The sequence below is a fragment of the Francisella salina genome, assembly GCF_000219045.1.
GTDB classification, from domain to species: domain Bacteria; phylum Pseudomonadota; class Gammaproteobacteria; order Francisellales; family Francisellaceae; genus Francisella; species Francisella salimarina.
Map to the genome: position 1 here is coordinate 1,384,117 of NC_015696.1, position 57,671 is coordinate 1,441,787.

The following is a 57,671-nucleotide window of genomic DNA, read 5'->3' on the forward strand; positions in this document are numbered from 1 at the left end:
ATATCTACCTGGGTTAGAAACGCTTTGATTGTTGTGTATGAGAAATTATGAGGAGAAATTGAGATATCTATAAGTTTCAAATCTCTAGTTATATCATAGTATTCAGAGCTATTTACAGTAGCAACTGTTTTTTGAGCACCAAGTTTTTTTGCCAAAATTGACGACATAATATTTATCTCATCGGAGTTAGTTAACGCGAAAAACATATCTGCTTCATCAATACCCTCAGCAACTAATAAATTATTATTTACAGGGTTGTAATGTAAAATTGTAGACTTTGATAACTCATTCAGAGCAAATTCACACTTTTCAGCATTAGGATCAATCATTTTTATTATATAGCCTTTATTTTCCAATGATTTTGCAAGGGTGATACTTGCATAGTTAATCCCAGCAATGAAAATCTTTCTAATGTTTGCTTTTTTGGGCTGAAAAATTGATAGAATTTGAGAAGAGTATGCTTTTTCTGACAAATACATAACCCTATCACCTGGTTCGACTAGAATATCAGTGTCGTCTATGTCTAACTTTTTACCATTTCTATGTACTGAAATTATGTCAACTTTAATATCACCTAAACCTAAATATATATCTTTAACAGACAAGCCTATTAGTGGTGAGTCTTGTGAAACCTCAACTCCAACCAGTTGGATACGCTTATCAAAAAATGATGAAATAAAATACGCCCCTGATAAAAAAATTAGCTGTTCTAGTCTCTTAGTTGTTTCAAAAAATGATTTTATAACTAAGTCGATATTATTAAGCAGTTTTGGGAATCTATTATATTCTGTATCACGGATTCGAGCTATTTTGTATGGAGTCTTATAAAGTTTATAAGCCATATCACATACAGCTATATTGGTTGTATCATTAGATGTTACCGCTATGATCATATCTGTATCTTTAAAATTAGCTTCCATCATTATGTTAGGTTTTGTAACATCTCCAATAATTGTTTGGACATCAAAAGCAGAAGATATAAACCCAAGTTTTTCTTCATCTAGATCAATTATAGAAACCTGATGATCCAGACTTAATCTCTGTGTTAAATATATTCCAAGTTGTCCTGCGCCTAAAATAGCTATTCTCATAATTAGTTGTTATAATAACAAATGTAGTATTTAACTATTTACAAATACTAGTCTAAGGTTTAAAAATAATCAATTTTTTAATTTACTTTAAGCATTATAAATATTATTATATTCACAATATGATACTAAATTAGTATAGATTAGAGTTAATTATGCTAAAAATAAGTAAATTACTCGACTACGGGTTGCTAGTAGTTGTAACAATTGCTGAAAATAACTCAAATCCTTATAGTGCTGCAAAAATTGCAGAAACCACGGGACTGAATATTCCTACAGTAAGAAAGTTGTTAAATCAGCTTTCAATATCAAATATTGTAGTCTCAAAGCGCGGTATAGAAGGTGGATACACTCTTGTTGATGATCCTCAAAATATTACTGTATTAGATGTGGTTAGATCTGTAGAAAAGGATGTAAATCTTACAGAGTGTTGTGATTTACAAAAAAAGTGTAGTATAGGAAACTGTACTGTAAGTAGTTATTGGAAAGTGTTGAATAACCAACTGTTAGATTTACTTTCAAAAACATCAATCTATGATATTGTCAACAAGAAGGGCAAAAGTTAAGATATGAGCGAAAATTTAGATAAAATCATTGAACAAGATTATGAGCATGGTTTTGTAACTGAAGTAGAAGCTGAGACTATCGATGCAGGTCTTAATGAAGATGTAATTCGTCTGATATCTGCGCGAAAAAATGAACCTGAATTTCTACTAGAGTGGCGCCTCAAAGCGTATCAAAAATGGTTGGAAATGAAATCACCGAAATGGGCAGATTTGAACTATCCTCCGATTGATTTTCAAGCCATAAGCTATTATTCATCGCCAAAATCATTAAAAGATCATCCTAAAAGTTTAGATGAGGTAGATCCAGAAATTATTGATACATATAACAAGCTTGGTATTCCTTTGCATGAGCAAGAGATGCTAGCTGGAGTTAAAAACATAGCTGTTGACGCTGTATTTGATTCAGTTTCAGTTGTAACAACATTCAAAGAAAAATTAGCTGAAGCAGGGGTAATATTTTGTCCTATTTCAGAAGCTGTACAAAAGCACCCTGAACTGGTGCAAAAATACCTAGGTTCTGTAGTACCTCAAGGTGATAACTTTTTTGCAGCTCTAAATTCTGCGGTTTTTAGTGATGGCTCATTTGTATATATTCCTAAAGGTGTGACTTGTCCTATGGAACTGTCAACATACTTCAGAATAAATGCAATGAATACAGGACAGTTTGAAAGAACATTAATTGTTGCAGATGAAGGCAGTTATGTTAGTTATTTAGAAGGATGTACTGCACCAATGCGTGATGAAAATCAGCTTCATGCAGCAGTGGTTGAGTTAGTAGCCTTAGATGGGGCTGAAATTAAGTATTCTACAGTACAAAATTGGTATCCAGGAGATAAAGAAGGTAAAGGTGGTATATACAACTTTGTTACTAAGAGAGGTGTTTGTCATAAGAACGCAAAAATCTCTTGGACACAAGTTGAAACCGGTTCTGCTATTACATGGAAATATCCTTCAGTAGTATTACGTGGAGATAACTCAATTGGTGAATTCTATTCTGTAGCTTTAACTCGTCATGCTCAACAAGCTGATACTGGTACGAAAATGATTCATCTTGGCAAAAATACTAAGAGTACGATTATCTCAAAAGGTATTTCTGCGGGTAAAGCTTCTCAAGCCTATAGAGGGCTTGTGAGAATATCACCTAATGCCTCTAATGCTAGAAACTTTTCTCAATGCGACTCATTACTTATAGGGCATAATTGTGGTGCGCATACATACCCCTATATAGAAAATAAGAGTAATTCATCTCAAATTGAACATGAAGCTACAACTTCAAAGATCTCTGATGATCAGCTTTTCTACTGTAAGCAAAGAGGTCTTTCGGAAGAAGATGCAATTGCTATGATTGTTAATGGTTTTTGTAAAGAAGTATTTAAAAAGTTACCACTTGAGTTTGCAGTTGAAGCTCAAAAACTAATGGAAGTTAGTTTAGAAGGTGCTGTTGGTTAAACTTTAGAATTATATAAGTTAAAAGGTTAATAAAATGTTATTAGAAATTAAAGATTTACATGTAAGTGTTGGCGAACAAAAGAAACAGATTCTAAAAGGCTTAAATCTAAAAGTTAACAAAGGTGAAGTCCATGCAATTATGGGACCTAATGGAGCTGGTAAAAGTACACTAAGCAATGTTTTAGCTGGTAAAGATGGCTATGAGATTACTCAAGGGTCGATAACATTTAACGGTAAAGATTTAGATGATCTATCTATATCCGAAAGAGCCGCAGCAGGTATCTTTTTAAGCTTACAGTATCCTATTGAGATTCCTGGTGTTAGTAATGTTCAATTTTTAAAGACAGCTGTAAATAGCATTAGAAAGCAAAACGGCGAAGAAGAAATCAATGCTATAGATTTTATGAAAAAGCTAAAAGCAAATATGCAAGTTCTAAAAATAGATCAGAAATACATGTCGCGTGGAGTTAATGAAGGCTTCTCAGGTGGAGAGAAAAAACGTAATGAAATGCTACAACTAATGATGCTTGAACCTAAGCTTGCTATCTTAGATGAAACTGATTCTGGACTAGATATTGATGCTCTTCAGGTAGTATCTCAAGGTGCAAATAATATGAGATCTGATGATAGAAGCTTTTTGGTAATTACTCACTATCAAAGACTCTTAGATCATATACAACCTGATTTTGTTCATGTTTTAGCTGATGGTAAAATTGTCAAAACAGGTGGTAAAGAGCTAGCTCTTGAGCTAGAAGAAAAAGGATATTCTTGGTTAAATAGCTAAAGGTTGATAATAATGTTAATAGATAATAAATCTCTACCAACTACTAGACAAGAAAGCTGGAAATATACTAACTTAGCTACTATATATAGCAAAAGTGGCATATCTGAAATGCTTAAAGATTCTCCTAAATCTAAAGATTATTTAGAAGGTTTTAAATTTGATACGGAAGAAAATGTTGTAATAATACTAGATGGTGTTTTAGCTATTGATTACAACAAAAAACTGAATCACATTAGTGCTTTAGAGCTACATAGAGATGAAAGAACTATGTCTAAGTTAGCAATAGAAAATTCTAAACACTTGGCTATAAGTATACCTAAAGATACTAAAGATTCTTTAAGTCTAATCTTTATAAATACTGATATGGCTAAAGATAAGCTAACAAATATATCTCTAAAATTAGACGTTGATATGTTTGCAAATCTAGATTTAGATATCGACTTTGTAAGTCTTACAGAAAATTCAGCCATAAACCTGTTTTTAGACATAAATATTGCAGAATCAGCAAAAGTAAACTTCACAAACAATGCTGATAATCCAAATAATACTCAGTTAATTACTACAGCTAATTATTTAATCAATTTAGATCGCGCTGCTGAATTTAATGGATTTAACTTATTGAATAAGGATGCACTTCTTAGAAATGATTTTGTAGTAAATCTAAATAAGCCGTACTCTAGATTTGATATCAGAGGATTATATTTAGTAAATGATAATGCTATTGCTAATGCATGTTTTTTAGTTAATCATAATGCATCTCATACATATAGTAATGTAAACTTCCGAGGTGTAGCTAATGGTAGCTCTAAAGCATGGTTTAATGCAAAAGCAGTCGTAAATAAAGGTATAGAGCAAATTCAAGCTTTTCAGAACAATAAAAATATTCAATTAAGTAATAAAGCTGAGATTAATACAAAACCAGAATTAGAGATTTTCTCTGATGATGTAGTGTGTACACATGGTGCAACAATAGGGGAGCTTGATAAAGATGCTCTTTTTTATTTACAGTCAAGAGGACTGACTTTAGAAAGTGCTCAGCATTTACTTTTAGAGAGTTTTGTTAAATCTCAATTAACATCAGATGATTTCCCATTTGAAAATGAAATGAAAGAGCAAATCTTAGAAGCATTAGATGATATTCTTCACGATATAATATAATTCTTAGCAACAATTGCTACATTTGAACCTGATTAATATCTCATTATCTGCTAGACTAAATTTATATAAGTGTTTTCTTAAAGGACGTATACATGAAAAAGTTAGTTCCATTTTGTTTGGTTGGGTTTGTTAGCTCTGTCTCTCTTGCCATAGCAGCATCAGATAACTGTGCCGAGTACAACACCATTAAGTATACAACTCAAGGTGAAACCACGATGAAGAGTGATAGCATACTTGTCGAAGTGACTGGTTATGCAACAACTTCATTAGATAAACAAAATAGTATAGAAAACCAAATTACAGATAGTATCAACAACATTGTAAAGTCTGACTGGAAAGTCAAAAACATTGAACAAAATACTAACAATAGCGGTGCTATCAATATTACGATACAACTTCAATCTAGAATTTCTCAAAGTGATTTGAATAAGTTACAACAAGCAATTGAAAATCAAGACAGATCTTCTGGAAAAAGATTAGCTGTAAAAGTATTAGATTATAATCCTCCTGCTAAAGAAATCGAGGCTGCAAAACAAAAACTTATGATACAACTTTTTAAGGATACAAAGGATTATCTTACTAATTTTAATAAACAGACTAATAGTAACTATATTATTCAATCAGTACAGTATATTGATACAGACGGATATAAGCCTAGAAATACAGTTATGTTAATGAAAACAGCAGCTTATAATGAAAATGATGCAAATAGCTATAATCCAGTAGCTGTATCTCAGGATATTAATATAAGAGCAAATGTAACATTTATGGAGAGATAGTATGGCATTAAGCAAAGTAATAAAGACTGATGAAGCTGACTTTGATAAATTAATAAGTAGTTCTGCAAAACCTATATTAGTAGACTTTTATGCAGATTGGTGCGGTCCTTGTAAGACTTTATCGCCGATACTTGATCAGCTATCAAAAGATTATACAGGAGCTATGATTGTCAAAGTCAATGTCGATGATAATCAAAGTCTAGCAGCTAAATTTGGCATAAGAAGTATACCAACTATGATAATTTTCAAAGCAGGTCAGCCTGTAGAAACGCTTACTGGTGTCCATACAGGTAGCCAATTAGAGCAAAAGCTAAAGGCTTAAGAATAATAGTTCTAATTTAGATCTTTGTGAATGGTATTTTACAACTAAATTTGAAGTTCCTATATTACCTAGCAGGTATCCTAACCAATTTGCGATTATTACAGCATACAATCCATTTAATCAGCTTCTTGAAGATCAAGAAAATTTAGCTAGAAATCAAATATTAAGAAATCAATTAGAAAAGTCATATAGAAATTAATGGTTTTGATAAGTCATCTAAGCACAAAGAAAATGGTTTTATGTTTGATGCTAAATCGCTTCATGAAGCTTGTAATTTAGGTGCGGAATTTTCGCAGGATGCGATCTATTATGTAATTAATGATATTTTGTATGTTTCAAAATGTGAAAAATCAAAAAGATATCTCACGAAAGTAGGGGACTTTCAAAGCAGAATTTATTCATTTTTATAAAATAGCTTATAACATAATGAAAATAAAATAATTAAACTAATCCCTGAATAAATAACCATGCGTTGATCAGGGTCCCAAAACATTCCTAATATTACACAAAAATTAAACAATATGCTCAAATATGGGATTAGTGGAAAAGCCCATGCTTTGAATTTAAGATTTTTAGTTTGTTCTGAAGAAAGAGATTTTCTAAAGTAGATATGACATAAACTAATAATTATCCAAATCATACATCCAACCATACCTGAAGATGAAACTACGAGTATAAATATTTTCTCAGCACCAACAAATTTTGTAATCAAACAAAGACAAGAAAGTATAGCTACAAATATGACGCCATATATCGGAACTTGTTTTTTGCTAAGTTTTGTAAATATTTTTGGTGCTTGTTTATCTGAAGCCATAGACCACATAAGCCTTGCACAAGTATAAAAACATGAGTTTACAGCTGATAAACTTGCTGTAAGAATCACAAGTTGCATAATGGTATCAACATATTTGATATTGACTAGTTGCAACACTGTAATAAAAGGGGTATTAGCTACGCTAGAGTCTTTATATGGAATAATATAGGCTATTATGAATGATGATAATACAAAAAAGAGTAATATTCTAATAGCTACACTTTTTATTGCTTTACGAATATTTCTTTCGGGATTACTTGTCTCTCCCGCAGCAATACCAACTAGTTCGGCTCCTTGGAATGTACATACTATAATAACTAGACCAAATAAAAATGCTTTGTATCCATTTGGAAATAAACCATCTGCATAGAAATTTACTAAGCCTGAAATTGGCCTATTAGTATTTAAATATCCTGTTATAATCCCAATACCAATTAATATGAATACTATAATAGTTATGATTTTTATTGCAGATAACCAAAACTCAATTTCTGCGAAGACTTTTACGGCACATAAATTTAATAAACTTATGATAAATATAGTAACTATACAAAACTGCCAAACGCTAATAGCAGGGTAAAAGTTATGACATATAATTCCAGCAGCAACAAGACCTCCAGCCGCTGCTGTAAGCCAATTTATTAGGTATAACCAGCCAGTCAAAAAGCCCGAGTATGGCGAAATAAATCTGGTAGCATAATTTTGAAAGGATCCACTTACCGGCATCTCTATAGCCATTTCTGCTAGACTTATCATTACTAGCATCATAATTATCCCACCAATTAAAAACCCTAATACAGTACCAAATGCACCAACTGAGTTTAGAATACTACCTATACCAAGAAAAAAACTTGCTGAGATAGTACCTCCAAGAGATATCATAACTATATGGCGTGATAATATATCTCTTTTTAAATTACTCTTGTCGTCCATATTAAAAACTTCAGAAATATTTCAACTATATGAATTATTCCATAACCTAAGTCTTTAACAAAATATTTAAACATCAAAATAATAAGAAATATTAATTAGCAAAACTAACTGTATGATTTACTGATACTTAATTATTATATAAAATAATCAACATGCTTAATTATACATTTAGTCCAAAATGATAAACTCTATATCTCCAGAAACAATGATGCTCATTATACAAATATGTGCAGTAGTTTTAATAATTACATCTTTGATTGTTTCAGTTTTATTTATTTTATCGCAACAAAAATTAGCAAAAGCTTTAGTTACTGTAAACAGTGGTGAACAAATACATCCAGCATGGTTATGGACTCAACTAATACCAATATGGTCATATATAGCATTAGTGGTAACAGCTGTAAAGTTAGATGAGCAAACTAAATTATATAATCAAACGCACGAAAAAAAATTAAAATTTAAAGCTTCACTTGTATATTGGTATGTGGGATTGACTTTATTAAATGTAGTTCCTGTAATCAATATAATAGTAGGCATAGCAACAATAGTTATATTTATAATAATTTGGGCAAATATATCTAAATCAACTAAGATTATTATTGCGAAATAAGAAAATATATAAATTCGCATAATATATATTATGTTAAATTACATACTTATCTTCTAGATCATTAATTTATATTCTAACCTTTTCACAAAATGCTTAATTATTGACTGATACTAACTATCGTATGAGTAATCTTGTTGTAACATCGTTATTACTTCTAAACTTGCAGGAAGAAACTTATAATTATTAAGCTCAAGGATGTTTATACATTTTAATTGCTGGTTTTCCTTAGCATAAGGTTTACCTTCATAATCCTTAATTATAAAAAACTCTAGATTAACTTCATCGTTATATTTATTTATATGCTTTTTGCGAAAATAAAAACTTACTGATTTGGCTATTATGCCAACTTCTTCATAAACCTCTCTTCTTATACATTGTTCAAAAGTTTCATTTTTTTCTACCTTACCACCAGGAAATTCCCAGTAGTCACTATAGCTTTGAAACTTTTGTCTTAGACTTATATAGACTTTAGCACTTTGTTCATCTAAAATTATCGCCACTGCGGCATTTATTTTTGCCATTTTTTACAAAAAATTTTTATACTTAAGAAATATAATATGTTCCAAAACCATAAAAGTGAAATTTTATTAGCAACTCCACTTATCAAAGATGATGCTATATTTACTAAATCTGTAATTTATCTATGCCAAAATGATCGTCATGGTGCTATGGGTTTGATTATCAATAAACCTTTAAGTGATACACTAAAAGATGTCTTTGAAGAATTAGAGATTCCTCATAACAATACATTTAATGAGATTTTAGATTACCCTCTTTATATGGGTGGTCCTATTAGCCCCCATAAAATTATGATTTTGCATACTACAAATGGTAGAAACTATAGCTCTACAATTAAACTAGATGAAGGTCTTGCTATAACTGCTTCTATGGATATTCTGGAAGATTTAGCAAATAATATTTTACCGGAGTATTTTCTGCCAGTAGTTGGCTATAGTTGCTGGACTGCTGATCAACTTACGGATGAAATAAAATCCAATGATTGGATTGTAACAAGTAAATTAAGCAAAAAAATATTATTTAATCATGAGAATAAAGTAAAATGGCAAAACCATATTGAACATGCTGGCTATACTTTACAAAGCCTAGATAGTTTATTCAAAAACATAGGGAATTGCTAATGTTTCAATCTTTAATAGCAATAGATTATGGTAAAGCTAGAATTGGATTAGCTAGTGGGCAAATGATTACCAAAACAGCTACTCCTATAGGTACAGTTGAAGCCTATGATGGAGTGCCTAACTGGATTGAGCTTGATAAGATTGTTAAACGCTGGAATCCTTCTGATATTATTATAGGATTACCATTAGATACTCAAGATTTTGAAACAGATATTACAAAGGCAGCTAAAGATTTTGCTAAAGAAGTTAAAGAACGCTATAAAAGAAATATTCATCTTATCAATGAAGCATATTCAACTCGTGAAGCAAGATGGCGTTTAGAAGAAGTAAAAAGTAAAAAAGTATCACATATAAAAGTAGATGCCTTGGCAGCTTGTGTAATCTTAGAAACTTGGATGGCGGCAGAGAATTAAGCTTATTTTAGATAAATACTGTTAAATATTTCTTTTTGGCTAACTAAATACTATATCATAATAAACTTCCTAGATATTTTACTAATTTTCAAATAAAATTAAGCAATTATATTTTCAATAAATTATTAACTGGAATTAATATCTAAATGAGCGAATATAACTTTACTCAGATTGAGCAACAAGCTCAAGAATATTGGCGTGAAAATGATTCATTTGAAGCTACAGAAGATAAGAATAAAGAAAAATTCTATTGCTTGTCAATGTTACCATATCCAAGTGGTACCCTACATATGGGACATGTGCGTAATTATACGATTGGAGATGTAATTGCAAGATATCAAAAGATGCAAGGTAAGAATGTCCTTCATCCTATGGGTTGGGATGCATTTGGATTACCTGCAGAAAATGCTGCAATAAAACACAAAAAATCTCCTTATAAATGGACAAAAAGCAATATTGCATATATGAGATCACAGCTAGATTCTCTAGGGTTTAGCTTTGATTGGTCTAGAGAAATAGCGACTTGTGATGAAAATTATTATAAATGGGAACAATGGTTCTTTATTCAACTATACAAAAAAGGCTTAGCATACCGTAAAAATTCAGTAGTTAATTGGGATCCTGTTGATCAAACAGTACTTGCAAATGAGCAAGTGGTTGATGGCAGAGGTTGGAGATCTGGAGCTTTGGTAGAGAAGAAAGAAATTCCTCAATGGTTCTTGAAAATCACAGATTATGCAGATGAACTTCTAAAAGATATTAACCAGTTAGATGGTTGGCCAGAAGCTGTGAAGACTATGCAGACTAACTGGATTGGCAAATCAAAAGGTCTGACTGTTAAGTTTAAAATTCAAAATTCTGATCAAGAAATTGAGGTATTTACAACTCGTCCAGATACTCTTATGGGAGTTAGCTATCTGGGTATAGCACCTGAGCATCCTCTTGCTCTTGAACAAGCAGAAACTAATGTTGAGTTAGCCTCTTTTATAGAGGAATGTAAGAAATTATCAACTATGGAAGCTGATTTGGCTACTCAAGAAAAGAAAGGTTTCAAAACTTCTATAAAAGTAATCCACCCTATTTCTGGTGAAACTGTAGATGTATGGGTAGCAAACTTTGTTCTTATGGGATATGGCTCTGGAGCTGTAATGTCAGTCCCAGCACATGATCAAAGAGATTGGGAATTTGCACAAAAATATAATATTGCTCTAAAACAAGTTATTAAGCCTAGTGATAATAAGTCAAAATTAGACTTAGATAAAGAAGCCTTTACAGAAAAAGGTATTTTGACTAACTCTGGAGAGTTTGATGGCTTGAATTTCAAAAAAGCATATCAAGCAATGAAAAAATACCTTTTTGATAACAATAAAGGCTATGAAACTACAAACTTTAGAATTCATGATTGGGGTATCTCACGTCAAAGATTCTGGGGATGTCCTATTCCTATGATACATTGTAATGACTGTGGTGTTGTTCCTGAAAAAGAAGAAAACTTACCAGTTAAATTACCAACAAATGTAACTCTTACAGAAGCTGGGTCTCCACTAAAAGATATGCCTGAGTTTCTAGATGTTGCTTGTCCAAAATGTGGAAAACCTGCCAAAAGAGAGACCGATACGTTTGATACGTTCTTTGAATCATCTTGGTATTATGCACGATATACATGCCCTACTGCTAATGAAATGCTAATTGAAGAAGCTAATTATTGGTTACCAGTTGATAAATATATTGGCGGTATTGAACATGCTATTATGCACCTACTTTATGCAAGATTTTTCCATAAATTAATGCGTGATGAAGGTTTAATAACTTCTGATGAGCCATTTAAAAACCTACTAACACAAGGTATGGTGCTAAAAGATGGCGCTAAAATGTCTAAATCTAAAGGAAATACTGTTGATCCTCAAGAGCTTATTGATAAATATGGTGCTGATACTGTTAGGTTATTTAGTATGTTTGCAGCGCCTCCTGAGCAATCACTTGAATGGTCAGAAACTGGTGTTGATGGAGCTAATAAGTTCTTACGTAAAGTATATAATTATGCTTATACAAATAAAGAGATATTAGCAAAAAATGTCACTATAGATACTGGAGTATTATCAAAAAATGATAAAAAAGCTCGTTATGAGATCTATGCTAATTTGAAACAAGCTATTTTTGATTTTGAAAAGAGTCAATTTAATACAGTTGTTTCAGCATGTATGAAAATCTTAAATACGCTTAACAATTATGATAATTTATCAGATAGTGTTAAGTCAGAAGGCTTTAGTATTTTATTAAGAATACTATCACCCTTCACACCACATATTTGTCATTATTTATGGCAAGAGATCGATCTAGGAGATGATATTCTACACACTATATTTCCAATAGTTGATGAGAAAGCTCTTGAAAAAGATGAGTTTCTTTTAGTTGTACAGATTAATGGTAAGGTTAAAGCAAAACTTGAATTAGAGACCTCATTAACAAAAGATCAAGTCGAAGAAGTGGTATTAGCGGATGAGCATGTTAAGAATAATATTGAGGATAAGCAAATTATTAAAGTTATATATATTCCTCAAAAATTGATTAATATTGTTATTAGATAAGGCACACATAATGATAAAAAACTATACTAAGACCTTATATTTATTAATAATTGCTACATTGTTATCAGGTTGTGGATTCCACCTTCGTGGTGACCTTGCTGATGGTAATGCTGGAAATTTTAGTAGCCTTATTGATACTAAGTTCTATATCTATAATGCAGGTGGGGCACCTCAAAGCTTAGTTAACGAGTTAAGACGTAGGCTTATAGGATATGGTGCTGTTGTTATAAGAAGTAAAAAACAAGAAAAAGATGCCGATTATATAATAAATATCCAGGGTGCAACCAAGAATACTCAAATGACTAGTATTGTCGGTGGTGCATCAAATAATACTTTCCTTGCGATATATACGATAACATATAATGTTGTTAAACCTAAGGTCAAAACACCAGTTGTTCCTGATAGTACCGTTAATGCACAAATGTTCTGGCAATCAAACGCAAGTACCCAATTAGCTCAGAATAATGAATTAGAGAGGATCTGGAGTTATTTACAATCAGACCTTATGACAAGAATAGTCCTTCAGATAGCAGAATTATTACCTAGTAAAGAGACAAAATAGAAAACTAAGGAAGTTTGATATAATGAATATTTTAAAGGAATATTATATAGAGTTGACAAACGATTCTACGTTAACGGTAGTCTTGACTTTTATAGTAATATTGTTAGCTGTTCTATTCTTCTCATGGCTCATAAATAAGATAATTAGCAAATATATATTAACCCTTGCTGAAAAGATTTTTTTTAAGGCTAACTCATCATTAGGCAAATCACTTATTAGAAACAAAATCTTTGATAAGTTGGCTCATATTGCTCCTGCTGTTTTTATATATATTGTAATTGGATTTATAAGTAGTAATGAGTATCAGTGGGTTACACAATTAGTTTCCTTTATCCAGTTAATAGCTGAGGTATACATTACAATATCAATAATTTCTTTTTTTATATCCTTGATTGATGCTATTTTTAGCTACTTTCAATCCTTGCATGAATTTAAATATTACTCTCTAAAAAGCTATGCACAAGTAGTAAAGATTTTATTATATTTAGTTGGAGTAATATTAGTAATATCTTTGTTACTAAATAAATCACCTATTGCATTCTTAACTGGCTTAGGCGCACTATCAGCAGTGTTGATGCTAGTTTTTAAAGATACAATTTTAGGCTTTGCTACTAATATTCAAGTAGCAGCTTTAGATATGGTTAGAGTTGGTGATTGGATAAGTATACAGTCATTAGGTGTAGAAGGAACTGTCCAAGAAATATCAATTAATACTGTAAAAATTAGAGGTTTTGATAAGACAATCTATAACATTCCTACTTACTCATTAATCACAAGTAGCGTTAAAAATTGGCGTGGTATGTTTGAAATGGGTGGCAGACAGATCAAAAGATCTTTCAATATTGATGTTGATAGTATTAAGTTTTGTGATGTCGAAACTCTTGATAATTTAAGAAAGCTAAATTATATGGATAGCATTATAAACTCTTGTAATAAAGATGAGTTAATTAATACAACATTGTTCAGGAAATATTTAGAACACTATTTAAAAGATCATCCAAAAATTCATACAGAGCCCGGTTGGTTATTTATTGTAAGAGAATTACAACCTACAGAGAAAGGTTTACCAATCCAACTGTATATGTATACAACAGATACAGTTTGGGCTAATTATGAAGCTATACAAGCTGGAATCTTTGATTATATTTATGCAAGTATGCATTTATTTGGTTTAAAAGCATTCCAAGATATTAGAGGTAGAATAGATAGTAAAAACTAACACTTAGGTAATGTAACACCAACCTGGCCTTGGTATTTGCCACCCTTGTCTGCATAAGAAGTTTCACACTCTTCGTCTGATTGGAAAAATAGCATCTGAGCTACACCTTCATTAGCATATATCTTTGCAGGAAGTGGCGTAGTATTTGAGAACTCTAAAGTTACATACCCTTCCCATTCTGGTTCAAGAGGAGTGACATTAACAATAATTCCACATCTAGCATATGTGGATTTACCTAAGCAGACTACTAGAGTATCTCTTGGGATTTTGAATTTCTCAACTGTACGAGCTAAGGCAAAAGAATTAGGAGGAATAATACAAACATCTCCTTTAAAATCTACAAAGTTTTTATCATCAAAGCTTTTGGGATCGACTATTGAAGAGTTTATATTTGTAAATATTTTAAACTCATCTGCACAACGTACATCATACCCATAACTTGAAGTTCCATAAGAAACAATTTTTTGGTTATTAGAAACTTTAATTTGTCCTGCCTCAAAAGGTTCTATCATATTATGCTCTTGAGACATTTTTTTGATCCATTTATCTGATTTTATAGTCATTACTATTATTTCTCTCTTAATTTTCTAATTTAACACCAATAGAATCTAAACTACTTGCTTTAGGTAGTTTTTTAATTTCATTCACAATATTTTCAGCAACTGTCATATAACTAGTATTGATAGCATCATCTTTATCTAAACTGACATATGGTTTTCCATTATCAGCATTTTCACGGATAGATTTATGTAGTGGTAAATTTCCTAAAAATTCAATGTTATTTTTACCACACAATAGATGAGCACCATCTTCACCAAAGATGTGATCATTATTACCACATTTCGGACAAATATAGTAACTCATATTCTCAATGACACCAAGAGTTTTTATATCAACTTTTTGGAACATTGCAAGTGCTCTTCTTGCATCAATCAGTGATAAGTCTTGTGGTGTCGTAACGATTACAGCTCCTGTTACAGGCATATTTTTAGAGATAGTAAGCTGAATATCTCCTGTTCCAGGTGGCAAGTCTAAAAATAAATAATCAAGATCTCCCCAGTCAGTATCATTCAAAAGTTGCATCAACGCTCTAGATACAATAGGACCACGCCAAATTACTGCTGATTCAGAGTCTATTAGATTTCCTATAGAAATCATCTTAACTCCGTATTTTTCCAACGGAATAATCTTTTTCTTATGTGTTGTATTAGGGTTCTGTTTCAGATCAAATAATGTTGGTTGGCTAGGACCATAGATATCAGCATCTAATATACCAACACCAGCCCCCATCTTTGCGAAACTAACTGCAAGATTAGCCGTAACAGTTGATTTACCAACACCACCCTTACCAGATGCAACCAAGATTATATTTTTTATATTAGGCAAAAGCTTCTGTCCTTTTTGGACTTTCCTTTTAGCGACATTTTCAATTTTCATGATTTTAAATTACTAGCGTTTTCGCTATCATAGATACAATTTGACTGTAATTATACTTAATTAAATATGCTTAAAAAAGATGATTTTAAAACGATTTTGCTAACAAGCATTGGTGGAATGTTAGAATTTTATGACTTTGTCATATTCGGTATGTTTACAATCGTCTTAGGCAAGACATTTTTTCCACCAGAAGGATCTGCTGCATTACAAGCGCTCTCTGCATTTACAGTTTTTGCAGTAGGTTATTTTGCTAGACCATTTGGTGGAATATTATTTGGACATATTGGCGATAGATACGGACGTAAAAAATCATTTATTCTTACAATACTATTTATGGGTCTAGCATCTTTTTTGATAGCACTACTACCTTCATATCAGAATGCAGGTATATTGGCCACATTACTATTTGTAGTACTACGAATTATCCAAGGAGCAGCAATTGGTGGCGAAATCCCAAGTGCTGTAGTTTTTGTGAAGGAATCTTTAGTTAAAAATGGCGGTCTTGCTTGTGGAATTATTTTTTGCTTTATTAACTTTGGTATTTTCTTTGCAGAGATTACAAAGATTATAACAACTCATTTTCTTACTGATGATTATGCCTGGCGCGTAGCTTTTATATTTGGTGGTCTTGCTGCTATTATTAGTTATTTTTTTAGAAAAGAGATACATGAAACCAACACTTTTTTAAATAAGAAAGATCATCACAAAGTTCCATTAATTGATTTATTTAAAAGAGAAAAGCTCGCAATCGTAAGAGCAACAGCTGCAGTCTCAATATTTGCTATGGTAGTTGGTTTTTTCTCATTATATTTACCAACTTACTTTCAGCTAAATCATATAGAAAATGGACCTAGTTTAATACTTATTAATCTTTTTGTTTTTTCAGTAGTTTCTATACCTGCAGGATATCTTGCTGATAAATTTACACCTTTACGTATACTTTTGATTGGTGCTTTAGGCTTAATGATATTTGGAAGCTTTTTCTACTATAGTGTTATAACTAATTCAACATATCTTTTAGAAATAATGCTTATTAACAATATCTTTATGGGACTTGTTGTTGGAGTGGCATCTAATTATGCGAGCACCCTATTTACGCCAGGAGTACGAGCTAGTGGGTTAGGTTTTAGTTATAATATTAGTTTTGCAGTGTTTAATGGTGCTTTTTTGGCTCTAGCGAGCTTAGGGATCGCTAAGGGATATATATTAACGCCTCTATATCTAATATTAACCGTAGTTGCCATTTCTATTATAATTTTACTTATCACTAAAAAATTTGGTCAACATAACATAGCTATATAGATTGCTATCATTATGATAAAATTTTTCTTATATTTCTTTTATTTAGTTTTACCATGGAAAACTTCCTAAATAGTCTGGTATATATTTTAGAGGCAAATACAATTTTGTTTATATGCCAAGCTTTTACCATTTTTGTAGTCTTAAAACTAATTGTTGACAAAAAATCACCATCAAATATATTAGCTTGGCTATTAGCTATACTTTTTATTCCTTACGTTGCGATCCCATTCTTTTTTATTTTTCAGCGTAAGGATAAGCGTAAATTTTGGCAAAAAAATGCTATGAGTATGGATGATACCGAATCATTTGATAAATCATGTATATATCAAAATAGTTGTCAGGACTTACCTGTTAGTGTTATTAGAACATTCTCAAATCTTGAGTTGCCTACTCTAACTATGAAAAACTCGTTTGATATTTATACTGATGGAACAAAGTCATTTGAAGTATTTATAGAGGCTATAAAATCAGCCAAACATAGTATTTATATTCAAACATATATTATCAAAAATGATACAACATCAAAGCTTGTAGTAAGAGCATTAGAACAAAAAGCTGCTGAGGGTTTAGATATTAAAATATTAATAGATTCATTAGGATCATTTTATGTTTATCGTCATAACAAAAGAGTATTTAAGAATCTAAGAAAGCTAGGCGCTAAAGTAGTGTTTTTTATGCCTATAATATCTAATCCTTTGCGTAATTATATAAATTATCGTAATCATCGTAAAATATTCATTTTTGATAATAAAACAGCTTTTAGTGGTGGAATAAATATAGGTGATGAATATATGTCACCGACTAAGCATAATGGAATGTGGAGTGATTTATTGTTCAAAATTGAAGGAGAATCTGTAGTCCACTTTCTAAAAGTTTTTTGTTCAGACTGGCACTTTGCAACATCAGAAGAACTAAACTTCAAAATTGAAAGTCAAATCACAACTGAGTGTTTCGCTCAGGTAATACCTTCTGGTCCAGATATGCATAAAAATCAGCTTTATGCTGGATTAATTACTGCCATAAACTCTGCTCAACATAGGTTATGGATTATAACACCATACCTAATCCCATCACTTGATTTATTACAATCAATACTATTAGCAAAATGTCGTGGAATAGATGTAAAAGTAATCACACCTAAAAACTCTGACCATAAAATAATTAATCGAGCTAGATCTAGTTATATTAGAGATTTACTCGAATGTAACATAGACGTATATTTTACTGAAAACATGCTACATGCAAAGGCTGTACTTGTTGACTCTAACATAGCTATCTTAGGTTCAGTAAATTTAGATAATCGTAGTCTATTTTTGAACTATGAAATAGCAACTTTTATATACTCACCTAAGCAAGTTAAGAAATTATATACATGGGCAGAAACTGTAATAGAGGGCTCAACACAGGATGCATCTCACCTACCAACGAAACGCACAAGTTTAATCGTTGAAAGTATAATGAAGATATTGACACCATTAATGTAAGCTACCCAGAAAATCAGGGCTGTGTTACAATCTAGCTTAATAATTTGTTATCACCATATAAATAAATGGAAAATTTCTTACTACATTTACTATACATCCTTGAAGCAAACATCATTTTATTTGTATGTCAGGCATTTACAATATTAATTGTTCTAAAATTAATAGTCGATAAGAAGTCTGCTTCTAATATAATAGCCTGGTTATTAGCTATACTTTTTATTCCGTATGTAGCTATACCTTTTTTCTTTATATTCCAACGCAAAGATAAGCGTAGCTTTTGGCAAAAGGAAAATATGGATATTAACGAATCAGGCTTACAATCATTTTGTATTAATGATAGTGATAGTTGCAAAAATTTGCCGATAGAAACAATAAATGTTTTTACAAATATGGATCTACCAACCTTAACAAGTAGAAACTCTTTTGAGATGTATACTAACGGGGTTGAGTCATTCGAAGCTTTTATGGAAGCGATTGAAGCTGCTAAGAAAAATATCTACATTCAAACATATGTATTTAAAAATGACACAACATCTAAACTTGTAATCAGTGCCCTAGAAAAAAAAGCTACTGAAGGTGTTGAAGTTAAAATGATGATAGATTCTTTAGGATCATTCTATATATATCGTCACAATAGAAAAATCTTTAAAAACTTACGTAAATTAGGTGCTCAAGTTGTATTTTTTATGCCGGTAATATCAAATCCACTTCGTAACTATATTAACTATAGAAATCATCGTAAAATATATATTTTTGATAATCAAACTGTATTTAGTGGCGGTATGAATATAGGTGATGAATATATGTCGCCAATTGAGCATGAAGGAATGTGGGATGATATTTTATTTAAAATCCAAGGAGATTCATTAGCATATTTTCTTAAAGTTTTTTGCTCAGACTGGCACTTTGCTACAAGTGAAGAGCTTGAATTTAAAATTGAAAACACTATTTCTCAGGAAGGTTTTGTTCAAGTAATACCTTCAGGACCAGACTTACAGGAAGATCAACTATATTCTGGTCTTATTACAGCTATTAATTCAGCCAAAGAAAAGCTCTGGATAATAACTCCATATCTAATACCATCTGCTGAACTATACCACTCAATTATACTAGCAAAAAAGAAAGGCATAGATGTCAAAATTATTACACCTAAAAAATCTAATCATCAATTAGCTGATCGTGCTAGAGCTAGTTATATAAGAGATTTTCTAGCAAATGATATTGATGTTCATTTTACAAAGAATATGATCCATGCAAAAGCCGTGTTAATAGATAATAATATCGCTATGCTTGGTTCTGTTAATTTAGATAATCGTAGCTTATTTTTGAATTATGAAATTGCTACTTTTTTGTATAGTAAGAACGATGTAGAAAAAATATATCAGTGGGCTGATAAAATATTAGCTGATTCTACTCAAAGCACACAGCATATGGCCACAAGTAGAGGTAGCCTGATCGCAGAAAGTATTCTTAAAATACTCACTCCGTTAATGTAACCGTAAATCATAACACTTATTTGCTATCTTTAAAATAGACTTTTGTTGATATTTTTTTATTTGATAAAAACTAGTTAATCTCTTGAATTTGTAAATTATTATATCCTTGTTTTTGATTTATTTTAGTTAAACCAAGGAGATATACTATTATGCAAAAACTTAAAGCCACATCGAAAGCATTGTTAATACTAGGATTAGGTACAACAGTATTGACATCATGTTCAAATGATGATGACAAAAGCAATGTTGATCCATTAGAACTTTATACAAAAGTTACTCAGCTTGAAGCAGCTTTTGATGAGCAGTATGGCGATACATTCAAATTACCCCAAAATGCTAAACAATGTACTACAAACATTACCAAAAATTCGGATGTATTTAAGTATATGGATAGCAAAACAGGTTATGATTATACAGATAACTCTCAATATGCCCAAACCGCAAAAAAATTAGTAGATAGTTTAAATAATCTAATGTACGAATTTAAAGATATTGGCTTTATTAAGGCTATAGAGAAAAGTGGTAAACACCCTGCTATTATGTTCGATATTGATAATACTCTTGAATTAACGTCTTTTAATGATGATTACGATAGCAAAGGTACCAAACCAACTCCATATATTACTGAATTTGTAAAAAAACAATGTTCTAAAAATGGGGTTGATTGCTATTTTATAACTGCTAGATATTGTAATACTGCCTCAGCAACTATTACTGCAAAATGGCTAAAAAATAATCTCAATCTTACAGATGATCAGATTAATAAATATGTATTTTTGTCAGGTTCAATTGAAAATAGCCTTTGTGCGTCTGGTGCAAATGATAAAGTCGCTTATAAAGATTCATTTAGACAAGCCCTATCAGAACAAAGAAATGTATATTGGTTGATGTCTATTGGTGATCAAATGACTGATTGGTACGGCTCTCATAGTGGTTTAAAAGTCAAATTCCCAAATCAACTATTCCAAAGTAATATAGTACCTAATAACTATGATAACCCTAGCAACTGTATGTTGATGACTGTTACTGCTCCTACTCAAAGTTGCTATAATAAAATTAAATCAGGAATATTAGAGCATGGTACAATTAATTATTGTAAGAATTTCAAAGATAATAAATATTATAGTGGTAATTAGAGTCTAAATTATTGTTAATTTCTAAGTCCAAATAGCGACTATTGCCATAATTGCAAAGCCAATAATTACAAAACTATATTGCTTTGTATTACAACAGTCTTTAACAAGTACAGATCTATCTAAACCATGTAAAGTTCCCATATATATAAAAGTACCTGCTGCTATAGCAGTAAATGTAGGCTCAACAAATGGATTTGAAACGTAGTTATGTGCAGCTTGTCCAAATAATATTCCTAATGGTGTCATAAAAACAAATATTATAAATAGGATTATCCTTGCTAAAAATCTTAGGCTTGTCTTATTAATACTTATAGCTAAAGCAAAACTTGCTGCCCATTTATGAGTAATAATTGCTAGAAATATTACTAATGCGACACTTAACTGTTCTAATAAACCTAATGCTGCACCTTCAAAGAAACTATGAATAGATAACATTATTGTTGCCATTATAGCCATAAAAGATAGATTGCCTTTATTGCTCTTTGATAGTGCTCCACCTATATGTTCTAACAACAAAAAGAGTAAAATAGTTATCCCTGCTATCAAAAATGGAAATGGGTAGTCTATATTTAGTTCTGAAAAATCCCCAGCTGAATCACTTAGCATATGAATTAGACCAGCACCTAAAAATACACCACTTGCCAAAGCATCACCTATTGGGAAGTGAAATCCCTCAGGATTATTTGCTTTCTTTACAAAAGGAAATATACCAGAAATTGCCGTTACGAATAAAATCACAAGCAGAATTGTTAATTGAAAGTTACTCATTTTTAAGCCTCTTCATCATCTGATTCAAACCAAGCAGGAAATGGATCTGCTAAATCGGTATATTTTTCTGGATTATCCCAGTAGTCATTTATTAAGCAATCATCTAGAGCCGCTTTTATTTGCTCATCTTTCATCTTATCTTTTAGACCAATAAATACTATCTCTTGTCTTCTATCACCACTGATATCATTCCATCTATCTTTCAGCATCTGTTGAAATTCTGGAGTATTTGGCCATTGTTCTTTATCCATACTAGCCCACCACATGCCCATACCTTGATGCCTTACTAAAGCACCAGCTTGAGAAATTTCACCAACATAATCTGGTCTTGTAGCTAGCCAAAAGAATCCCTTTGCTCTAACTACGCCTGGCCACTCTACATTGTCAAAAAAGTTTTTTATCTTAACCGGATCAAAAGGGTTTATTGAATGATAAACAAATGATCTAATACCATACTCTTCTGTTTCTGGTACATGCTCTTTGAAGTTATAAAGTTCTTTGCTCCACAATGGATGATTTTCAGCTTCTTCTAGATCAAATTTATTAGTGTTTACAACCTTATTAATATCAACTTTTGAGAAGTCAGTTTCTATAATCTCAGCATCAACATTTAGTCCTTTAATTATAGATTTGATAGTATCTTTGTCTTTAGCTGAACAATTATCAACTTTGTTTAAAATGATTACATTTGCAAATTCTATTTGCTCAACCATAAGGTCAACTATTGCTCGGTCATCTTCTTCCCCTAAGCTTTCATCAGTATTTTTTAGATACTCTGAAGAGCTATAGTGATTCATAAAATTAACACTATCAACTACTGTAACCATTGTATCTATATAAGCAACATCTGCAAGACTCATGCCCTCTTCATCTCTAAACTCAAAAGTTGTCGCAACAGGTAGTGGTTCTGAGATACCAGTACTTTCAATAATTAAATAATCATATTTTTGTGATTTTGCTAACTGCTCTACTTCTATTAGCAAATCTTCACGTAGTGTACAGCAAATACAGCCATTACTAAGCTCAACCATCTTTGCTTCAGTTTTTGAGATATGTGAATCATGATTTTTGATTAGCTCAGCATCAATATTTATTTCATTCATGTCATTAACAATCATAGCAATTTTTAAATCATTACTATTATTGAGAATATTACTTAATAAAGTAGTCTTACCAGCCCCTAGAAAGCCAGATAAAACAGTAACAGGTAATTTTTTCATATAGAGTTTTCATGTAGTTAAAGTTTGATTGATATAATACATAACTACATAATATGTTACAATATAACAGTTTATTAAATAATAAGATGAGTTATACTTTGTCGAGTAAATTAAATAAAATTTGACTTCTATTAATGAGTAAAAGTATACAAATAGCTAAAAATTTCTGTGAAAAGAATAAATACAGATTTACTAAACCTCGAGAACAAGTGCTCCAAACTATTTATAATCAAAACACTCCGCTAAGTGCTTATGATATTTTAGAGATTCTTTCAGCAAAAAAACAAACAAATCCCCCTACTGTATATAGAGCAATAGATTTTTGGTTAAAACATGGTTTTATCCATAGGATAGAAAGTCAAAATTGTTATGTAAAATGTAAAGAAAATCACAAGCATCAAGGTTTTGAAGTATTTGTTTGCCAAAATTGTGGTTTTGTTGATGAATCACATTTTTGTAATCTAGACATATTTAAAGAGTTTCAAAAACTTACCCCTTATCAAGTTGATAGTTGGAATCTTGAGTTAAGAGGATTATGCGATAAATGTCTCAATAAAGGTTAGTGTAATATTAGTTTTATAGAACTAAATTAATTATAATTTCAACTTGCTCTAAGATTATTGATACATCTAAAATTTTAGCAGTAAAAAGGAATTATCATGAAATTTCTATATTATAAGTATAATAATGATATTTATCCATGTATCTTATCAAAAGACATTTTATACAATGTTAAAGATTTCGTATCAGATATTTCACCCCAAAATATTGTCAAACTTACCTCTATAATAAGCAATATTAATATAAATACTTTACCTGTATTAACAAAAAACATAAACGAAAATAATATAACTAACTGCATTAAACAGTTGCTATAGGAATGAATTATTTAGATTATTTAGAGCGAGTCAATTTTCTTGGTGGACCTAAAATTAAACCAACTAATTTTATATTTTTTCAGAAACCTTCAAATAGTATTACAGGACCTTACGATCCTATATATCCCCAAAAACTGTAATAAACTAGATTATGAAAACGAACTTGCTGTTATTATTAGTAAACCCGCGAAGAATATCAAAGTATCTGATGCCTATGAATACATATTTGGATATTGTATAGCTAATGATGCTTCTGAAAGAGGACTACAATTTCAACAACCTGGGCAATATAATATGGGTAAAAGCTGTGACTCTTTCTGTCCACTAGGGCCTTATCTCGTTAGCAAAGATGAGATTAACCCAGATAATCTTTACATAAAAACTAAAGTAAATAATCAAATCATGCAAAATGGTTCAACTAAAACAATGATTTTTAAAATCCCAACATTAATAGCTAAATTAAGTGAGTATTTTACCTTAGAAGCTGGAGATGTTATTTTAACAGGAACTCCTAAGGGAGTTCAGCTTGAAAATGAAATTCTTGGATTAGAAACTAGTTATTTACAAGAAAACGATGTCCTTGAATTAGAAATAGAGGGTTTGGGAGTACAAAGGAACTTAATTTTGAAAGGCTGAAATATATTAGACATAAAATAACATAACTAATAGACAAATAATTTTGTGAGCTTTTATAGTCAGTACTTTTAGTTGTAATACTTGTATAATCTAAGCCAAGCCAAGAGCTATACAATATGTTATAACGAAATCCACCACCATATTGAAGAGCATTATTATTTGTACTCTGATAAAGTTGAGAATAGTCTAAATAAGTTATAAAACTTTTCTCAAATAAGTTCCAGGTATAACTTCCTTGTATTGACCATGACCCAACCATATCACCAGAGTTTAAAAAGTTATCATAAATATATTGAGAGTCTGGTCTAATAGACCCAAAGAAAGGAACTCCTGAGATCTTATTTGAACTAATTGCTGAAGAGTAGTTAACACCACTAACACCTTTATCTGTAACAGCTCCTTCAAGAAAAAAGTTAAAATCAGATATAGCCGCAACATAATGAGCATCAAATATCCCAACCCTACCATTAGTAGTTGAATTAAACCCTGAAGAGTTTGTATATGATATACCAAAGTATTGATAATCTCCTTCGGTAGACATTTTATATGTATATTTAGCATTTAATGTATAACCTATTCCCCCCTTACTATCAGCATTTGTAGTTCCAAAATAGCCTTTTGTATTTGAATTAAGTATAACTGCATTTAAGAGAATACTATCTGTAGCATACGATAAGTTCGCATTTCCACCTGATTGCATGAAATACAATCGAGTAAGAGTAGATACGAAGTTTGATACAATATCAAAATTACCAAACATAACTACATCATTTGCTATATAGCCAAAAACATTACTTTCAGATAAGTCTCCTACTGTTACATACCATGAATATGGGATTACATGCGTTCCTGCTCCATCGTTATATATAGTTAAGCTACCAAATGCACTAACCCACTTAGATAGTGTAGAAGCAACATACCCATCTATAAAATATGAAAAGTCTTTTGTTGTACCTTGATTATGTATTGCATGAAGTCTATTCCAATCTATAAATGCAGCTTTACCACCAGTATAAATATACCCATCCTCAAGTAACCCATCTTTTCTAGATTGCATCATAAATAAGGGATGTCCAGTACGTTTAAGTGGATTTAACATTGCATGAGAAAATACTTCATTAACCCTAAATCCATTAAAAGATTTATATTTAAGATAAGATGTATTTAATTGACTATTTATTAGATCATCATAGGTATAAGTTTCGATCTGATTGAGTTTGCTTTTATTTAGTGATTCTCCATACTGCATCGTGACATTGTCTACAGTTTCTGTCAAATCTGAAGAATAATTTTTTTGCTGTATTTTTATTGAGTCATCAGAATATCCTTTTATAACAAAAATAAAAGATAAAATAGAAACAGCGACTTTATGCATTAGACAATCCTATTTCTGAAATAGTTATGTCAACTATTAACTAACCATTATAATCAAGATAATAATCAAAAATGCAAAGTATATGATATTTTGTATGGCAGGTGCTATTTTAGCCGATAACCTAGTTCCAATTGGTGCTCCAATTAAGGATCCGCAGATAATACCTATAGCCGCAGGTAAATATACATATCCAAGACAAAAATGAGGTAATGATATCTCTGAAAAACCTGTAACAATATACGTTAAAGCACCCAGTAGTGCAATAAATGGAGTAACAGCAGCAGCTATTGCTGCAGCTTGTCCCATTGTGAAATTTTTATGTTTTAAAAATGGGACAATCATTACACTAGAACCAATTCCAAGAAGTACAGCTATAGCACCAGTAAAACTTCCATATATAATAGATAATATATTATTTGGTTCTATTCTTTGACTAGCTCTACCGTCCTTTTTCTTTTTAGAAAATGATTTAGCCGCCCATTTAATAACAGTATAAATCAAGAATATAATAAAAAATATTTTTAATATCTTACTCGATAAGAAACTCGCAAGTATCGCACCTAAAATAGCACTAATTATTACCCCAATTTTTATAGGGATAGCTACCTTCCATATTATATTTTTAGCTTTGTGGTGAGAATACGTTGTAATAGTAGATGTAAATATCATTACGAAAAGAGATGTAGCAACTGCTATATGCATAGCATTAGCACTAAAACTTGGCTCATATACTGATACAAATACCATCATAAGTGGCACTACAGTTAACCCTCCACCAAGCCCAAAAAGCCCTGAAAGAATACCAACTATAATACCAGTAATTATAAAACAAACAGCTAGAAATAACATTTACTCATCCTTTAGAGTATGCCTATGTTATTTCATTCTAACATAGAATTAAACTCTTTGTTCTGCGCCAAACTTATTTATTAAAATAGATAAAGCAGAATCTACAGCTTGATTTATAATTATATCATCTAAAGTTTTATCATTATCTTGGAAAAGCATACTTAAAGCTATGCTCTTTCTTGCATTTTCTTCAGACTCATAGATATCAAAAATATTTACATCTTTTAGTATACTTATATTAAGGTCATTTATAGTTTTGATAATATCTCCAGCAAGTACAGATTTATCAACTAAGAATGATATATCTCTTGATACAGACGGATATTTAGAAATTTTCTCAAAACTAGGTATTTTTTTGTTAGTTAAAACAGCTAAGTCTAACTCAAATACTACTGGTGCTTTGGCTTTGATTTGGAATGTTTTTAAAACAGATGGATGAATCACACCAATTACACCAATCTTTTCACCATTTGCTAGTATATAAGCTGACTGACCTGGATGAAGCCAATTAACATCATCACAAACTTCAAAGCTTAGGTTTTTAACATCTACACATAATCCTTCGATATCTGCTTTAACATCAAAGAAATCAATCTTTTTAGTATTTGACCAGTTTAGATTTAGAAGCTCTCCATAAGCTAAACCAGCTAATCTATCAAATTGAATTCTTTGAGTATTCTCTAGTTTAAAACAAGCACCCTTCTCAAAAATCCTAATTCTATTTTGCTGACGTGCTGTATTTGCTTTAAAAGAATTAATCAATCCAGGTATCAAAGATTGTCTCATTACAGATAAATCTTGCGAGATTGGATTTTTGATAGCTATGCCCTTTTCTTCAAAGAAGAACTCATCAAACTTAGGATCTATAAAACTATAATTAATAGCCTCATGATAGCCTCTATCAACTAATCTAGCACTTAGAGTATCTTGAGATTGTTTAGTCTCGGAGATATTAATTTTAGAAGCTTGGTACTTAGGCATAGTCTCAGGTAAGTTTGAATAACCATATACACGAGCAACTTCTTCTATTAGATCTTCTGGTATTTCCATATCAAAACGATATGATGGTGAGATCACCTCTAGGCAGCACTCTTCAATTTTTGTAACTTGCATGTGTAAGTTTGTAAGAACTTCAGCTACATACTCAATAGTAAACTGTGTGCCTAAAACTCTATTGAGTTTATTGATACATAGATTGATAGGTGTAATTTTTTCTACATATTCAGAATCTTCTACACCAGATATAGGCGCTACTTCACCACCAGCAATTTCTACTATTAAATTAATAGCTAACTGCATCGCATCCTGTGGTAGCTTAGTATCCACACCTCTTTCAAATCTATGTGAAGAATCAGTATGTAAGTTATATTTACGCGCTTTACCCGCAATCTTTTCTGGTACAAAATGAGCACTTTCTAAGAAAATGTTAGTAGTAGCATCTGTAATTGATGAATCTAAACCACCCATCACACCAGCTATTGCAAGAGCTTTTTTATCATCTGCGATTACTAGAGTATCTGATTGTAATTTAACTTGTGTTTCATCTAACAGAGTTAGCTTCTCATTATCATTTGCATAACGAACATTAATACCACCTTCTAGTTTATCCAAATCAAAAGCATGCATCGGCTGACCAGTTAGTAACATCACATAATTTGTCACATCAACAAAAAATGAAATACTACCCACACCACTTCTTCTTAGCTTCTCAACCATCCATAGTGGAGTTTGAGCTTTGTTATTTACATTTTTGATAATACAGCCTAGATAAGATTTACAAGCGTCATTAGCTAATATTTGTACATCTTTTGTTTCTTCCAATGAAACGTCTGTCGCTTTTATTTCAATGTCTTTAAGTTGTGTTTTTGTAAGAGCTGATACTTCGCGAGCAATACCATAGACACTTAGACAGTCTGCTCTATTTGGGGTTAAATCAACTTCGATAATATTATCATCTAAATTTAGATACTCATTCATATCTTTGCCTACTGGAGCATCTGCTGGTAGATCCATCAAACCATCAGCCTTCTCAGCTAGACCAAGCTCTTCTTCTGAGCACATCATCCCAAAAGATTCTTGCCCACGAAGTTTTGATTTCTTGATTTTAAAATTACCAGGTAAAACTGCACCAATTTTTGCAACTGGAGCTTTCATACCCTCATAAATATTTTTAGCGCCACAAACTATAGTTAGTAGTTCTTCTTCTGCTACATCTACACTACATATATTTAGTTTATCAGCATCTGGATGTTTGTTGATAGTTTTGATTTGCCCTACTACGACACCTGTTACTTTTTCAGCAACTACTGGCTCAATCGCATCAACTTCTAAACCAGCTAAAGTTAAAGTATCTGCTAGATTTTGGCTATCTTGAGTATCATCTAGATATTCATTTAACCAATTATGTGAAAATTTCATTTATAAACCTCAATAATAAAAATTAAAACTGTTTCAAAAATCTTAGATCATTTTCAAAGAACATTCTCAAATCATCAATACCATATCTAAGCATAGCGAGTCTCTCGACACCCATACCAAAAGCAAAACCTTGGTATTTATCAGTATCAACATTACCAGCTTTTAGGACTTTTGGATGCACCATGCCACAACCTAGCACCTCCAACCAACCAGTATGCTTACATACTCTACAACCTTTACCATCACACATTACACACTCCATATCTGCCTCTGCTGATGGCTCTGTGAATGGAAAATATGAAGGTCTAAATCTTACTTTTAAATCTTTTTCAAAGAATGAATTTAAAAATGCGTGTAAAAGCCCTTTTAAATCAGCAAAAGAAACATCTGTATCAACCAATAAGCCTTCTACTTGATTAAACATTGGAGTATGAGTAATATCAGAATCACAACGGTATACTCTACCCGGAGCTATAATCCTAATAGGTGGTTCTTGCTTTTCCATGGTGCGAATCTGAACACCTGATGTATGAGTTCTAAGTACATGAGTATCATCAATATAAAAAGTATCATGCATAGCTCGAGCTGGATGATGTGATGGTATGTTTAGAGTCTCAAAATTATAATAGTCACTCTCAATCTCAGGACCAACCTCCACTGCAAAACCATTTTGTTTAAAAAATGCTTCGATACGATTAAGTGTTTTTGTTACAGGATGTAGTGAACCTTGATTTTGTCCTACTCCTTTTAATGTAACATCAATTTTTTCACTTGCTAATTTTTCATTTAATTCTGCTTCTTCAAATTTTGCTAGTTTTTCATTAATAGCATTTTGTAATGCTTGCTTTGCAATATTTACTGCTTGACCAAGCTTTGGTTTTTCTTCATTTGGCAATGTCGCTATCAGCTTCATCATACCAGTTAACTCACCCTTTTTACCAAGATACTTTACTCGAATATCATCTAGAGACTTTTTATCACTGACAAGATTTAACTCTTCAAGAGCCTGATCTCTCATTTGATCAACTATTTGCATACTAATCCTTTATTTAAAAACTTGCAGATATTATAGACAAAAAAGATTTTTATTAAAATGTGGTAAGACAAACAATTTAAGAGTTTTAGTTAGTTTTTTTATTTAAGCCATATTTACTAATTATAAAAGCACCGACAACACTTATTATTCCACCAATTATTGATATATATGCTTCTGTCTCTCCTAAAAAGATCCAACCTAAGAATAAAGAAATAATAGGCATAAAATATAACGAGCTAATAGCCACTGTTGCAGGAATATTTCTAAAAGCATATCCCCAAAATAAATAACCTAATGCTCCAGGAAATACTCCTATATAGATAACAACAAAGATACTTGTAAAATTTGCAGTAGATAATTCTGTATAAGCATCATTAGAGTATATCATTAACATAATCGTGCCAAACCAAATACAATATGTAATAGCTTCAATTGGGTGAAATTTTATAAATAAACTTTTCTGGAAAACCGAATAAATAGCACCTGAAAAACAGGCTCCATAAACTAAGCAAATACCAATAAATTCAAATGAGGTATCATTCTTTGAACAAAAAATTACTGCGGCACCTATGATAGCTAAAATAAATCCAAAAATACCATATCTATTAATTTTTTCACCCCAGAATATAAATGTAAATACAGCTACAATTATGGGAGCTTGTGCTATGATAAAATTAGCACTAGATGCCGTAATTCTAGATTCTCCAGAATTTAACAGTACGTTATATGCAAAAAAACCAAAGAAGCCTAAAATAGCAAATCTCAACAAATCCTTAAAACTAGGCCTAGCTTTATCTTTTTGTCTAAAAAATATTATAAGCATAACAATACTAGCTATAGCATATCTGGCTAATGATAAGCCTCCAGCACTAAATCCATTTAACATCAAATAACGGATTCCAATAAAAGCTGTTGACCACATTGTTATAGTGAGTAGTAACAATATTAATGCCTTTTTAGCAGAAAGTTGATTATGCATCATTATTAATTGGTTGATATTATTTAATCTTGAATCATTTTATTAAGTTTTTTGCCAATTACAAAAGCAATTATTGCAAAAACTATCGCGACTAAGGAAACATAACCGAATAACTCTTGATATTTATGGAAACTACTTATAGTCATCTGAGTATCAAAACCTTTTGACTCATCATACTGTATACCACTTGTAACTGCTTGAGCAATTGTTGTACCAATCTTAATACCAATAGCTGATGTTATAAACCATGTTCCCATAGCAAAGCCTGTGATTCTTTGTGGTAGAAGCTTAGCCATTAAAGACAATCCTAGGGCTGAAATCAATAACTCACCAGCTGAGAAAAACACTGTTATAGCTAAAACTTCCCAAAGTATACTGACTTTAGATGTGGGATCGTTGATTATACATGCTAAAAACATACTGCCATATGCTAAACCACAGAATAAGATTCCTAAGGCAAATTTAAATGGTAAGCTAAAATCTTTTGCTCCTAGCTTTGTATATATAAAAGCTAATATAGGTGATAATATAATCACACCAGCAGTATTCAAAACTCCAGGTATACTCTGAGGATTGACACTATAACCAAATAAATCCAAATTAACATGATGCACGTTAAACAGGAAAAATGACGTTGATTTTTGCTGATATATTATAAAAAATAATACTGCATACACTAATAAAACAATCGCCGCGACTATCTTTTTTCTTGAACTAGGATCTTTTTCAACATAAATTTGAAAAGCAAAGACTCCAAAAATGAGTCCCGCTCCAAACCATAATATGTAGTTTATAGTATCATTGGCTTGTAATATTATGCTAAGTCCCATTATAGCGATAATGAATATCAAAACTATAAGAATAGTTTTTAGATATCCCATGTTTTTAAAGTCTACTTCATTACCAATATTTTTGATACTAGAGTAGCTCAATATACTATTCAATATACCTATCGCAAAACCTACAGAACACACACCATATGCAACAGTATAACCATATTTAGTTGCTAAAACTGGTATCAAAAGAGACGCGGATAATGATCCTAAATTTATCGACATATAAAAATATGTATAAACAGAATCTAATTTTAGTTTATCGGTATATATTCTAGATATTAAGTTTGTAGGTGCCGGTTTAAACAATGAAGACCCAACAATAATACAAGCCAAACTTATATAAACATAATTATCTATACTCACAAAATAAGGACTTAACGCTAAGCTAAAATATCCAATCAGAAGAAAAAAACCTCCTAAAAACATGGTTCTTTTTATGCCAAAAATTTTATCTGCGACATATCCACCAATAGCATTAAAAACATATGTTAATGAAGCAAAGCCCCCAAATAGAAGTACAGCTTGTTTTTCTGTAAAATCAAAACCATACTGGCTCATAAAAAACAAAATAGCAGTATAGCTAAACCCGTAGTAACCAAATCTTTCAAAAAATTCGAAAAAACATAACAAAAAAAATGAATTTTGTTTTCTAATATTCATCAACTTTATATCCAAGATAATTTTATTTAGAATTCGATTATAGCTACTATTAACTTATATTATAAGAAAAAATATTTGAAAAATAGCACTAATAATATTTGTTTGTATGATGATAGTTAATCAAAAAATCATACCAAATATTAAATTTATATTTCAAATCAGCTCTAAATTACTTATATTTGAAGTTATAACTATCTTAGATACAAGAATGATGTCAAATACTAAAGAAGTTAAATTTAAGAACATGGTTGCCTACGGGTCAGGAGATTTTTTTGGCGGTGGTGCCTTTACTATTCTTGGATTATGGCTGATGTATTTTTATACAGATATTGCTGGATTATCTGCAGCAGAAGCAGGATTAATAGTAGCAATTGGTAGAGGTCTCGATGTGTTTGCAGATCCAATTATGGGATATATTTCAGATAATTGGCGAGGTCCATTAGGCAGAAGAAGGTTTTTCTTTGTAATAGGTGCTCCTTTAGTTTCAGTATTTGCTCTACTTTGGATTCCTGGATTTGGCTTTTGGTACTATTTATTCGGCTATATTGCTTTTAATTTCATTTTCACAATGATTCAAGTTCCTTATGAAACATTAGCTGCGGAAATGACAGATAGTTATCATATCAGATCTAAGATGACTGGAATTAGAATGGTCTTTTCACAAAGCTCTAATATTGTTGCAGGATTTTTACCTGCAGCTATTATGTATTTTTTTGCTGATGAAAAAACCTCTTTTATAATTATGGGAGTTATTTGTTCAATACTATTCATGCTACCATGGTTCTTTGTCTATAAGTTCACTTGGGAAAGAAAAGTTGAAGTTTCAAAAAAAGAACATTCTTCTTTATTTAAAGAAATAAAATTCATATTTATTAATATATTTTCAACACTACGAGTTCGAGCATTTAGACTTAATCTCCTGATGTATATTGGTGCTTTTGTCGCATTAGATGTATTTGGAGCCAGTTTTGCTTACTATTTTACTTTTATATTAGATTACAATATTAGTTCTGCATCAATTGTATATACATGTTTTTCAATAATTCAGGTTATTTCAGTACCTATATTTGCATATTTATGTATAAAAGTTGGTAGTGTGATGAGTTATAGAATTGCTATTAGCTGCCTACTTGTAAGCATGCTTAGTTTCCTTATCATTCCTATGTTTACTCCGATTCTTGCTTTAACCTCATTTGTTGTAATTATATTTGTTTTAGGTTTTGCTAGAGCAGGATGCTACTTTACACCATGGAATATCTATAATTTTATTGCAGATATAGATGAAGCATTAACCACTAAAAGAAGAGAAGGAACTTTTGCTAGTACTATGACCGTTTCGCGTAAGTTAGTTCAAGCACTTGCATTTGCTATAGTAGGTTTTACATTATCAGTTTTCAGCTTCAAAGCTGGTGTTACGGTACAGTCTAGTTCTGCCCTACTTGGAATAAATATCTGTTTTATTGGCGGCACTATACTGTTTTGTATTATTGGAGCTATTGCAAGCTCAAGACTCAGATTAACTCAAGCGAAACACTCTATATTAGTAACTGAACTGGAAAGACTAAGAGCTGGAGGAGAACTCAAAAAAGCTCCCAAAGAAGCAATTAATGTTGTTGAAGAACTTACAGGTTGGCCTCATCAAAAAACTTGGGGCCATAATAATACATTTTAGGATTTTGAATTATGTTAGACATTTGTAAATTTAAACTTAAAGATACTAGGGTAGATCACATTTTATTTGAGTTAGAAGAAAAACAAATATTTGCTAGAGTTTTTGTTCTTGAAGAAAATATTTTCAGAGTACTCTTCACTAAATCCCTAAAACCATCTTTAGATAAAACTTGGTCAATAACAAAAGATGACATTCCATTTGAAGGGACTGATAGACTAGACACATCCAGTTTTAGTTGTCCTAAGTTTGAAGCTTATGGTAATGATGATTTTGCTTTTATAGAAACATCAAAGTTAAAATGTAAAATTGAGCTTAATAGCTTTGGAATTAGTTGGTATAAAAAAAATGTTGATAGTTGGATCAAAGTATCTCAGGATTTACAAACCCAAGCATATAATTTAGACTTTTGGTCAGATCGAAGTGTATACCACGCTATTAAGAAAGAACCTGAAGCTATGTTTTTTGGTCTTGGTGAAAAAACTGGTTCTCTCAACCGTAATAAAAAACGTTATGAGATGAAATCAATAGATCCCATGGGCTATGATGCAGAAAACTCTGACCCTTTATATAAACACATTCCTTTTTTCATATCTCATAATCCTACAAATAAAAGTTCTTTTGGAATTTTCTATGATAATTTAAGTGATAGTGTTTTTAACTTTGGTAAAGAAATTGATAATTATCATGGTCCATACATTAGCTATGAGGCAAAAGCTGGTAACTTAGATTACTATTTTATGATTGGTGATAATATCGCTGAAGTTACTGAAACTTTTAGCACGATAACAGGTAAAACTATATTACCACCCTATTGGAGTTTGTATTATTCTGGTTCTACAATGACTTATACAGACCTTCCAGATGCCCAGAGCCAAATGGATAATTTTATCGATGATTGCCAGCAATATAATATCCAATGTGGATCATTTCAGCTAAGCTCAGGGTATACCTCTATTGGTGATAAGAGATATGTATTTAATTGGAATCATACAAAATTTCCAGATATTGAAGGATTCACTAAGAAATATTTAGATAATGGTATTAGACTATGTGCAAATATCAAACCTTGTCTACTTCAAGACCATCCTAAATTAGATGAAGTTGCCAGTTTTGGTGGCTTCATATATAACAAACAATATCAAAGACCTGAATTAGCACAGTTTTGGGATGAATTAGGATATTACCTTGATTTTACGAATCCAAAAACTATCTTATGGTGGCAAGATAATATTACAAAACAATTATTAGAAAAAGGCATTGAATCAACTTGGAATGATAATAATGAATATGAAGTCTATAATGGCGAGGCTGTTTGTTATGGTTTTGACAAAGAAATAAAAATCAAACATATAAAGCCTGTTCAGGCGCTTCTTATGACTAAGTCTAGTTTTGAAGCTCAAAAAGCTTTTGCTCCAAACAAGCGTCCTTATCTAATTACAAGATCAGGATGTGCAGGACTACAACGGTATGCTCAAACTTGGACTGGTGATAACTATACAGAGTGGAAAACTTTGAAATATAATCTAGAAATGGCGAAAGGGCTATCTCTATCAGGAATTTATAATTTTGGTCATGATATTGGTGGTTTTAGTGGTCCCGCTCCAGATTCAGAATTATTAATTCGCTGGATTCAGCATGGTATATTTTATCCTAGATTTACAATTCACTCATGGAACGATGATAAATCAGTGAATACTCCTTGGATGTATCCAGAAGCTTTGGAGACTATTCAAAAAGCTTTTGATTTGCGTAATGAGATAAGTCCATATATTTATCAGTTATGTTATCAAGCTCATGCTAATGCTAAACCAATTTTAAAGCCAACTTTTTATGATTTTGAATCTGATGAGAAAACATTTCAAGAAAGTAAGGATTTTATGATTGGAAACCTGCTTGTTGCAAATATTCTTGATAAAAATCAAAGAGTCAGAGAAATCTACCTACCTAAAGGTTCAAGCTGGTATGACTACTATACTGGTGAAGTATATGAAGGTGGTAAAACTGTAAGTCTGAATATTGATATCGAAAGTATTCCTATATTTGTTAAAGAAGGAAGCGTAATTGCTATAAATAAATGTAAGGCTAAATTTAATAATTTCGGACAAGATATTGTTTATAAAATTTATCCTTCTTTAAGTGAGGAAGCTACTCAACATCAAATATATTTAGATGATGGTGAAAGTACTAAGTACTTAGACAATGAATGTGGTTTCTTAAATATTCAAATCACTAATAGAAATGATAAACTAGATATTAATTGGCAATATGAGGGCCATGATAGTTTCAAAGTGACTCACCCTCAGATAATCAATATGAATAAGGATTTAAAATATAATGCTTAATCTTCAAAAATTACATAATTGTAGTTTACCAAACTATCAACGTACTAATTTAAAGCCAGGAATATTGCATATAGGTATAGGAGCTTTTCATCGAGCTCATCAAGTATTCTATATTGATAAGTTACTAAATACTGGTAATCAAAATGCCCTAAACTGGGGCTATATAAGTGGTACTATTAGAACTAACCAAAAATTAATTGATGATTTAAAAGCAAATGACTGCTTATATACTTTATCAACCAATGATGAATCTGGCACTAAAAACACTATAATAGGTGCATTAAAAGATGTTTACTTTGCAGGTAATGGTCAATCTCAAAATCTAATAACCCAAATTTCAGATCCTAATATAAAAATAATCACCTATACAGTTACTGAAAAAGGTTATTATGTTGATTTATCAACTCAAGAATTAAATTTTGAAAACCCTGATATAGCTTATGATTTAGCTAATATTAACTCACCTAAAACTGCTATAGGAATTACTATAGCTGGGCTATATAAACGTTGGCAGGAAAATGCTGGTGCTATTACTCTACTAAGTTGTGACAATATGCCAAATAATGGCAAAATATTAAAAAAAGCTATTCTAGACTTCTCAAGTAAAATAAATATGCAGTTTAGTACTTGGGTAGCAGAGAATGTTAGCTTCCCTAGCTCTATGGTAGATAGAATTGTTCCTGCTATTACTCAACAGGCTCTAGATAACATTGAAAATATGATTGGTCAAAAAGATATCTCAGCAGTGGCAACTGAAGAATTCTCTCAGTGGGTTATCGAAGATGATTTTGTTAATGGTCGCCCTGCTCTAGAAAAAGTTGGGGTTGAGTTTGTTAAAGATATAGAACCTTTCGAGAAATTAAAGCTAACTATGTTAAATGGTAGTCATAGTTTAATTGCATATCTTGGTGCTTACGCTGGCTTAAAGACAGTTGATGAAGTTATATCTCAATATGAATTTTATACATTCATTAGAAAATATATGTTAGAAATTGCAGCTCCTTTAGTAGATGGTTTACAACAAGAGATCTCAACTAGTGAATATGCTGATAAACTTTTACATAGATTTGCTAACCCTCATTTAAAGCATAGAACTGAACAGATAGCTATGGATGGCTCTAAAAAAATTCCTCAAAGATGGTTAGGATCTTTAGTATATCTTTTAGAAAACAAGCAAAATTATGATATTTTAGCTTTGGGATTGGCTGGTTGGATATTATTTTGTAGTGGTAAAGATCAACATGGAAAAATATTAGAAATTAGTGATCCTCTACAAAATGACTATAAATTGATATATCAAGAGAATATTCAAATTATTGATATGGTTAATAACTTTTTATCATTAAAAAGCATATTCCCGGAAACAATAGCAACAAATAAAGATTTAAAAGAAAAAATAGTATTTTTTATTGAAGAAATTAATAAAAATGGTGTTATTAAAACTCTTACTAAATTAGGAGAATAAAATGATAGAGTCATGGCGTTGGTTTGGTCCAAATGATCCTGTGTGTATTGAAGATATTATGCAAACTGGAGTTACTGATATTGTAACTGCCCTACACCATATACCAAATGGTAAGGTTTGGTCTGTAGAAGAAATTCAAAAAAGACAATTTGAAGTTGAAAACTCTACTAGACTGGGTAAAACAAATTTAACATGGTCTGTTGTTGAGAGTATACCAGTTCATGAAGATATCAAAAAAGGTAAATCTTCACGTAATGAATATATAGATAATTACTGTCAAAGTATCCGTAATTTAGCCAAATGTGGTATTAAATTAATTATTTATAATTTTATGCCAGTATTAGATTGGACGCGTACAGACTTAGGTAAACAAACTTCTACGGGTGCAAAGACATTATCTTTTGATGAGATAGCATTTGCGGCTTTTGATATTCATATACTTAAACGTAAGGGTTCAGAAAAAGCATATAAGGCTGAAATAATATCTCAAGCAAAAGAATATTTTGAAAATATGACTCAAGATGAGATTGATAAACTTACTTGTAATATAATTGCTGGCTTACCTGGAGCTGAAGAAAGTTTCTCATTAGAACAATTTCAAGCAGCTATTGATGAATATAAAGACATTAATAAAGAAAAATTACGCGAGAATTTAATATATTTCTTGCAGAAAGTAATTCCTGTAGCTGAAGAAGTCGGTGCGAAGTTAGCTATACATCCTGATGATCCTCCGTTTGAATTATTCGGCTTACCAAGAATAATTAGCACTATAGAAGATTATGATTGGTTGTTTGAAAATATACCATCTATGGCGAATGGTATAACATTCTGTGCTGGATCACTAGGTTCTAGATGGGATAATAATCTTCCTCTTATGGCAAAAAAAATTGGTAGAAGAATTTATTTCACACATCTAAGAAATGTTGCTCTTAATCCTAATAATCGCAGTTTCTATGAGGCTGAGCACTTATGTGGCAATACTGATATGTATGCTCTTGTGAAAGAGATTTTAAAAATAGAAAAAGATTCTCAGCCAATCTATATGCGACCAGATCATGGCCAACAAATGCTATCAGATTTAGATAAGAAAACTAATCCTGGATACTCATGTATTGGCCGTATGAAAGGTCTTGCTGAAGTTCGCGGTGTTGCATATGCTGTAAAAAGAGAGCTAGAAAATGAATCAAAGTAAGCTTTTAGGTATTGGCGAATGTATGCTTGAGTTAAGCGGTCAAGCTCAGTTAGACTCACAAGTAAAATTGAATTTTGGAGGCGATGTTCTAAATACTGCTCTATATTATGCTAGATTAAACGGTGATGTCTCTTTTTTAACAGCCCTAGGCGATGATAACTTATCAAACCAAATGATAAACAAATGGAATGATGAAAATATTGATACATTAAAAGTTTTAAAAATAAAAGATAAAGTCCCAGGCTTGTATGCTATACAAACAGATAATCTCGGAGAAAGAAGTTTTTATTATTGGCGTGAGCAAGCTCCTATTAAAGATATTTTTTATCATTTATCCAAAGAAGAGTTGGATAAGTATTGTAAAGAGTATGATTATTTATATTTTTCAGGTATCTCCCTCTCAAGATGGGACAATAGGCAGTTAGAAATATTTGCAAACTGGTTAAAAGATTTTAGAAACTCAGGTGATGATAAAGAGATAATTTTTGATTTAAATTATCGCCCTAAATGCTGGAAATCTAAACAACAGACTAAAGAGTTTTTAGAAAAAGTACTAAAGTATGTAACGATAGTTTTAACAACTTTTGATGACGAAGAGTTACTTTTTGACGATGTTAATTACCAAAAAACCTTAGACAGATATAATAGATTCAATATTCCAATAGTCATTATAAAACACGGTAAAAATCCAACTCTATTACAATATCAAAACAAAATTAATTTAGTAAAAGCTAACAAGGTAGTTACCCCAGTTGATACGACTGCAGCAGGAGATAGTTTTAATGCTGCTTTCTTAGCTGCTTTTATTAATAATTTGGGCTTACAAGCAAGTATTGAATTCGCACAAGATTTTGCTGCAGAAATAATACAACATAATGGAGCCATAATTGATAAAAAATATACGGATAAACACTTAGATAAATTAAAGGAGTTAACAAATGCCTACAGGTGAGATTCTTAAAAATAATCCTATTATTCCAGTAGTTTCTGCAGACACTATTCAAGAGGCAAATGCTATTTTAGAAAAGGTAAGGGAAAAAAAGCTTAATATAGTTGAATTCACTCTTAGAACACCCAACTCTCTAGAAGTTGTAAAAAAAGTAATAGAGTCAAATAGGGATTTAATTATTGGTATAGGAACGATAACTAATATAGAACTTTTTAGAAAAGCTCGTTTTCTTGAAGCTGATTTTTATGTCTCTCCAGGAGCTAATCATGAATTACTAAAGTTCGCTCAAGAACATAATCTCAAATATCTACCAGGCGCTGTAACACCTTTTGAAATCATGACTGTTATGAGCTATGGTTTTAGAACTATTAAGTTTTTTCCAGCAGAAGCATTTGGAGGAGTTAAACTCTTAAAAAATTATAGAGCAGTTTTCCCTGAGGTCAAATTTTGTGCAACAGGAGGAATTAATGCTCAAAACCAACAAGAATACTTAGATCAAGAGAATGTTATTGCTATAGGAAGTTCATCGTTAATATAAAGGAGGAGTATATGTTAAACGATAACGTATTAATGCCGACAGATAAAACAACTAGAGATCTAGCTCTAGAGATTTATAATCATATTAAAGATTTACCAATAATTAGTCCTCATGGCCATACCGATCCAAAATGGTTTGATGAAAATCTAGCCTTTGAAAATCCAGTTGAACTACTTATAAAACCAGATCATTATATTTTTAGAATGTTTTATTCACAGGGCTTAAGGCTTGAGGATTTTGGCATATCTAGAAAAGATGATAAGCCAGTTGAAACTGACCCTAAGAAAATATGGAAAAAAGTGGCAGAAAACTGGTACCTTTTTAGAGGTACACAAGTTGGTCTATGGTTTGATGCTCAACTCAAAGATGTATTTAACTACAACAAACCTTTTAATCTTGAAACTGCTGATGAATTATATGACCACATAGATAACTGTTTAAAGCAGAAAGATTTCCTTCCTCGTGAGATATGTAAAAAATTCAATATAAAGGTTATTGCTACTACAGATGACGTAGCTGATGATTTGCATCATCATAAAAATATTGCTAGCTCTAATTTCGAATGTAAAGTAGTTCCAACTTTTCGTCCTGATAGTGTGACCAACCCAGAACTTCACCCTGTCCATAAGAATATAAAAAAATTAGCCAAGAAACTAAATAAAAATATAGAAACCTATGACGATTTTATTAAAATATTAGCGGAGAGACGAGAGTTTTTTAAGGCTAATGGTGCCACAGCCTCAGATCATGGTGTGACTATACCTAAAACATATGATTTAGATAAAACAGAGCGTCGTAACCTGTTCAAAAAAATAATTACAAATGTTGCTTCAGATAAAGATAAGCGTGTATTCAGTGGACAAATGTTAACCGAAATGGCAAAAATGGCGACTAATGACGGTCTTGTAATGCAAATTCATGCTGGAGTTTTTAGAAACCATAACACAAGAATTCAAAGAAAATTTGGTAATGACAGAGGTTGCGACATTCCATTAAAGTGTGATTTTGTAAATGGCCTTCACCCTCTTTTAAGTAAAGTAGGTAATAATCGCAACTTTAGGACGGTTTTATTTACTATGGATGAGTCAACCTATACTAGAGAGCTAGCGCCATTAGCTGGACATTACCCAAGTGTGTTTTTAGGCCCTGCTTGGTGGTTTAATGATTCTGCTGAAGGTATGAAAAGGTTTCGTCATGCTGTAACTGAAACTGCTGGCTTTTATAATTGTTCAGGATTCATAGATGATACGCGAGCTCTGCTGTCCATACCAGTAAGACATGATATCGCTAGACGTGTTGATGCTGTTTATTTAGCTGAAATGGTTCTACAAGGAAGACTATCTAAAAAAGATGCTTTAGATATTGCTTACGATATTACATATACACAATCTATAAAGATATTTAATATGAGTCATCTATTAGGATAATAAAATGCAACAAAATCATTATAAATCATCGAAACTTTATGTAATTATTATTGTTGCAGTAGCTGCAATTGGTGGATTACTATTTGGCTTTGATACATCTATAATAGCTGGCGCTACGCCATTTATTCAACAAGATTTCTTAGCTGAGCATTGGCAATTAGAAATGGTTGTCAGTTTCTGTGTTCTAGGAGCCTTTTTTGGAGCTCTTGCTAGTGGTTATTTTACCGACAAATTTGGCCGTAAAAAAGTAATGATTGCTACTAGTTTGTTATTTATAGTAGGCACTCTAGTGGCATCGTTAGCTCCAAATATAGAATCATTAGTCCTTGGCAGATTTATGTTGGGATCTGCTATTGGTGTAGCATCTTACGCAGTGCCTTTATTTATTGCTGAAGTTGCTCCAGCTTCTAAAAGAGGCTCATTAGTTCTTTGGAATGGAGCATTTCTTACAGGTGGCCAAGTTATAGCATTTATTGTTGATTATTTTCTAACAAGCAGCGGTAGTTGGCGTATTATGATAGCTACAGGACTAGTACCAGCAATTATGCTATTTGTAGGTATGTGTTTCATGCCCTACTCACCTAAATGGTTATTTTCTAAAGGAAGAAAGCAAGAGGCTCGCGAGACACTTACAAAAATTAGAGAAAATGCAAATGATGTCTCAGAAGAATTATCTGCCATTCAAAATAATTTAGAAAAAGCAACTAAACCTAAGTTCTCTGCAATTTTTAATAAAAAAATTAGACCAGTTCTATATATAGGTTTATCTCTTGGGATATTTCAACAATTTTTTGGTATAAATACAGTAATGTACTATGGGCCATATATAATGGAAAATATAGGTTTTAATGGAAGTGAAATGCAGATGCTTATGACCCTTTCTTTAGGACTCGTTAACTTCATAGCTACAATTATAACTATAATGTTTATTGACAGATTAGGTAGAAGAAAATTCCTACTACTTGGATCCGCTATGGCTGCTTTGAGTCTGTTTAGCATGATTTATTTGCTTAATAATGTTACAAGTAGTACTGTCGCAATATTAGCCTTAATTTGTCTTTTAATATATATTGTGGGATATTGTATTAGTGTTGGTTCTCTTTTCTGGCTAATTATTTCGGAGATTTTTCCCTTAAGTGTTAGAGGGTCTGCGATGAGTTTTGTTGCGTCAATACAGTGGTTAGCTAATTTTATTGTCGCTGCTACATTTTTAACTATTTTAACAAAACTAGGCGTTTCATTTACTTTCGGGATATATGCATGCGTAGCCAGCTTAGCGTTTATTGTAACATATCTTTTTGTTCCAGAAACAAAAGGAGTTGATTTAGAAACTATTGAAAACAACCTGAATAAAGGTATAAAAACGAGATATTTAGGTAAAGAAATTATTGATTAATAGAGGTGGATATTATGTCTCAAACAGTAGAAAATACATTTGGCGAATTTCGTAACTATACAGATAGTAAATTCCAAGATCGTGTAGAAAGAACATATAAAGATATGCATATCAATCAAAATCTTGAATATGTTACTCAAATGAAGGATAAATACTTCAAACTTGATTTGGGAAAAATGGATGTTTACGAAGTATTTAAGCTTTTAGAAAACGTTCATGATGAAAGTGATCCAGACAACGATCTTCCACAAATTGAACATGCCTATCAAACAGCAGAAGCTTGCCAAAATAAGTTCTTAAAAAGTGATACTGAACTTAGAGAAAATGCTTTAATTAGATCAATATTTAGAGATCATGAGTGGCAAAGTATTCCTAAAATTTGGCAGGATTTCTATACAAAGAAGCAAAGTCTGGGTAATTTATATAGCCATATAAAAGATTGGTCATGGTTCCCCCTAGTAGGTTTTGTACATGATTTAGGTAAAATCATGACATTGCCAGAATACGGACAATTACCTCAATGGTCAACTGTTGGCGATACATATCCAATTGCTTGTCCTTTTGCTTCTGCTAATGTTTTTTCTCATAGGGAATTTGTCAAGGACTCTAAAGATTATAATAACTATAATACCGAATCTGAAACTCATTATGGAAAATATGAGAAAAAATGTGGCTTTGATAATGTTGATATGAGTTTTGGCCATGATGAATATATTTATAAAGTTTTCGAGCAAGGTAGTGATATACCGTATGAAGGATTATATCTTTTACGATATCACTCATTTTATCCATGGCACACTCCTCAAACTGGAGGACATGCTTATCAAGAACTTGCTAATGAAAAAGATTGGCTATTACTACCTCTATTAAAAGCTTTCCAGAAAGCTGATTTATATTCGAAACTACCTGAACTACCACCCAAAGAGGTTTTAGAGAAAAAATATAAAAGCCTTTTAGATAAATGGGTTCCAAATAAAAAAATTAACTGGTAATAAAATTTAAATCAAAATGCATTTAGGTAAATGGTATTATAGTATTAGTATAATAATTTATCATTTATATGAATATTAAATAACTATGCATTTATAGCTTTCCCTGTAGCCTTTGCTAGTATTCCTATATATATATTTATACCTGAATACTACCATACTAATTTTGGAATAAACTTAACCATACTAAGTATAGTTTTATTCATACTAAGTGTTAGATGCTATATTCGATCCCTTAATTGGTTGGTACTGTGATAGATTTCACTATCTAAGTAAAATTAGTTTGGTAGCTGTAGTTGCTATATTTATAGTTGGAGTATACGTTATATGCGTGCCAATATTTTCAAATATTTTACTTAATCTTTCTGTTGGGATTTTTTTATCTACGCTTGCTTTTAGCTATATTACAATATTCTCAACTACAAAAGGGGCCCTTTGGTTAAAAGATGACAATAGTAAATCTTTAGTGATTTCTGCCCGTGAAATTTCTAATATATTAGGTGTATTAATCGCTTCGATATTACTATCTGTCTTACTTACCTTAATGCCGCATGGAAGAAGCTATTTTTTATATGCTATTATTGCAATAATACTAATCTTAGTAGCTACCATATTTTTCTTTAAATGGATTAATAGAGTTAATCTAGATAATAAATCTAAACATACAATTTATAGTTTCAATATTAAGAATTACATTGATCATTTTGACAAAGATGGTATATTTTTATTTGTCGGATATACAATTAGTGCTGTAGGATCAACTTTACCTGCAGTTACTATCATATTCTTTAGTAAATATATTCTCAAAACACCAGACTTAACTGGACTATATATTTTTACGTATTTTTTTGGGGCAATATTTTTCATTCCTATAATGAAAAAAATCTCTCTTAAATTTGGAATTATTAAAACATGGGGTTATGCTCTTTTATTCTATGCAAGTATATTTTCTTTTGTATTTGCTCTATCTGATGGCGATTATATACTCTTTACCTTGATATGTTTTATTTCTGGAGCTGGACTTGCAACTGAATTAATTCTTCCAAATATACTTCTAACCAAATGGATAGATAGCTATCCAGAAAGAAAAGAGCTTGGTAACGGTTATTATGCTATGCTAGCATTTATAACTAAATTTAGTTATGCTATTGCAACAATTATAACATTTCCTCTTATTAACTCCTCATTTTCATCTAATACTGAAAATCTTGAAATGTCTCTTAGGTTTATATATTGTGTTCTACCTTGCCTTTGTAAATTGCTAGCTGCTGGAATTATATTTTTATGGTATAAAAGTTTATATAAATATTCTATTAATAAATAAATACTCACCTTCGTTCTCAATACACTTAATATTTTTCAATAACCACACCATACATTAATTTTATATTTATTTATAAAATCATTATTCCTAAATGTTTTAGATACAAAGTTCATATAAATACAAAGCAAATATTAATAAAAATAAATACTTTAAATATTGCCTTAATTTTAATACTCGTGTTCTCTAAATACACTATCAATGATATTTTATTATTTTATTAATAATGGAGATATAAATGAAAAAGACTATTACCCTTGCACTTTTAGGCTCAATCGCAGTAACTTCTGCTTATGCTGATGATTTAAATGCTAATACTTAAACAACTCTATTATTAATTATTCAAATAAGGTTGAAACAACTGCTGATACTGATCCTAATTCACCAATTTATGCTGTTAAAAGCATAGCTGCAGACGCTGGCGATATCCAAACAAACGGTGAAAAAATAGCTAGAGGTCTAGTATTAACTAATAATGGTAAAGTTAAAATACCTAATTCTGTTAAGCCTAAAGATATGTATATGAAAGACGAAGCTTCTGCTGCTCATGGTCTTGAAAAATATAGAGCTGAAAGAGATGAAATTAGTAAAAAAATAGAAGATTTGGAAAGCAAGAAAAAACTAGGCTGGAGAATCAAAGTAACTGAAGAAAAAGCTAAACTAAAAAGTATCAATACTAAAATTAATATCTTAAAAGGCATTAAAAAAGGCGATAAAGCTTATGCAGAAGAAAAGATTGCTCAATTCAATACTATCCAAAATATAACTGTAAATGGTCCTACAGCATACTATAATGATATTGCTAGACCAGTTTCATCTGAGCTAACAGCTGCATGGAATTCAGCTACTGCTCTTGATTATATTGATTATAGAAATAATATAGATAAATTCTGGAGCGCAAGAGTTGCTCTTTGGAATGGTCAGTATAATATAAATAGCAAAGATGCTCAAACAGCTATAGAGTTTAACGATATAACTAACTACTTAACTATTCAAGCTATTCAGCTGATCCAAGGTGGTAATAATGATAAGGCAATTACTACTTATGCATAAACACTCTTGCATACACAGTGACTACACTGGGCGACTTAGAAAGTGGTATCCAAGAGAAAATAGCTTCTCCTAGAACTGCTCAATCAATATGTGAAGCTGATTTACTTGAAGTTAGAGCTAACAGCAATGTAGCTACATCTAGAAACGTATTAAAAGACTTATCCGATGAAAAAGCAGTAGAATCTATTCTTACTCAATTCCTTGATATCATAAATGTTGGTGATATTAAAGTATACGATTTAGATAAACTTGGAAATAACTGGGCTGTTAAAGCTGCTGTCAATGCTATTGCTGTTGCTATAGGCTCTGAAGGTGTTATTTACGTTAAAGATCATACTTTAATGTTAAGACCTGCAAGTGCTGTTGCTGCTCCTGTAGCTAATGCTATCGCTTAAAACGGTATCTACAAGCAAGTAAGTGATGCTGATGGTATACTATTTGGAGAAAATGCTTGTAACTTTACTGCTGCACAAAACAGTAATAACCCTGTAGCTAAAGCAATGGTTGCAGCTACAAAACAGATAGCTAGCCAAATAGCTAAAGACCAAACTGTCGATGCTGCTTTCGAAGAACAAGTTTATGTAGCTCTTCAAGCGACTATGTTCGAAAATTTAAGCAAAGTTATTCCTAACTAATTGATAGACCCTTCAGCTCTTATTTCTTAACATAAATTCTACTCGCAGAAAAATCATATATTACTTTTTCTGCCTTTAGTTCCTGATATCCTAAAATGCATACAACTCCTAAAAATTTACTCATAATCTTAATATTTGCAGCTGTTGCTTCTAGATTAACCATTTGAACTTTATCTTGGAAAAATAGATTTAAAGGGTTTAATACTATTTTTTTAATTTTAATATCAGCGAATGTTAATGTTCCATCTGTTGCCTTAATTGTTTTCTTGGGCTTAGTTGGTGCTGAGTCTATGCTCTGTAGATATTTGTCTGAAATTGTAAAATTAGAAGTTCCGGTATCAAGTAAACAATTAACCGGTTGGCTACTATCTATTGATATGGCAATTGTCTGATGCTGAGATAATAATTTAGTCAAGTTAATTAATAAATAACTTTCTTCATCTAATACTTTTCCTATTTCATGGTGTTGTTTAGCGGTTAAGTTATTTTTGCTTAGATATATCAAATTTGCTGAAAAATCAAAAATTGCATCATATCTTGCTAAGAAATCTGTACCAATGACAATTACTGGATACAACTTTTCTTTAGGTTGATTGGTTATATTAGCTTTGACATTTTTAAGTAAAATATTTCCTATTTGTATTTTTTTTAATATTACATTTTGATTCCTAGATTTTTGTCCTACCATATTTGATGAATATTCAGAACCACTCTCTTGATTAAGCTTTAATTGATCAACTGAGTGATTAAAAATACTTATTCCTTTTGATCCTGAGTCAAAAATCACATAAGCAGGTCTATCGTTTACCTTTGCAAGTATATATGGTGCTTCAAACTCTTTTTTATTTTCTAATTTCAGTGCTTTGTAATTATATTCTTTCAGATTATTTTGTAACTTGATAAATTCATAAATAAACAACAGCTAAATATTATTAAAATTTTTCTAAACATATTTTATTTTCCTTCATTTTTTTGATATTCTTACAAACAAATTACTGTTTATCAATAACTAATTATTGATAAACAATAAGTATAATCTAAAATAGATATCATATCTCTAAATACACAAGGAATAAAAGTTATGCAAAACTTAGAAAAAATTAGTAAGTTCTATAAAAATATTTTTAGAATAGTATTTATATTGATAGTAATATCTGTTCCAACATTTTGGGCTTTTGCACAAAGCGAATATATACCTAATGTCACAGATACTGCCGATCAAATGTCACAACCAATAGCTTTAGATACTAGAATTATAGGTCTTTTAGTTAGCTTGATACCAGTTTCAGTAATACTTTATATAATTGCTCTTTTAGTCAAATTATTTACGTGTTATGAAAAGCTTGAGGTTTTTTCTTCTAGAGTAGTTTTGATATACAAAAGGTTAGGTTGGGGGTTGGTATATTATTTTTTTGCTCAAATCATTTTTGAGCCTTTAATATCATTAACTCTAAGTTATCATAATCCTGTAGGTGAACGTTTCGTAAGTGTATCAATTGGTACTAACGAAATTCTAGCATTATTATGTGGGGGAGTGATTATAACAATATCAAAAGTTATGCAAAAAGCTCATGAACTTGCTGAAGAAAATAATTTAACAATTTAAGGATATTTAGATGTCTATAAGAATTGATTTAGCAAAAATAATGCTTGATAAACAAATTAAGTCTAAGGATTTAGCGAAAGCTATTGGAATTACAGAGCAAAACTTATCAATATTAAAAAACGAAAAAGCAAAAGCTATTAGATTTTCTACTTTAGAAGCAATTTGTAAGTATCTAGATTGCCAACCAGGAGACATATTAATTTATGAGGATTAAATTCTTATAAAATATAAATATACTAATACTCTATATATATTGTTACAATTGTATTCAAATAAAATTAATCTTAGATAATATAATTTATGAATACAATCAATTTAGGTAAGTATTTTTTTGTTTTAACTATATTTTTCATAAATATAAGTTTTGCAAGTTCTGATAAATATCATTTGGAAACTCCTCCAATACCGGCAGGAACTTATAAACCTGACTTTAGAGATATTAAAGATGTATCTGAAAAGAAAAAAGTCTTTATAGAATTTATGTCAAAAGAAATAGATGAAGCTAATCAAGAGTTATGTAAACAAAGAAAAACTATTATGAAACTACAAGAAATTCTTAATAGTAAACAAGATTTAGATGAAAATCAAAAAACAAAAGTCAAAAAATATACTTCATTCTATAAAGTATGGAATGCTAAGACTTTACAAGAGCAAGTTAATGCTTTAGTTACAAAAGTTAATATAGCACCTAAAAGTCTAGTAATTGCTCAAGCAATCCTTGAAACTGGCTGGGGAACATCTAGATTTGCAGTTGACTATAATAATTACTTTGGATTACATTGTTTTGAAGAAAACTGTGGTGTCAAAGCTAAAGATTCAGATGTTCAAGTAGAGACTTTTAAAGATGTTGGAGATAGCATTCTTGGATACTACTTTAGATTAAATACTGGAGAAAAGTTTTCTAAATTTAGACAAGTAAGACAAGCTAATGGCGATACTTCTCAACTCATTAATACTCTGACAGAGTACTCTGAGTTAGAGGGAGATGAATATCAAAATAGATTAAATAGTGTAATTAAATCAAATAATTTAGATAAGTTTAAAGCTTCTTGTTAAAGAATAAGTTCTGAGTTAAAGAGATAAGTTCTGTTGTTGATCTGATGATAAACTATCTGGTATTTTTAGTTTAAAATGATTGTATGCTAGCAAAGTTGCAATACGTCCTCTTGCAGTACGCATAATGTATCCTTGCTGGATTAAATATGGTTCTATGACATCTTCAATAGTTCCCTTTTCTTCACTAAGTGCAGCTGCCATCGTATCTAATCCTACTGGACCACCACCAAATTTTTCCATTAATGTAAGTAGATATTTATGATCCATATGATCAAATCCTACAGGATCAACTTTTAGCATTGTAAGAGCTTTATCAGCAATATCATAAGATATAACGCCAGAAGCTTTAACTTGAGCATAATCTCTAACTCTACGTAGTAATCTATTTGCTATTCTTGGCGTACCTCTTGAACGTTTAGCAATTTCGTTGGCACCATCGTCTGTAATATCTAGATCTAAAAGCTTAGCCGAACGATAAACTATCTTAGCTAAATCGTCAATTGAGTAGAATTCTAGCCTTTGAATTATACCAAACCTATCTCTCAAGGGTGAAGTCAGAAGCCCTGCTCTAGTTGTAGCTCCTACTAATGTAAATGGAGGTAAATCAATCTTGATTGATCTTGCTGCGGGACCTTCACCAATCATAATATCAAGCTGATAATCTTCCATAGCTGGATATAATATTTCTTCAATAACAGGACTTAAGCGATGTATTTCATCGATAAATAATACATCGTTCTCTTCTAAGTTAGTCAAAAGTGCTGCCAAATCTCCAGCTTTTTCTAAAACTGGACCACTTGTTTGCTTAAGTTCCACTTCCATTTCATTGGCAATAATATTTGATAATGTTGTTTTACCTAAACCTGGGGGCCCAAATATAAGAGTATGATCAAGCGCATCCTTTCGAGATTTTGCAGCTTGAATGAAAATCTCCATTTGCTCGCGTACTGCAGGCTGACCTTCATATTCAGCTAAAGTTTTTGGTCTTATAGCTCTATCAATGAAGTTTTCATCTTTATTTTGTGCTGTATTTGCTGATATTATTCTGTCAGTTTCTATCATATTATAGTGTTCTAATAAGATTTAATTTTTATTATAACATTTTATTGCTCTCAATTTGACTTTGGATTATATACAGCATATTTTTGCGGTTGTAACTAATATAAAAATTAAATTATACCAATATAGTAAAATGTTGAGTGATAAACTTTGAAAAAGGTAAATGTTTTGTCTAAAATCTAATAATAGAATCGACATTAAATATATGGAGAAAATAGTGGATTTAAAAGATTTCAAACAAATAGAACTTTCTCATTTCAGTGATACTAAATCAATAAATTATCTTAGAGATGATGCTAGTCACCTTCTTTACTTAGAAAGCTCTGCTTTAGATGTCTTTAGAGACTATAAAGATCATGATGCTTTAACAGTTAGAGCAGATCTTAACCTAAAGGATGTAAAAACAAAAATTATTGATAATCATAAAGATTTTGCACTGGTAATTAGTGCTGAAGATAAAGTTGTGGGAACAATTGCTCTTCATTATATAGAGAGCCAAGCCCTTCAAGAAAGAGCTAGAAGTTCTGGTACAAAACCAGCTGATTTAGTTGCACATGATATTATGTTACCTATTGCCAAAGTAAACACAGTATCTTATTCAATTATAAAAAGTACTAAAATTGGCCATATCCTAAACACATTAATTAACTCAGACTATCATCATATCGTAGTGTATGATAAAAATGAAAATGATGAAAAATATATCCGTGGTTATTTTTCTTTACCATATATTAGAAGAAAGCTTGGTTTAGATGTCTATCACGTTTATCAAAAAGAAGGTATTTCTAACCTTAACAAAGGTATCTAATTTTTTTAACAATTAATCTACATATTCTTTTATAACATTATAGAACTGATTTGCCATAATCCTGTATCCTTTTGCATTTGGATGTACAGCATCAACCATTAAATCTTTATAACCAATTATACCTTCTAAAACATTAGGAACTAATAAACATCCATAGCTCTTAGCAAAGTTAATATAGTCTTCAGCATAATCATTTTTATAATATGGTATATCTAGACCTCCGATAATAACTAACGCTCCGTTTGCTTGTAGTATATTCACTATACGCTTTAAGTTTACAAACGCTTCTTTTGCAGGAATTCTTTTTCTTAAATCATTAGCTCCCAATGACACCATTACTATCTTAGGGTTAGCTTGCACAACATCTTCAATTCTTAATAGTGCTTGACCTGTTGTTTCACCAGATACTCCCATATTTATTACAGGTTCACCAATCATCCTTGATAATTGAGATGGGTAATTATCATATTTATCTACACCATATCCAGCTGTTAAGCTATCACCAAAAGCAACAATAGTCTCGCCTTGTGGATTTTGATTAACAATAGGCCAATTATTATAGTTTTGATAGATAAAATAATAGTATGACAATGCTAATAAAACTATTACAAAAATAAGTAAAATTAATTTCTTCATTAGATAAGCGTTTCTAAAAATAATATATTTGAAATTATAAAATAGTAACCAACAAAATACTATCTATAGCATTATTAATAATAAGTAGAATTTAGACAAATAATTATCCTTTGTGACTTAAAAGTTTTTCTAAGACTTCTGATATTTTGCTAAAAGAAAGATTTGAATAATCTAGCAGAAGATCTTTTGTACCATGAGTTAAAAACTCATCCTTGAGACCAAAGTTTCTGACAATTGTATTTTTACTTAGATCGCTAGCAAGTATATACTCATTAACCGCAGAACCCGCTCCTCCTGCTATTGAACTCTCCTCAAGTGTAAATATAATATTATGGTTTTGACATATTTCATCAATCATTTGTTCATCAAGAGGTTTTACAAATCTCATATCAACTACAGTAATATCATACTTATCTGCTATCTGGTTAGCAAGTGGTAATAAAGTTCCAAAATTTAAAATTGCGGCTCTAGAACCTTTCTTAATAAGCTTTGCTTTGCCTAATTCTATATCAAGATTATCAGTAATTTCAGCTCCGATACCTGCTCCACGAGGATAGCGTACCATTGCAGGTCCCTTGTATTCATATCCAAGTTCAAGCATATGATATGTCTCGTTTTCATCACTTGGAGTCATAATTACATGATTTGGAATACAACGCATAAATGATATATCAAAACTACCATCATGAGTTGCTCCATCTGCTCCAACCAGACCAGCTCTATCAACAGCATATAAGACATCTAAATCTTGTAATGCTATATCATGTATAACCTGATCATAAGCTCTTTGTAGAAATGTTGAGTAAATAGCAACTACAGGCTTAAGTCCTTGGCATGCTAAACCACCTGCAAAAGTAACTGCATGCTGCTCAGCAATAGCAACATCAAAGTATCTATTTGAATATTGTTTTGAAAATCTAATTAAATCAGAGCCTTCCTTCATAGCTGGAGTTACACCTACTAAGCGCTCATCTTTAGCTGCTTTTTGACAAATCCAGTTACCAAATATATTTGAGTAAGTTGGCTTAGAAGCTTTTGATTGAGTATCTCCACTATGAAAACATGGTGCAACATGATGAAACTTAATTGGATCAGATTCTGCTTTAGTATAGCCTTTACCTTTTTTGGTAATTACATGTAAAAGTTTCGGACCTCTGTGATCTTTTAAAATTCTTAAAGTCTTTACTAACTCTACAACATTATGCCCATCTATTGGCCCTACATAATAAAAACCTAAATCTTCAAAAAAATTTGCAGGGACAAACATTCCTTTAGTCTGTGTTTCTATCTTTTTCACAAACTCAAACATCGGTGGAATATTTTTAAGAACTTCCTTTCCTTTTTCACGAATTGAGTTATAAAAGCCACCTGAAATAATCTTGCTAAAATGAGCAGAAAGACCACCAACATTATCAGAAATTGACATTTCGTTATCATTGAGAATAACTAAAATGTCCTCTTTAATTCCCCCTGCATGATTAAGTGCCTCAAATGCCATACCACCAGTTATAGCTCCATCTCCAATTACAGCAATTGAGCTAGAGTGTTTACCTTGTAGTCTATCTGCAATAGCCATGCCAAGTGCTGCACTTATCGATGTACTTGAGTGCCCTACTCCAAAAGTGTCATATTCACTTTCAGATCGCTTTGGGAAACCCGAAATTCCACCATCTTTTTTGATAGTAATAAGCTTATCTTTTCTACCTGTCAAGATTTTATGAATATATGTTTGATGTCCAACATCCCATACAACATTATCGTAAGGTGTATTAAAAACATAGTGTAGTGCTACTGTAAGCTCTGTAGCACCAAGACTACTTGCAAAATGTCCACCACTTACATCCAATGTATCTACCAAAAAAGTTCTTAACTCAGATGCTAGTTCTTTAAGTTGTCCCTCAGGTACAAGCTTAAGATCTGCAGGGGTATTTATCTTATCTAAAATAGTATATTTCGACATAGTATAAAATCTTCATCTAACCCAAAAGTACAATTCTAAAGAATATATACTTTAATAAATTAAACATTTCGTCAGCTAGTGGTTACTCCCACTCAATTGTTCCAGGTGGTTTACCTGTTACATCATAAACGACTCGTGATACTTGTTTAACTTCATTTACAATTCTATTTGAAACTATAGATAAGAAGTCATAAGGCAAATTTGCCCATGTTGCAGTCATAAAATCAATACTAACCACAGCTCTTAATGCTATAACATATTCATATCTACGCTGATCCCCAACAACCCCAACTGACTTAACTGGTAAGAAAACCCCGAAGGCCTGAGAAATATCATGATACAAATTATGCTTATAGAGCTCTTCAGTAAAGATAGCATCTGCTTTTTGTAGAGTTTCAACATACTCTTCCTTAATTTCACCTAATATACGCACACCAAGACCTGGACCTGGGAACGGATGTCTATAAAGCATATTATACGGTAAGCCTAAACCTAGCCCTAATTTACGCACCTCATCTTTGAATAACTCTCTTAGAGGTTCTAATAGCTTAAGCTTCATCTCTTTTGGCAAACCACCAACGTTATGATGAGATTTGATAACATGAGCTTTAGACTGGCTATTACCAGCTGACTCAATTACATCACTATAGATCGTGCCTTGAGCAAGCCATTTCGCATTTTCGATTTTAGCTGCTTCTTCATCAAAAATATCAACAAAAAGCTTACCTATGATTTTACGCTTTTCTTCAGGATCACCAATCCCCTTTAGAGCGTCTAAAAATCTATTTTTAGCATTTACACGAATAACATTAATATCCATATGCTCTGCAAATACTTCCATCACTTGGTCGCCTTCGTTAAGACGAAGTAGTCCAGTATCTACAAATATACAGGTAAGTTGATCACCAATAGCTTCATGTAATATTGCTGCTACCACAGATGAGTCAACACCACCTGATAAGCCTAAAATTACTCTATCACTTCCAACCTGTTTTTTTATTTCTTTGATATCGTTTTCAATAATATTTTCGATATTCCAAAGAGCATCACATTTACAGATATTTAAGGCAAAATTTTCTATAATCTGTTTACCATTCTCTGTATGAGTGGTTTCTGGATGAAACTGTACTCCATAAAAAGGTTTACTCTTGTGAGCAACAGCTGCAACAGGAGCATTAGCTGATGATGCTATTACCTCAAAATGTTCGCCAGTTTGAGTAACTTTATCGCTATGACTCATCCATACAGACTGCTCTGTTTTGAGATTAGAAAATATATTTTCTGATGATTTTAAGATATTAATGATCGCTTTACCAAACTCACTTTGATCAGCTCCTTTTACCTCTCCACCATGCTGCATTACCATTGTTTGCATACCATAGCAGATACCCAAAACAGGAACACCTAATTCAAAGACTATTTCCGGAGCCTTAACATCTGAATCATATACAGACTCAGGACCACCAGAAAGAATTATACCTTTAGCATGATAATCTTTGATAAAATCATCTGCTATGTCGTGAGGAAATATTTCGCAAAAGACACCAACCTCTCTCACTCTACGCGCGATAAGTTGAGTATATTGCGAACCAAAATCTAAAATCAAAATCTTATGATTATGTATATCTGTCATTTTTATAGAAATAAATATTTTCTTAAAAGGATATTTTAACCTAAATGAATTTGATTGTAATTAGCTTTTAGTGATAAAAATAATATTAAATATATAGTCATATAAGACTTTCATAGAAAACTAAATTATTAGACTAATAAAAAAGCTCTATGACTCGACGTCTAAAGCTATACTCAGGATACTCAACTCCAACAAAATATAGACCGTGTGCTTTAGCTGTTTCAGCTGCTTTTGTCCTATCCTTAGCTTCTAATACTAGCTTAATCCATTCTGGAGATTCAAATTCTAAACCTACTTTTAGTAAGGAGCCTATAAAATTTCTAATCATATGGTGCAAAAAAGCATTACCAACAACCTCAAATACTATAAAACTTCCCTGTTTAATAAACTCAGCTTTTTGAATATTTCTAAATGGCGTGTTTGACTGACATTGAGATGATCTAAAAGATGTAAAATCTTGCTCACCTAATAAGTATTTACAAGCTTGATTCATTTTATCTATATTTAGCTGACGATTTTCCCACAAGCAGTGTTCTGCGAATATTGGTGAGCTAATTGCAGAATTATAGATAATATAATTATAAGTTCTATTTGTCGCTGTAAATCTAGAATTAAAATCATTATCAACTTCTTTAATATCTAGTATTTTAATACCCTGTGGTAAAAGAGCATTCGTTCCCCTCATCCAAGAACTAAGATTCCTATCTGCATCTGAATGAAAGTTAACAACTTGCGAAGTCGCATGTACTCCGGTATCAGTTCGCCCTGCACAAGTAACTTCGATATTTTGATTTGCAATTTTTGAGAGTGCTTTTTCTAACTCTTCTTGAATACTTGGTGAATGAGACTGTCTTTGCCAGCCACAATAGTTTTTACCAAAGTACTCGATTTGTAGTAGATAATTTTTCATAATTAGCCAAGAAATTTAACAACTCTAGAATGAAGTATTTCCATCTCTTTTGGAATCAATTTTGAGAAATTGATAAAACCATGTACTAAA

At 31.3% G+C, this 57,671-nt stretch carries 52 protein-coding genes and 2 pseudogenes (2 of these 54 only partly in view); 34 read left to right on the forward strand and 20 right to left on the reverse strand.

The genetic code is table 11. The features are described from left to right. Nucleotides 1-1,091: the 5' portion of a Trk system potassium transporter TrkA gene (gene trkA, locus F7308_RS06775; RefSeq protein ID WP_013923113.1), read on the reverse strand. It extends 283 nt beyond the left edge of the window; the window shows 1,091 of its 1,374 coding nt (coding positions 1-1,091); it begins with the start codon at nucleotides 1,089-1,091; the stop codon falls past the left edge of the window. 152 nt (nucleotides 1,092-1,243) lie between these two features. Between trkA and F7308_RS06780 the strand changes: the two genes are divergently transcribed. From F7308_RS06780 to trxA, 6 genes are all read left to right on the forward strand, one after another. Beyond that, a complete protein-coding gene (locus tag F7308_RS06780; RefSeq protein WP_013923114.1) occupies nucleotides 1,244-1,654 on the forward strand; it encodes an SUF system Fe-S cluster assembly regulator in 411 nt (136 codons plus the stop codon). Between the two features lie 3 nt (nucleotides 1,655-1,657). Further along, on the forward strand, nucleotides 1,658-3,103 hold the full coding sequence (gene sufB / locus F7308_RS06785) for a Fe-S cluster assembly protein SufB (RefSeq protein ID WP_013923115.1): 1,446 nt from the start codon (nucleotides 1,658-1,660) through the stop codon (nucleotides 3,101-3,103). A gap of 34 nt (nucleotides 3,104-3,137) precedes the next feature. Beyond that, nucleotides 3,138-3,887, forward strand: a complete 750-nt coding sequence (gene sufC / locus F7308_RS06790) for a Fe-S cluster assembly ATPase SufC (RefSeq protein ID WP_013923116.1) — start codon at nucleotides 3,138-3,140, stop codon at nucleotides 3,885-3,887. Between the two features lie 12 nt (nucleotides 3,888-3,899). Continuing rightward, a complete protein-coding gene (gene sufD, locus F7308_RS06795) occupies nucleotides 3,900-5,045 on the forward strand; it encodes a Fe-S cluster assembly protein SufD (protein WP_013923117.1) in 1,146 nt (381 codons plus the stop codon). Nucleotides 5,046-5,137: 92 nt separating this feature from the next. Next, complete coding sequence (locus F7308_RS06800; RefSeq protein ID WP_013923118.1) at nucleotides 5,138-5,824, forward strand: hypothetical protein; 687 nt, start codon at nucleotides 5,138-5,140, stop codon at nucleotides 5,822-5,824. A gap of 1 nt (nucleotide 5,825) precedes the next feature. Further along, nucleotides 5,826-6,146 (forward strand): thioredoxin, encoded by a 321-nt coding sequence (gene trxA, locus F7308_RS06805; RefSeq protein ID WP_013923119.1) that lies wholly within the window; start codon nucleotides 5,826-5,828, stop codon nucleotides 6,144-6,146. Nucleotides 6,147-6,540: 394 nt separating this feature from the next. On the opposite strand, the gene F7308_RS06815 is transcribed toward trxA, so the two are convergent. Beyond that, on the reverse strand, nucleotides 6,541-7,893 hold the full coding sequence (locus F7308_RS06815) for an amino acid permease (RefSeq protein ID WP_013923121.1): 1,353 nt from the start codon (nucleotides 7,891-7,893) through the stop codon (nucleotides 6,541-6,543). A gap of 178 nt (nucleotides 7,894-8,071) precedes the next feature. Between F7308_RS06815 and F7308_RS06820 the strand changes: the two genes are divergently transcribed. Beyond that, complete coding sequence (locus tag F7308_RS06820) at nucleotides 8,072-8,503, forward strand: hypothetical protein (protein ID WP_013923122.1); 432 nt, start codon at nucleotides 8,072-8,074, stop codon at nucleotides 8,501-8,503. Nucleotides 8,504-8,613: 110 nt separating this feature from the next. Here F7308_RS06820 and F7308_RS06825 read toward each other — a convergent pair whose 3' ends face one another. Next, nucleotides 8,614-9,024, reverse strand: coding sequence for a (deoxy)nucleoside triphosphate pyrophosphohydrolase (locus tag F7308_RS06825; protein WP_013923123.1), 411 nt, complete (start codon nucleotides 9,022-9,024; stop codon nucleotides 8,614-8,616). 36 nt (nucleotides 9,025-9,060) lie between these two features. Between F7308_RS06825 and F7308_RS06830 the strand changes: the two genes are divergently transcribed. From F7308_RS06830 to F7308_RS06850, 5 genes are all read left to right on the forward strand, one after another. Further along, nucleotides 9,061-9,642, forward strand: a complete 582-nt coding sequence (locus tag F7308_RS06830) for a YqgE/AlgH family protein (RefSeq protein WP_013923124.1) — start codon at nucleotides 9,061-9,063, stop codon at nucleotides 9,640-9,642. Next, nucleotides 9,642-10,055 (forward strand): Holliday junction resolvase RuvX, encoded by a 414-nt coding sequence (ruvX, locus tag F7308_RS06835; RefSeq protein WP_013923125.1) that lies wholly within the window; start codon nucleotides 9,642-9,644, stop codon nucleotides 10,053-10,055. Before F7308_RS06830 ends, ruvX begins: the two co-directional genes overlap by 1 nt. A gap of 146 nt (nucleotides 10,056-10,201) precedes the next feature. After that, nucleotides 10,202-12,643 (forward strand): leucine--tRNA ligase, encoded by a 2,442-nt coding sequence (gene leuS / locus F7308_RS06840; protein ID WP_013923126.1) that lies wholly within the window; start codon nucleotides 10,202-10,204, stop codon nucleotides 12,641-12,643. A gap of 10 nt (nucleotides 12,644-12,653) precedes the next feature. Continuing rightward, nucleotides 12,654-13,205, forward strand: a complete 552-nt coding sequence (locus F7308_RS06845; protein WP_013923127.1) for an LPS-assembly lipoprotein LptE — start codon at nucleotides 12,654-12,656, stop codon at nucleotides 13,203-13,205. 22 nt (nucleotides 13,206-13,227) lie between these two features. Beyond that, the gene (locus tag F7308_RS06850) at nucleotides 13,228-14,424 is read left to right on the forward strand and encodes a mechanosensitive ion channel family protein (protein ID WP_013923128.1); all 1,197 of its coding nucleotides are present in this window, start codon (nucleotides 13,228-13,230) and stop codon (nucleotides 14,422-14,424) included. On the opposite strand, the gene dcd is transcribed toward F7308_RS06850, so the two are convergent. Both dcd and F7308_RS06860 read right to left on the reverse strand, forming a co-directional pair. Continuing rightward, the gene (dcd, locus tag F7308_RS06855; RefSeq protein WP_013923129.1) at nucleotides 14,421-14,987 is read right to left on the reverse strand and encodes a dCTP deaminase; all 567 of its coding nucleotides are present in this window, start codon (nucleotides 14,985-14,987) and stop codon (nucleotides 14,421-14,423) included. The genes F7308_RS06850 and dcd overlap by 4 nt on opposite strands. Nucleotides 14,988-15,003: 16 nt before the next feature. Beyond that, nucleotides 15,004-15,864, reverse strand: a complete 861-nt coding sequence (locus F7308_RS06860; protein WP_156796595.1) for an Mrp/NBP35 family ATP-binding protein — start codon at nucleotides 15,862-15,864, stop codon at nucleotides 15,004-15,006. 63 nt (nucleotides 15,865-15,927) lie between these two features. Here F7308_RS06860 and F7308_RS06865 point away from each other — a divergent pair, with 63 nt between their 5' ends. The 4 genes from F7308_RS06865 (at nucleotide 15,928) to F7308_RS06880 (ending at nucleotide 21,279) form a co-directional block, all read left to right on the forward strand. Then, entirely contained in the window at nucleotides 15,928-17,163 is a 1,236-nt protein-coding gene (locus F7308_RS06865; protein WP_013923131.1) for an MFS transporter, read from the forward strand. Between the two features lie 53 nt (nucleotides 17,164-17,216). Next, a complete protein-coding gene (gene cls / locus F7308_RS06870) occupies nucleotides 17,217-18,647 on the forward strand; it encodes a cardiolipin synthase (RefSeq protein ID WP_013923132.1) in 1,431 nt (476 codons plus the stop codon). A gap of 65 nt (nucleotides 18,648-18,712) precedes the next feature. Next, nucleotides 18,713-20,143 (forward strand): cardiolipin synthase, encoded by a 1,431-nt coding sequence (gene cls / locus F7308_RS06875; protein WP_013923133.1) that lies wholly within the window; start codon nucleotides 18,713-18,715, stop codon nucleotides 20,141-20,143. A gap of 149 nt (nucleotides 20,144-20,292) precedes the next feature. After that, a complete protein-coding gene (locus tag F7308_RS06880) occupies nucleotides 20,293-21,279 on the forward strand; it encodes an HAD family acid phosphatase (protein ID WP_013923134.1) in 987 nt (328 codons plus the stop codon). Nucleotides 21,280-21,300: 21 nt separating this feature from the next. Here F7308_RS06880 and F7308_RS06885 read toward each other — a convergent pair whose 3' ends face one another. Both F7308_RS06885 and F7308_RS06890 read right to left on the reverse strand, forming a co-directional pair. Continuing rightward, a complete protein-coding gene (locus F7308_RS06885; RefSeq protein WP_013923135.1) occupies nucleotides 21,301-22,047 on the reverse strand; it encodes a ZIP family metal transporter in 747 nt (248 codons plus the stop codon). A gap of 2 nt (nucleotides 22,048-22,049) precedes the next feature. Then, on the reverse strand, nucleotides 22,050-23,267 hold the full coding sequence (locus F7308_RS06890; RefSeq protein ID WP_013923136.1) for a GTP-binding protein: 1,218 nt from the start codon (nucleotides 23,265-23,267) through the stop codon (nucleotides 22,050-22,052). 134 nt (nucleotides 23,268-23,401) lie between these two features. Here F7308_RS06890 and F7308_RS06895 point away from each other — a divergent pair, with 134 nt between their 5' ends. The 3 genes from F7308_RS06895 (at nucleotide 23,402) to F7308_RS06900 (ending at nucleotide 24,781) form a co-directional block, all read left to right on the forward strand. Further along, on the forward strand, nucleotides 23,402-23,830 hold the full coding sequence (locus F7308_RS06895; protein ID WP_013923137.1) for a Fur family transcriptional regulator: 429 nt from the start codon (nucleotides 23,402-23,404) through the stop codon (nucleotides 23,828-23,830). Nucleotides 23,831-23,926: 96 nt separating this feature from the next. Further along, nucleotides 23,927-24,145 carry a hypothetical protein gene (locus F7308_RS10315; RefSeq protein WP_232215342.1) on the forward strand — a complete coding sequence of 73 codons (219 nt, stop codon included), beginning with the start codon at nucleotides 23,927-23,929 and terminating at the stop codon, nucleotides 24,143-24,145. Between the two features lie 42 nt (nucleotides 24,146-24,187). After that, on the forward strand, nucleotides 24,188-24,781 hold the full coding sequence (locus F7308_RS06900) for a fumarylacetoacetate hydrolase family protein (protein WP_041263749.1): 594 nt from the start codon (nucleotides 24,188-24,190) through the stop codon (nucleotides 24,779-24,781). Here the strand turns inward: F7308_RS06900 and F7308_RS10320 are convergent. From F7308_RS10320 to F7308_RS06930, 6 genes are all read right to left on the reverse strand, one after another. After that, nucleotides 24,699-26,156, reverse strand: a complete 1,458-nt coding sequence (locus F7308_RS10320) for a hypothetical protein (RefSeq protein ID WP_013923140.1) — start codon at nucleotides 26,154-26,156, stop codon at nucleotides 24,699-24,701. The genes F7308_RS06900 and F7308_RS10320 overlap by 83 nt on opposite strands. Before the next feature lie 36 nt (nucleotides 26,157-26,192). Continuing rightward, a complete protein-coding gene (locus F7308_RS06910; RefSeq protein ID WP_013923141.1) occupies nucleotides 26,193-27,005 on the reverse strand; it encodes a sulfite exporter TauE/SafE family protein in 813 nt (270 codons plus the stop codon). A gap of 48 nt (nucleotides 27,006-27,053) precedes the next feature. Next, nucleotides 27,054-29,423 carry a phenylalanine--tRNA ligase subunit beta gene (gene pheT / locus F7308_RS06915; protein WP_013923142.1) on the reverse strand — a complete coding sequence of 790 codons (2,370 nt, stop codon included), beginning with the start codon at nucleotides 29,421-29,423 and terminating at the stop codon, nucleotides 27,054-27,056. A gap of 22 nt (nucleotides 29,424-29,445) precedes the next feature. Beyond that, the gene (pheS, locus tag F7308_RS06920; RefSeq protein ID WP_013923143.1) at nucleotides 29,446-30,459 is read right to left on the reverse strand and encodes a phenylalanine--tRNA ligase subunit alpha; all 1,014 of its coding nucleotides are present in this window, start codon (nucleotides 30,457-30,459) and stop codon (nucleotides 29,446-29,448) included. Between the two features lie 85 nt (nucleotides 30,460-30,544). Continuing rightward, nucleotides 30,545-31,438 (reverse strand): DMT family transporter, encoded by an 894-nt coding sequence (locus F7308_RS06925; RefSeq protein WP_041263946.1) that lies wholly within the window; start codon nucleotides 31,436-31,438, stop codon nucleotides 30,545-30,547. A gap of 23 nt (nucleotides 31,439-31,461) precedes the next feature. Then, a complete protein-coding gene (locus F7308_RS06930; RefSeq protein ID WP_041263751.1) occupies nucleotides 31,462-32,937 on the reverse strand; it encodes a peptide MFS transporter in 1,476 nt (491 codons plus the stop codon). Nucleotides 32,938-33,040: 103 nt separating this feature from the next. Here F7308_RS06930 and F7308_RS06935 point away from each other — a divergent pair, with 103 nt between their 5' ends. From F7308_RS06935 to F7308_RS06985, 11 genes and pseudogenes are all read left to right on the forward strand, one after another. Further along, entirely contained in the window at nucleotides 33,041-34,606 is a 1,566-nt protein-coding gene (locus F7308_RS06935; RefSeq protein WP_232215343.1) for an MFS transporter, read from the forward strand. Between the two features lie 11 nt (nucleotides 34,607-34,617). After that, on the forward strand, nucleotides 34,618-36,948 hold the full coding sequence (locus F7308_RS06940) for a glycoside hydrolase family 31 protein (protein ID WP_013923147.1): 2,331 nt from the start codon (nucleotides 34,618-34,620) through the stop codon (nucleotides 36,946-36,948). Beyond that, entirely contained in the window at nucleotides 36,941-38,413 is a 1,473-nt protein-coding gene (locus F7308_RS06945) for a mannitol dehydrogenase family protein (protein WP_013923148.1), read from the forward strand. Before F7308_RS06940 ends, F7308_RS06945 begins: the two co-directional genes overlap by 8 nt. 1 nt (nucleotide 38,414) lies before the next feature. After that, nucleotides 38,415-39,605, forward strand: coding sequence for a mannonate dehydratase (gene uxuA, locus F7308_RS06950; RefSeq protein WP_013923149.1), 1,191 nt, complete (start codon nucleotides 38,415-38,417; stop codon nucleotides 39,603-39,605). Further along, nucleotides 39,592-40,557, forward strand: coding sequence for a sugar kinase (locus F7308_RS06955; RefSeq protein WP_013923150.1), 966 nt, complete (start codon nucleotides 39,592-39,594; stop codon nucleotides 40,555-40,557). Before uxuA ends, F7308_RS06955 begins: the two co-directional genes overlap by 14 nt. Further along, nucleotides 40,544-41,092, forward strand: a complete 549-nt coding sequence (eda, locus tag F7308_RS06960) for a bifunctional 4-hydroxy-2-oxoglutarate aldolase/2-dehydro-3-deoxy-phosphogluconate aldolase (RefSeq protein WP_013923151.1) — start codon at nucleotides 40,544-40,546, stop codon at nucleotides 41,090-41,092. The genes F7308_RS06955 and eda overlap by 14 nt, the downstream gene beginning before the upstream one ends. 11 nt (nucleotides 41,093-41,103) lie before the next feature. Then, on the forward strand, nucleotides 41,104-42,519 hold the full coding sequence (gene uxaC, locus F7308_RS06965; RefSeq protein WP_013923152.1) for a glucuronate isomerase: 1,416 nt from the start codon (nucleotides 41,104-41,106) through the stop codon (nucleotides 42,517-42,519). 4 nt (nucleotides 42,520-42,523) lie between these two features. Beyond that, the gene (locus tag F7308_RS06970) at nucleotides 42,524-43,915 is read left to right on the forward strand and encodes a sugar porter family MFS transporter (RefSeq protein WP_013923153.1); all 1,392 of its coding nucleotides are present in this window, start codon (nucleotides 42,524-42,526) and stop codon (nucleotides 43,913-43,915) included. A gap of 14 nt (nucleotides 43,916-43,929) precedes the next feature. Further along, complete coding sequence (locus F7308_RS06975) at nucleotides 43,930-44,907, forward strand: inositol oxygenase family protein (protein ID WP_013923154.1); 978 nt, start codon at nucleotides 43,930-43,932, stop codon at nucleotides 44,905-44,907. 189 nt (nucleotides 44,908-45,096) lie between these two features. Next, nucleotides 45,097-46,228: pseudogene (locus F7308_RS06980) on the forward strand (MFS transporter). Between the two features lie 235 nt (nucleotides 46,229-46,463). After that, nucleotides 46,464-47,913, forward strand: a pseudogene (locus F7308_RS06985) (hypothetical protein). A 19-nt stretch (nucleotides 47,914-47,932) separates the two neighbouring features. On the opposite strand, the gene F7308_RS06990 reads toward F7308_RS06985, so the two are convergent. Further along, complete coding sequence (locus F7308_RS06990) at nucleotides 47,933-48,832, reverse strand: retropepsin-like aspartic protease (RefSeq protein WP_013923159.1); 900 nt, start codon at nucleotides 48,830-48,832, stop codon at nucleotides 47,933-47,935. Nucleotides 48,833-48,994: 162 nt separating this feature from the next. On the opposite strand from F7308_RS06990, the gene F7308_RS06995 reads away from it, so the two are divergent. The 3 genes from F7308_RS06995 (at nucleotide 48,995) to F7308_RS07005 (ending at nucleotide 50,575) form a co-directional block, all read left to right on the forward strand. Continuing rightward, the gene (locus F7308_RS06995) at nucleotides 48,995-49,519 is read left to right on the forward strand and encodes a DUF2975 domain-containing protein (RefSeq protein WP_013923160.1); all 525 of its coding nucleotides are present in this window, start codon (nucleotides 48,995-48,997) and stop codon (nucleotides 49,517-49,519) included. Between the two features lie 10 nt (nucleotides 49,520-49,529). Then, nucleotides 49,530-49,733 (forward strand): helix-turn-helix domain-containing protein, encoded by a 204-nt coding sequence (locus F7308_RS07000; protein ID WP_013923161.1) that lies wholly within the window; start codon nucleotides 49,530-49,532, stop codon nucleotides 49,731-49,733. Nucleotides 49,734-49,819: 86 nt separating this feature from the next. Then, nucleotides 49,820-50,575, forward strand: a complete 756-nt coding sequence (locus tag F7308_RS07005) for a glucosaminidase domain-containing protein (protein ID WP_013923162.1) — start codon at nucleotides 49,820-49,822, stop codon at nucleotides 50,573-50,575. A gap of 15 nt (nucleotides 50,576-50,590) precedes the next feature. On the opposite strand, the gene ruvB is transcribed toward F7308_RS07005, so the two are convergent. After that, a complete protein-coding gene (ruvB, locus tag F7308_RS07010; protein ID WP_013923163.1) occupies nucleotides 50,591-51,637 on the reverse strand; it encodes a Holliday junction branch migration DNA helicase RuvB in 1,047 nt (348 codons plus the stop codon). 214 nt (nucleotides 51,638-51,851) lie between these two features. Between ruvB and F7308_RS07015 the strand changes: the two genes are divergently transcribed. After that, nucleotides 51,852-52,442, forward strand: coding sequence for a CBS domain-containing protein (locus tag F7308_RS07015; protein ID WP_013923164.1), 591 nt, complete (start codon nucleotides 51,852-51,854; stop codon nucleotides 52,440-52,442). 12 nt (nucleotides 52,443-52,454) lie between these two features. On the opposite strand, the gene F7308_RS07020 is transcribed toward F7308_RS07015, so the two are convergent. From F7308_RS07020 to F7308_RS07040, 5 genes are all read right to left on the reverse strand, one after another. Continuing rightward, nucleotides 52,455-53,078 (reverse strand): arylesterase, encoded by a 624-nt coding sequence (locus tag F7308_RS07020; protein ID WP_013923165.1) that lies wholly within the window; start codon nucleotides 53,076-53,078, stop codon nucleotides 52,455-52,457. A 103-nt stretch (nucleotides 53,079-53,181) separates the two neighbouring features. Then, nucleotides 53,182-55,038: a 1-deoxy-D-xylulose-5-phosphate synthase gene (gene dxs / locus F7308_RS07025; protein ID WP_013923166.1), complete on the reverse strand. Its 1,857-nt coding sequence runs from the start codon at nucleotides 55,036-55,038 to the stop codon at nucleotides 53,182-53,184. Nucleotides 55,039-55,120: 82 nt separating this feature from the next. Continuing rightward, the gene (gene guaA, locus F7308_RS07030; RefSeq protein WP_013923167.1) at nucleotides 55,121-56,671 is read right to left on the reverse strand and encodes a glutamine-hydrolyzing GMP synthase; all 1,551 of its coding nucleotides are present in this window, start codon (nucleotides 56,669-56,671) and stop codon (nucleotides 55,121-55,123) included. A gap of 133 nt (nucleotides 56,672-56,804) precedes the next feature. Next, the gene (gene truA, locus F7308_RS07035; protein ID WP_013923168.1) at nucleotides 56,805-57,581 is read right to left on the reverse strand and encodes a tRNA pseudouridine(38-40) synthase TruA; all 777 of its coding nucleotides are present in this window, start codon (nucleotides 57,579-57,581) and stop codon (nucleotides 56,805-56,807) included. Nucleotides 57,582-57,583: 2 nt separating this feature from the next. Beyond that, nucleotides 57,584-57,671 carry the 3' portion of an alpha/beta hydrolase fold domain-containing protein gene (locus F7308_RS07040; protein WP_013923169.1) on the reverse strand. The gene runs 1,748 nt beyond the window's last position, so 88 of the gene's 1,836 nt are visible here — the last part of the coding sequence; its start codon lies off the right edge, out of view; the stop codon is at nucleotides 57,584-57,586.

Bases quoted from the DNA above. Each gene is read 5' to 3' on its own strand.
- guaA (WP_013923167.1), bottom strand. From the start codon at position 56,671: ATGACAGATATACATAATCATAAGATTTTGATTTTAGATTTTGGTTCG.
- dcd (WP_013923129.1), bottom strand. From the start codon at position 14,987: ATGACTATAAAATCAGATAAATGGATCAAAAAAATGTCTCAAGAGCAT.
- uxaC (WP_013923152.1), top strand. From the start codon at position 41,104: ATGTTAAACGATAACGTATTAATGCCGACAGATAAAACAACTAGAGAT.
- truA (WP_013923168.1), bottom strand. From the start codon at position 57,581: ATGAAAAATTATCTACTACAAATCGAGTACTTTGGTAAAAACTATTGT.
- F7308_RS10315 (WP_232215342.1), top strand. From the start codon at position 23,927: ATGAAATTTCTATATTATAAGTATAATAATGATATTTATCCATGTATC.
- F7308_RS06815 (WP_013923121.1), bottom strand. From the start codon at position 7,893: ATGGACGACAAGAGTAATTTAAAAAGAGATATATTATCACGCCATATA.
- sufC (WP_013923116.1), top strand. From the start codon at position 3,138: ATGTTATTAGAAATTAAAGATTTACATGTAAGTGTTGGCGAACAAAAG.
- F7308_RS06780 (WP_013923114.1), top strand. From the start codon at position 1,244: ATGCTAAAAATAAGTAAATTACTCGACTACGGGTTGCTAGTAGTTGTA.
- F7308_RS06895 (WP_013923137.1), top strand. From the start codon at position 23,402: ATGAGTAAAAGTATACAAATAGCTAAAAATTTCTGTGAAAAGAATAAA.
- F7308_RS07000 (WP_013923161.1), top strand. From the start codon at position 49,530: ATGTCTATAAGAATTGATTTAGCAAAAATAATGCTTGATAAACAAATT.
- leuS (WP_013923126.1), top strand. From the start codon at position 10,202: ATGAGCGAATATAACTTTACTCAGATTGAGCAACAAGCTCAAGAATAT.
- pheS (WP_013923143.1), bottom strand. From the start codon at position 30,459: ATGCAAATAGTTGATCAAATGAGAGATCAGGCTCTTGAAGAGTTAAAT.
- F7308_RS06945 (WP_013923148.1), top strand. From the start codon at position 36,941: ATGCTTAATCTTCAAAAATTACATAATTGTAGTTTACCAAACTATCAA.
- F7308_RS07020 (WP_013923165.1), bottom strand. From the start codon at position 53,078: ATGAAGAAATTAATTTTACTTATTTTTGTAATAGTTTTATTAGCATTG.
- F7308_RS06970 (WP_013923153.1), top strand. From the start codon at position 42,524: ATGCAACAAAATCATTATAAATCATCGAAACTTTATGTAATTATTATT.
- uxuA (WP_013923149.1), top strand. From the start codon at position 38,415: ATGATAGAGTCATGGCGTTGGTTTGGTCCAAATGATCCTGTGTGTATT.
- F7308_RS06995 (WP_013923160.1), top strand. From the start codon at position 48,995: ATGCAAAACTTAGAAAAAATTAGTAAGTTCTATAAAAATATTTTTAGA.
- cls (WP_013923133.1), top strand. From the start codon at position 18,713: ATGGAAAATTTCTTACTACATTTACTATACATCCTTGAAGCAAACATC.
- F7308_RS06850 (WP_013923128.1), top strand. From the start codon at position 13,228: ATGAATATTTTAAAGGAATATTATATAGAGTTGACAAACGATTCTACG.
- dxs (WP_013923166.1), bottom strand. From the start codon at position 55,038: ATGTCGAAATATACTATTTTAGATAAGATAAATACCCCTGCAGATCTT.
- F7308_RS06880 (WP_013923134.1), top strand. From the start codon at position 20,293: ATGCAAAAACTTAAAGCCACATCGAAAGCATTGTTAATACTAGGATTA.
- F7308_RS06885 (WP_013923135.1), bottom strand. From the start codon at position 22,047: ATGAGTAACTTTCAATTAACAATTCTGCTTGTGATTTTATTCGTAACG.
- F7308_RS06940 (WP_013923147.1), top strand. From the start codon at position 34,618: ATGTTAGACATTTGTAAATTTAAACTTAAAGATACTAGGGTAGATCAC.
- F7308_RS07005 (WP_013923162.1), top strand. From the start codon at position 49,820: ATGAATACAATCAATTTAGGTAAGTATTTTTTTGTTTTAACTATATTT.
- F7308_RS06820 (WP_013923122.1), top strand. From the start codon at position 8,072: ATGATAAACTCTATATCTCCAGAAACAATGATGCTCATTATACAAATA.
- F7308_RS06925 (WP_041263946.1), bottom strand. From the start codon at position 31,438: ATGCATAATCAACTTTCTGCTAAAAAGGCATTAATATTGTTACTACTC.
- F7308_RS06825 (WP_013923123.1), bottom strand. From the start codon at position 9,024: ATGGCAAAAATAAATGCCGCAGTGGCGATAATTTTAGATGAACAAAGT.
- sufD (WP_013923117.1), top strand. From the start codon at position 3,900: ATGTTAATAGATAATAAATCTCTACCAACTACTAGACAAGAAAGCTGG.
- F7308_RS06865 (WP_013923131.1), top strand. From the start codon at position 15,928: ATGCTTAAAAAAGATGATTTTAAAACGATTTTGCTAACAAGCATTGGT.
- F7308_RS06975 (WP_013923154.1), top strand. From the start codon at position 43,930: ATGTCTCAAACAGTAGAAAATACATTTGGCGAATTTCGTAACTATACA.
- F7308_RS06845 (WP_013923127.1), top strand. From the start codon at position 12,654: ATGATAAAAAACTATACTAAGACCTTATATTTATTAATAATTGCTACA.
- F7308_RS10320 (WP_013923140.1), bottom strand. From the start codon at position 26,156: ATGCATAAAGTCGCTGTTTCTATTTTATCTTTTATTTTTGTTATAAAA.
- eda (WP_013923151.1), top strand. From the start codon at position 40,544: ATGCCTACAGGTGAGATTCTTAAAAATAATCCTATTATTCCAGTAGTT.
- F7308_RS06800 (WP_013923118.1), top strand. From the start codon at position 5,138: ATGAAAAAGTTAGTTCCATTTTGTTTGGTTGGGTTTGTTAGCTCTGTC.
- pheT (WP_013923142.1), bottom strand. From the start codon at position 29,423: ATGAAATTTTCACATAATTGGTTAAATGAATATCTAGATGATACTCAA.
- F7308_RS06910 (WP_013923141.1), bottom strand. From the start codon at position 27,005: ATGTTATTTCTAGCTGTTTGTTTTATAATTACTGGTATTATAGTTGGT.
- F7308_RS06935 (WP_232215343.1), top strand. From the start codon at position 33,041: ATGATGATAGTTAATCAAAAAATCATACCAAATATTAAATTTATATTT.
- F7308_RS06830 (WP_013923124.1), top strand. From the start codon at position 9,061: ATGTTCCAAAACCATAAAAGTGAAATTTTATTAGCAACTCCACTTATC.
- F7308_RS06955 (WP_013923150.1), top strand. From the start codon at position 39,592: ATGAATCAAAGTAAGCTTTTAGGTATTGGCGAATGTATGCTTGAGTTA.
- trxA (WP_013923119.1), top strand. From the start codon at position 5,826: ATGGCATTAAGCAAAGTAATAAAGACTGATGAAGCTGACTTTGATAAA.
- cls (WP_013923132.1), top strand. From the start codon at position 17,217: ATGGAAAACTTCCTAAATAGTCTGGTATATATTTTAGAGGCAAATACA.
- ruvX (WP_013923125.1), top strand. From the start codon at position 9,642: ATGTTTCAATCTTTAATAGCAATAGATTATGGTAAAGCTAGAATTGGA.
- sufB (WP_013923115.1), top strand. From the start codon at position 1,658: ATGAGCGAAAATTTAGATAAAATCATTGAACAAGATTATGAGCATGGT.
- F7308_RS06890 (WP_013923136.1), bottom strand. From the start codon at position 23,267: ATGAAAAAATTACCTGTTACTGTTTTATCTGGCTTTCTAGGGGCTGGT.
- ruvB (WP_013923163.1), bottom strand. From the start codon at position 51,637: ATGATAGAAACTGACAGAATAATATCAGCAAATACAGCACAAAATAAA.